The sequence below is a fragment of the Nitrospirota bacterium genome, from assembly GCA_016194305.1.
GTDB lineage: Bacteria > Nitrospirota > Nitrospiria > JACQBW01 > JACQBW01 > JACQBW01.
The window spans coordinates 57,672-111,625 of the sequence record JACQBW010000025.1; the positions used below are offsets into that span (position 1 = coordinate 57,672).

Genomic DNA, 53,954 nt, shown 5'->3' on the forward strand with positions numbered 1-53,954 from the left:
TCGTCTTCTTTGAAAGAAGTCGCTCAATTTATTTTCAATCTGAGCCGAATGGAAAATGTCTCGGGACAGGTTTTTAATCTTGACAGCAGGCTTATTTGAATGGGGGGACTCATCGGCCGTCACAAGAGGTTTTTTATAGCCGGAACCGATACCGAAGTCGGCAAGACTTATTTTGCCTGCCGTTTTATCGAACAGCTGATCGCTCGGGGCGAAAAGGTCGGCATTCTTAAGCCCATTGAAACAGGCATTCTGACCAGAGAGGATTCGGATGCCGTACGCCTGATCACTGCTGCCCGCTCGAATATCCCGATAGAATCCGTCTCCCCTTACCGGTTCAGAACCGCCGCCGCACCCCGAGTCGCAGCACGCCTGGAAAAGAGACGGATTGATCCTCGAAGAATTGTGACCTCTTTCGAGTCAATCTCTTCCCAGCACAGATGGATGGTCGTCGAAGGGGCAGGTGGATTGAGGGTGCCGATTCAGAAACATTACGATATGACCGACCTGATCCTTGCTCTCGGGATTCCTGTCATTCTGGTCTCCCTTCAGAGGATCGGAGCGATCAATCAGACCCTCCTGTCCCTCCATTTTGCAAAAGATCGGGGTTTGAATGTCCTGGCGGTCATATTGAATCAGCCTGAAGCATTTCCGGCGGAATCCCCTCTCCACGAAAACCAGAAAATGATCGGGGAGGAATGCGACGTTCCCATCCTGACTTTTAGGAGCAGAAAGTCCGAAGCGGGAAGGAACTTCTTTTGGAAGAAACTTCTCGGCTAGACTTTTTCTTGAATGACTTCGATGAATATTTTGACCAGATCCGGATCAAACTGCTTGCCTGAATAACGGATCAATTCATTTATGGCCGTCTGTGCGGGAAGAGCTTTTCGATAAGGCCGGTCGGTGGTCATGGCGTCATAGGTGTCCAGGATTGCAACAATCCTGGATGCCATCGGAATTTTTTCACCGGCAATACCTTCCGGATAACCGGTTCCGTCAAAACATTCCTGGTGATGATAGATGATCGGAGCGACGGGCTTTAGAAATTTTATCTTTCTTAAAATATCTGCTCCAATTCTCGGGTGGAGCTTCATCTCATCATATTCAACCGGGGTCAGCTTTCCCGGTTTTCCCAATATCGCATCTTTTATGCCGATCTTTCCGATATCATGAAGGGCCGCCCCATATCTTAACTGTTTTCGATCCTCCTGGCTCATATTCAACTTATCCGCAAGCAATAGGGAATAATCGACCAGCCTGTCACAGTGACCGCTGGTGTAGGAATCTTTCGCCTCGATCGCGGAAGCCAGCGCCTTTAATGACTCAAAGTGAGCGTTTTCAAGTTCTTCGATCAGTCCGTAATTTTCGAGAATAATGGAAAGTTGATGGCCGATGATTGAAAAAAGCTCTTTGTCCGGTGGCAAAAAGCCATTTTTCGAAACGCTCTTTAGGCAGATCAGGATGCCGCGGGTATCATATTTGGAATTCAGCGGATAAACCATGAGCGATGAGAAATGAAAGGATTTAATTTGTTCGAAAACATCCTGATATTCATTATCCGAATCTGAAATGAGCAGGGCTCTGAGGAGGTTTGAAAAACGCTGCTCAAGCCATCGAATAAGATCCGAAAGCTCGGCTCTGTATCCTGACTGATTCGTTTTTATTTCCTGAAAGACCGGTACGGAATACCCTTTCTCTCCGAAGGTGAATGAAACCAGATCGGCTCCCGATTCCCGGGAAATGAGCGTAAAGATCTGCTGGAAAATATCCCCCATTTTGGGTCTTTCAGCCAGATTTTGCGTCATTTCAAAAAGAGGCATTAAAAGTTTAAGCCTAACATTCTCTTTGATAATCCGGGATCTCCAGAGAGATTCTTCGACCGTATTTAACATCTCCTGGCGGGTAAACGGTTTCAGAATAAACCCGTAAATTCCGGTCTTTAGAAAATCGTTCCCGCTCTCGAGATCGTGGGGAGCAATCAGGAGCAGGCAGGGAATGTCACGGTAGGACTCCTTAATGATCGAAAAAAGAGAATGCATCTCTTTGAACATGAGATTGATAAGAACCAGGTCAAAAGATTCTTCATTCAAACGCTGGAGAGCCAGCTGGGCAGAATTCACCGCAAGAACAGAATAATCTTTCAAGACTTTCAACGTCACTTGCCGAATCGAATCTTCCGAATCAATCAGGAGCAGCTTCTCATTTGCCATCGACTTTTTCCCGCCTGGTTAAAATGGGGTTAGACTAGCCATTCCACCCTCTTTTGTCAATCAGTAATTTGGTCGTCTTTCATCACTTTTCGAACTTCTTCAAACAAGGTTTTCACGGCATATTTAATATTATCCTGCTCCCAGACCGCCGATATAACGGCTGCCCCTTTTGCACCGCATTCAAAGACCTTTTCGATATTTGACGCCGAAATCCCTCCGATCGCAATGACAGGGAGTTCCACTCCCCGTGCAACCTCCTGAAGCGCTCGTGTTCCAAGTTCAACCGATTCGTTTTTCGTCCCCGATGTAAAGACAGACCCAAATCCAATATAATCAGCCCCTCCCTTCTGGGCCTCCAGGGCCTGATTCAGGTTGTGCGTCGAAACTCCGATGATCCACTTTTTCCCCAGGAGTTTCCGCGCTTCTTTAATCGGTAAATCTTTCTGGCCGATATGAACGCCATCCGCGTCGGAAGCAAGGGCAATATCGAGATCGTCGTTGACAATATAAATAGCCCGATACCGTGCAGTTAATTCCCGCAGCCTAATCGAGATTCGAAGTGCCTCCTTTTTGGAGCATTCTTTGTTTCTGTACTGGACAAACCGGATTCCTTCGGAAAGTGCTTCGTTCAAACGGGTAAAAAAGAGATCCGGATTTCCGATGGAAGGAGGGGTAATAAGACAAATCTTCGCCTGGAGAATAGAGGTCACGTCTATACGATCTTACTGATGAAGGGTCGGAATTAATTTATCAAGATAGTTTGTAGCATATTTACTTTTGATAAATCCGGGGTCTTGAAATATTTTACGGTGAAGGGGAATGGTGGTCTCGATCCCTTCTATAATAAACTCGTCAAGGGCCCTGCGCATTCGGGCAATCGCTTCAGTCCGGTTTTCTCCCCAGACAATCAATTTCGCAATCAGAGAGTCGTAATAGGGAGGAACATGATATCCTGCAAAAGCCGCCGTGTCGATTCGAACTCCCGGACCCGTTGGCGTTCGAAACTGCTTGATTAAACCGGGTGAGGGTTTAAAATGATCCGGGGATTCCGCATTGATCCGGCATTCGATGCAATGGCCCCTTCTTCTGACCTGATTCTGTTTGAAGTCAAGAGACCGGCCCGCAGAAATCTTGATTTGTTCCTTGATCAGATCGACTCCGGTCACCATTTCGGTTATCGGATGTTCAACCTGTATCCGTGTATTCATTTCTATAAAATAAAACTTATGATCCGTGTCCATTAGAAATTCGATCGTTCCGGCATTCACATATCCAATCGAATTCACGATCGACAGGGCAATTCTTCCCATTTCGTTCCGAGTCGACTCATCGACAACGGGCGAGGGAGTCTCTTCAATGATCTTTTGATGCCTTCTCTGAATGGAGCAGTCTCTTTCGCCCAGGTGGACCATATGGCCCTTTTCGTCACAAAGAATCTGTATTTCAATATGTCTCGGTTCAATAAAGAACTTTTCCATATAAACACTGTCATCTCCAAATGCAGAGAGGGCTTCGGATTGGGCGATTTGAACCGCGTTCATCAACTCTTCTTCCTTGTTGACCACTCTCATCCCGCGTCCTCCTCCCCCGGAGGATGCCTTGATAATTAATGGATAGCCAATTCTTTTTGCAATATCCCTCGCATTTTCCTCTCCCATCAATTTCCCTTCACTCCCCGGAATGACAGGAATGCCGTTCTTAATCATCATCTCTTTCGCTTTGGCTTTGTTTCCCATCAGAGAGATCGACTCTGCCGATGGACCAATAAACTTCACCCCTGCTGATTCGCAGACTTCAGAAAAATAGGCGCTCTCGGCAAGAAATCCATAACCTGGATGAATCGCCTCGGCGTCAGTGACTTCCGCCGCACTCAAAATATTGGGTATGTTTCGATAGCTCTGTGAAGCATCGGCAGGACCCACACAGACAGCCTCATCGGCAAATCGCACATGAAGGGAATTCAAATCAGCTTCCGAGTAAATGGCAACGGTTTTGATCCCCATTTCCTTACAAGCCTGAATCACACGAAGTGCAATTTCTCCCCGATTTGCGATTAAAATCTTCTTAAACATCATGGCCATTTTTCTAATCTAAAGGGTATTCAGAACAAGTTGATCAGGAACCCCGACCGGAACAAAACCTTACTGGGGTTCAATGGCAAACAGAGGTTCACCAAACTCCACCGGGTGTGCATTTTCAGTCAGTATTTCAACAACCTTGCCATCGACATCCGACTCGATTTCATTCATCAGCTTCATGGCTTCAATGATACAAACGATCTGCCCTTTTTTGACAACCGTTCCAATTTCGACGTAAGACTCTGCATCCGGAGACGGAGAACGGTAGAAGGTTCCCACAATAGGTGCTTTGATTACTTTTTGATTCAGCGATGAACTCTCTTCGCTTCCGGCCTCCGATTCAACTGACAGCCCGTGGGTCAGGTTTGACGTTTTCGCGCCCTTTTTCTCGTGTGACCCGTTCGCAACGACCCAGTCGTCCGTTCCTTTTTTGATCCTCACTCTGACCCCGGATTTTTCGAGTTCGAACTCCACGATATCGGTTTTTTCCAAAACCTTTATAATTTCCCTTATCTCATCCATATTCATAATTCAAACACCTCTTCTCATATCATACTGGAAAATACATTTCGAGAATATGACCTGCCGTCTCCGACCCTTATTTGGAAACTCTTTCTATGTACGATCCTGTTCGGGAATCCACTTTAATCACGGCACCCTCATCCAGATGAAGGGGAACCTTGATCAGAGCGCCTGTTTCCACTTTAGCCATTTTGGAACCGCCTGTGGCAGTATCCCCTTTGACACCCGGTGGAGTTTCAACTATCTTCAATTCGACAAACATGGGCGGAATGACTGAAAGCGCCTGTCCTTTATAGAAAACAACTTTTGCCTGCATATTTTCTTTCAGGTAATTCTGGGCACCTCCCATTTGACTTTCCGGTATAAAGAGCTGTTCATAGTTGCCGGTGTCCATAAAATAGTAGTTTTTCCCTTCCGCATACAGATACTGCATCTCTTTTTCTTCGACATCGGGTGCATCAAACTTTTCACCCGAGCGGAAATTCCTCTCAAGAACATTTCCCGTTTTCAGGTTTTTCATTTTCGTTTTTGCGAAAGCTGCCCCTTTGCCGGGTTTAACATGTTGATATTCGATTATTTCATACGGGTCGCCATTATACTCAATTTTAAGGCCACTTCTAAAGTCGGTGGTGGAGATCATTACGGGGATATTCCTTCTATTTTAAAGTTAAAAATCAGAATGATTAATTTTAAAGAACTCAATTAAGACTGACGCAAGTGGTAGACGGCCGCCTGAAGGCCCAAAAGATAGCTTTTCGGACCAAACCCGGTAATTTGACCCAGGGCAACCGGCGCAATCATGGAATGGTGCCTGAACGGTTCCCTATTATAAATGTTTGAAAGATGAACTTCAACCGTCGGAATCAACAAAGCTGAAATAGCATCTCGAATGGCGATACTGGTGTGCGTATAGGCGCCAGGATTAATAACCAGAGCATGGCATTTCACTCCGCTTGTGTGGATATGTTCAATCAATTCCCCTTCCGAGTTAGACTGATGGATTTCCACATCAATCCCCAGGCGGTCCGCCTCAACCGAAATTTCCTGATTGAGTTCTTCCAGTGTCAGACAACCATAGATCCCGGGCTCCCGTTTGCCCAATAAGTTAAGATTCGGGCCATGGAGAACCAGAATCCTTTGCCTCGACTTTGATTTATTTGAACTCATCTTTCAGCTGATCCATCTCCCGCCTGATGATAAACCGCCCTTTCCCAAAATTTCCGTCAGCGTCGAGAACCAGAACCAGGAAATATTCGTCATTGATTTTCTTGAATATCAAAATCGCCGATTCCATTTGAACCGTGAATTCAAGAGGAGAACCCTTCTTGAGAAATTCTGTTTTCTCCTTGAACTCCCGGAAAGTCTTGCAAAATTCAGCTCCCAATACATAAAGATCGAGGGGCTTCTCCTTCTTATATTCTTCGACCACAATGCCGTCATTTGCGACAATTGCGGCTCCCAGAGCCTTATCTGATTCTTCTACTACTTTTCGCAAGATTTCAGAAAATCCCATAGCGATCCGTTCTGATTTTTTAAAAGATTAATGGTTATTTTTGAGTATTTCAAGCCATTGCCTAAGTCTGGCAATTCGAGACTGGTTCTTGGAACTCACGGGAGATGACGCGGTTTGAACAGGAAGCGATGGCTCCTCCTGAGGAGGCATAATCGTTTCGAGAATGTCCTTTTCAATCTTTTCCGGTTCATTTTTCAGACCCAGGAGATTTCCGATCGTCCTGGCGTCTTCCAGCTGTTGCCGAACCGTTTCGTTATAGGGGTCCTGGTCAAGCAGTTTTTGATAGATATCAATGCCTTTTTGATAATGACCCTGCTTGATATAGAGTTCAGCCAGAGCCATAGTTTCCAGGTTCTCTTTTGACCTTCCCTCCCCTTTTTCCGAAGAGCCGCTTCTCTCGGGAGGCGCTTTAACCTCCTCTTTCATGATATCGGCAAAATCAAACTGGCTTTCCGGTTCTGCCTTCTCTATTTCCTTGTCTTCTTTTTTCCCATTTAACGAAACTTCTTCTGTTAAGGGAGGCGCCACAGAGATCAACGCATCGGGAGGCGATTCAACTTCTTTTGCGGACTGCGCAATTTCTATTATATTAACCGGGGTTTCTGAATTTTCAGGGGACTCCGGCGGCAGAGGAGACGGTTCAGGAATTTTGACCTCCGGCGGTCGCCGCTCAGACTCTTTTCTGACTTCCTGTATCTTTTGAAGAAGGATGATCGCGTCGACATCTTTCGAACTAAAAAAGAGGACCTGGTTGCAACACTTCTCTGCCTCTTTGAAAAGTTTATCGTCAAAATAGATTGAGGCGAGTTTCTTATTGACGATAAGATTGTCCGGGTTCACTTTCAAAATCTGTTCAAAGAGCTCTTTTGCTTCTTTTATTTTATTTTGGCCCGCGTATACTTTTCCCAGCAAAACCTTGGCACCCAGGTAGGATGGATGGACTTTTAGACCGGTTTGAAGAACAATTAACGCCTCTTCAAGCATTCCCCCTTTGAAATATTCCTCTGCAAGGTTGAAAAATATTTTTGAACCGGGTTCTTTCTGAAGCTTTTCACTCAGCTTCGCAATCTCCGGAGATACCGTCCCCGCTGGCATGTCAGCCATTCATTTTTCCTAAAATAATTAGTAATTACAATGAGTTTATGATATCAGATCTCAAACAAAAGTCAAGCATGCGGCTTCAAACCCTCGTTTGAAAGGAAGTTTCAGGTCAAACCATAACCCAAACCAGGTCTTTTTTCAAAAAGAAAGAATAGTTCATGGATTCAGGACGAAAAATCATTTCGAATGCCCAATCAAAGTCAATATTTTGTCAAAAATGTTTTCGGCAACTTTTCTTTTGGGAAGGAGGGAAAAGGTTTCTTTATGTCCCGCCCGGTCATAAAAAGTGACAATATTATTCTCTGAACCGAACCCTGCCCCTTTTAAACTGATATTATTTGCCACGATCAGATCAAGATTTTTGTCTTTCAACTTTTTGACCGGATAACGGTCGGCACTTTCCGTCTCCGCAGCAAAACCAACCAAAATCTGATTCGATTTCATATTTCCCATTTCGGCAAGAATATCTTTCGTCGGATTCAGCTGAAGTTGGAACGGACCCTTCTGTTTTTTAATCTTTTTTTCCGCAGGGCGAATGACCTGATAATCTGAAACAGCAGCGGCCATAATAAAAATATCGGATTTCGGGAAGAGATTAAGTGCCTCGCGGGCCATCCCTTCGCCGGTCTGAACCGGTATGAATCTTGCTCCGGCAGGAGGCACAAGATTCGTCGGACCAGAAATCAAGGTCACTTCGGCACCCCGGTACAAGGCCTCATGGGCCAGGGCATATCCCATTTTTCCGGAAGAACGATTCGATATAAATCGGACAGGATCGATCGGTTCTAGCGTCGGACCAGCTGAAATAGTCACTTTTTTTCCATTCAAATCCCGCTTTTTATCAAAATAACTCGAAATCTCCCTGAGAATGGACTCTTCCGCTGCGAGGCGCCCTTCGCCTGTCTTTCCAGACGCGAGTCGTCCTTTTTCAGGCGGAATGAATCGAATTCCCTCTGTCTTCAGAAATTCGACATTTCTCCGGGTGGTCGTCTTGCTCCACATTTCACCATCCATTGCCGGAGCCATGATAACCTGGACCCGGGTCGCAAGTACCAGCGCACTTAAGAGATCGTCGGCGAGGCCTGCCGAGGCTTTTGCGATAAAATTCGCCGTAGCGGGAACAATGAGAATCAAATCTGCGGATTCCGCAAGGGAGATATGGGCCATTTCATGCGAAGGCATGAAAATGTCCGTTAACACTTTCCGGTTTGACAGGACTTCAAATGTGAGCGGGGAGATAAATTTGAGGGCGGATCGGGTCATCACCACCGTGACCTGGGCTTCCCGGGAAGTCAATTGACGTAATAAGGAGACGGCCTTATATGCCGCGATGCTTCCTGTCACGCCAAGAACAATCTTCCTGTTTCGCATTTTCCTACGGGGTTACTCCCCTTCCGGCTCTTTAAGAATTGAATCGTCAACATAAACACTCAATTCTTTCTTGATCTCGGTAATCATTTCACCCTCTTTTGCAATCATCGCCTGGGTCTTGAGCTCTTCTTCTCTCATACGTTTCGCTTCTCTTTGGGCCTGCCTGGCATCCCTTCCAGTGTGAAAAACGACTTTATTTTCCAAAATCTCTTCGATGGATACCGTCGTAGCCTTTTCGTACCGGGTATCGATAGGTGCCGTGGGCGCTTCGACGATTTGTTTCGCCCGCTGGGCCGCCATGATGACTAAACGATGGCGGCTATCTATTTTCTTGTTTTCAACGACAATGGGCAATGAAATAATATCAAGCATTTTTTTATACTCCTTCTTTCACTTTTATAAAAGTCTCCTCGATCCAGGAAAAATTCATTCGTTTCATTTTGATCCGCTCTGAAATAACAATCGCTTTCAAGCTTTCAAGAGCTCCTTCGAAATCATCATTGATGATCAGATAATAATATTCCCTGTAGTTCCAGATCTCCTCCCTCGCCTTCTTCAATCTTCGGGCAATCTCTTCGGGAGAATCAGAATTTCTCTCGACCAGTCTCGATTTGAGAACCTCAAAGGAGGGGGGTAGAATGTAGATATAGACTCCTTCCTTGTATTTCTTTTTTAACTGCATCGCTCCCTGGGCATCGATATCTAATAACACATCATAGCCCTGTTTCTGGAGTGACATCAGCTGACTCCGGGAAGTCCCATACAAATTCCCATGGACTTCCGCATATTCCAGAAATTCGTTATTTTCGATCATCGTTCTGAACTGATCCCGGTCGACGAAGAAATAATCGATGCCGTCGGACTCTCCCTGTCTCCGTGCCCTCGTCGTGTAGGATACTGACGTCTTCAAATTCTTGACTTCTTCCATGACACGTCTGCAGAGGGATGTTTTCCCTGCTCCGGAAGGCGCCGAGACAATAAAGAGTTGTCCCTGTTTGCTGCTCCCTTCGATCATACTCTCTTCCCTTTACCCCTTTTCAAATTTTTCAGACCTTCCTATTCCACATTTTGAACCTGTTCACGAAGGATTTCAAGTTCTTGTTTAACAAACAGCGTCGTCGGCGTTCCCCCGGTCTTTGAACCGATCGTATTGATCTCCCGGTTCATCTCCTGAAGGAGGAAATCCATCCCGCGCCCTGACGGCTCATTTCCCTGAATCATCTTTTCAAACTGCGAGAGATGGCTGATCAGCCGCGAGATTTCTTCCTGGATGTCCATCCGGTCTGAATATAACACGACTTCCTGCGCCAGTCTTTGCGGGTCCATTTCCAGTATCGACTTCAGTTCATCCAGCTTCTTCAATAAACGGTTTTTGTAGTTTTGCAGGATCCCTTCCCGGTAACGCTCGATTTCGCCGATCTGACTTTTGATCAACAACAGATGCGATTGCAGATCCGAAGCCAGAGATTTCCCCTCCTCTTCTCTCATCCTGTCTAATTCTGACATCGCCTTTTGCAATAGAGACTCGATCTTGCTTTCAAACTCTTTAAAATCAACGCCTGGCATTTTCTGAACAAATTTGTCTTGCAGCTGGAGGAGATGCGTGAGTGAGACCTCCTCTGTCAATCCTAGCTTCTTTTTAATCCCCGACAGGGCTAAAAAACAGCGCTCCAATGCTTCTTCATTTAAATAAATATTCCCGAATGAGAATTCGTTTTCCATTGGCATGACTTGAAAGGAGAGATAAAAATGTCCTCTCGAAAATCTTCTCGAAACCAATTTCTTCAATTTCGTCTCAAGAAATCTCAGGTCCTGCGGCAAATTTTGGACCGAGATTTCACAAAATCGGTGATTGACCGACCTGATTTCAAGCCCGACACGGTAACCTGTTATTTCAAGGTCCGCCTTTCCATATCCGGTCATGCTTTTTATCATTTTGAGAATCGCGTGAAGACGTTGTGAGCTAAAGATTCAAAATCATTCCTGAAGGAGAGAGGATCTTTAAAAGCGGGTGACGGGATTTGAACCCGCGACACCAAGCTTGGGAAGCTTGTACTCTACCAGCTGAGCTACACCCGCATTCGAAATGCAAGAACCGTCTCAAAAAAGGAACAACGGCAAAATCGAATTATAGTCAAAAGGTCCAGGGAGATCAAGCTTTTCGAGGGGATCTTTGGCGAATCTGGGATATTTTTTTTGAAACGTCTCTGTAATTCACATTTTCTTTATATACTTCGCTAAATACGTTGAGCGCTTCTTCATAATTTTCCTGCATCTCATAAAGCATCGCCAGTTCATATTTTAAACTGTGGATCTGATCGTGATTCAACTGGGTCATCTGAATCGCATGAGAAAGCTGTTCCACCGCAAGTTTAGGCAGTTCTTCTTCGAGATAACATTGCGATAGGAGAATCGCGGAATCTACGACTCTAGACCCTCCCTTGACGGAAATTTGAAATTCCCCGATGGCTTCGGTTCTGAGTCCCATTTCCTTATAGGCGACTCCAAGGTCAAAATGGGTTTCGAAATCTTTTTCGCCGATATTCGCCTGAATCCCCTTCTGAAATTCTTTGATGATTTTTCCGAAGTCATCGTCCTGGACGGCGTCGTCTGAAGGTGCCACGATTTCTTCTTTAAACTCGCTTTCAAGTTCTCCCATTAAATTGACGAAGTCTGTCTTTTCCGTTTTATCAAGAATCGTCGTTTTCAACTTAACGGTCCCGGGAGTAAAAGTGTTATGGCTGAAACTCTGTACGGGCTCAGGTGCGGGTGGCGGGGAATTAACTAATGACGAAGCCGCCAGGGGCTCCGAAAACACCTGTTCAAAATTAGCGGTCTCAGCGACAGGCGTTTCATTTAATGTTCCGAGGATCTCATCTAATTTCGATTTTGCAATTCTGTTTTCAGGAAAATATCTTAAGATCGTCTCATAGATGATCCTTGCTTCGCTTAAGAGGCCCTGCTGGGAATAAAACTCTCCTTCTGCCAGTTTCTCCTTGACCTTTTCATCGTCCATTTCGGGTGCCAAAGACGCCTCAGTGGTTTCGGACAGTTCAGGTACAGAGGCCGGGGAATCAGTCAAAGAAGAATCAAATGCGGACAAATCGATTCCTTCTGGCAGAAAACCTTCGACGGGATCCGGTTCAGATTCAATCGTTTCCGGCAAGGGGGATAACATTGGAGGAGCCTCTGAAATAACCGGTTCGGCTTCTTCCTTTTTCGCCTTTAAAAAGGTCTCCGAAGAAATTCCTCCGGAATAGCCGGGCTCCGACAGAGGAAAAGACTTCACCTCGTCCGTCATTGAAAATTCCTGGAATGAAACACCTCGTGATCCCGTGGCGTTTTCCGGATTTCCCGGGGAGAAATCAATCGTTTCGGGAGCGGGCATCGGCGGAGCTGAGTTGTCCGGTGAGTGAAAATCCTTTAACATCTGTCCCGCCTGGGCATGTCCGGGTTCGAGAGCAAGTACTTTATGAAGTGCCTCTTCCCCTTCCCTCATCTTTCCCTGGGTCTTGCAAATTCCGGCAATCTGAATATATTGCTCTACCGCATCCTTGAGCTCTTTCTCCTTTTCACAGAGACTGGCGAGCATGAGACGCATCTGGATATTTCCAGAGTCCAGGTTGACGATCTTCTTGTAAATGAGAATGGCATCCTTATGCAATCCATTCTTGGTATATCGCCTGACAATTTTCAGATATTCGTCAATGGCATTCCCGATAAGCCCTCTTTCCGCATCGAGGTCAGCCATCTTCAGCTGAATTTCAGTATTTTCGGGATCGATTTTAATGATTTTTTTATAGACCGCGATGGTTTTTAATGAAAAACCTGCAGAGTCAAAGGCTTTGGCCGCCTTAAGGTATGAGGTAATGGCTTCCTGATTATTGTTTTTTTTAAGGTAGAGGTCGCCAATGGTATTGAGGGTATTTCCATCGTTGGGCGATTCCTTGACTATTTTCTGCCATTCTTCGATCGCCTTGTCAATTTGGCCTTTAATGGTAAATTTTTGAGCGTTCTGAATAATAGCGGTCTTGTCGAAGGCCAAGTCTTCATCCTTTATAGATACTTTTTCACTTTTTAAAAAAGTAACATACCTTAGGGGGTTCGTCAAGAAAGCGGGGAAGGTCCATAAAGAAAAGCCCCGTATAAAACGGGGCCGTCAAAGAGGAGAAAGTTGATTTCCTTACTATTTAGCTGGGGCAGGAGCGGCAGCTGGAGCCGACGTAGGAGCCGCTGCGGCTGGCGCAGAGGTCGGGGCAACTTCAGCCGGTGCAGCGGCTTTGGGAGCCTCGGCTTTGGGAGCTTCAGCAGGTTTATCGTAGCAACCTCCTAAAATAAAGACTGTGAGACCTGCCATTAGAAGCATTCCGGAAAATATTTTTTTCAATTCGTTCACCCCCTCTCGTTCCAAAATAATTTGGGATTTCAATCCTTTAAATGAGAACACCTGTTGCTGATTTGACAGCCAACTTAAAATCTTAAAATCCGTGAAACTGTTTTTTTATCACAGTACAGCAAAACCTGTCAAGAAATTTCCCATTTTATTATGGTTTACAACGCTTTCCGGATAATTTATATTGGGCAATGCTCAATATGATGATTCTAGATCGATATTTTCTAAAAGAATTTCTTCCCCCATTTCTACTCACGCTTTCTCTTCTGACGGGAATGTTGTTTGTGCAACAGCTGATGGAATTTATTGAACTTTCACTTACAAAAGGGGTCGATTCTGTCACCCTTTTTAAAATATTTCTCTTCGCCATTCCGTCCCTGCTGGTCCTCACCCTTCCCATTTCGGTGCTGATCTCCTCTATTATCGTGATGAACCGGTTCTCATCTGATAATGAGTTGATTTCCATTCGATCCGCCGGTTTAAGCTTCTACAGGATCGTCCGTCCTATATTTTATATTTCCGCCGGGGTCGGACTTCTGACTCTGCTTCTGGCTACCTGGGCAAAGCCGTGGGGAGGAAATTCACTTAAGGAAATTTCATTCGAAGTCCTCAAGAAAAGGATCAATGTCGCGTTGGAAGAAGGAATCTTTAACGACCTTTTTGATAAAATGATGATCTATGTGGAGGAGATGCCGAACTATTCGGATTTAAAAGGCATTTTTATTTCTGATTTGAGAAATCCGGAAGAACCTGCCCTGATTCTTGCTCAGGAAGGAACTTTCGTGACAGACGAAACTTCCAGTTCGGTCGGTTTCCAGCTCATTAACGGGAATATTTATCGAAAAGGTGAAAACGAAAATCTCTTCCAGCAGATCGTTTTTTCCAGATACGATCTTAAAATTGACCTCTCCGGGTACATTCAAAAGCCAGGCGAACGTGTTAAAGAAAATCTTGGACTCTACGCACTCAGAAAAAAAATCTCGAGTACAGCCGTTAATAAACAAAATATTGAAGATTTACAAAGACTTCAGGAATATTACAAAACCTACGCGCTTCCCCTGACAACGATCCTCTTTGGACTGTTAGGCCCTTCACTGGGAACTTTCAGCCGGAGGGCTGCGGGAAATCTGGGAGGATTCGCAATCGGTATCGGCGTCGTGATCCTTTATTATTTCATGACGGTTTTTGGCGACTACTGCCTGGTTCAAAATTGGTTTTCACCTTTCCTGTCCGCTTTTTTGCCCAATGCCATTCTCTTTCTTTTTTCTCTCTTTTTCCTGATAAAGACCGACCGCCAGATTCTTTGGCCTCCCAAAAAACTGATGTCGCCATGACTCTGATTACCCGCTATGTCGCAAGAGAATTCATCAAACTATTTGCCCTGTCACTAGTCTCACTTGTTTTGATCTACTTATTAATCGACTTTTTTGAAAAAGTCAGAATATTCCTCCGTTACAAACCGGATATTTTTACGATCCTCGAATATTTCATCTGTCAGATCCCGAAATATATATATGATACTGCACCCATTGCAATCCTGCTTTCGACCCTGATCGTATTTGGGACATTCTCAAAAAACAACGAAATGACCGCCCTGAAGAGCGCGGGAATAAGCCCTTACAAGACCGCCTTACCTGTGGTGGGAATCGCTGCAATCATTGGTGTGATCTTACTGTACGCAAACACCGATCTTATTCCTGCAGGGATTAAACAGGCGGAATTGGTCAGATCCGTTTTCATTGAAAAGAAAGGCGAATTTTCCTACTTCAGGCAAAATAAAATATGGTTTCGGGCGGAAGATCATGTCCTATTCAATGTTCAGCTGGTCGATCCGGACCAGCACAAGATATTTGGGATTGGAATTTATAAATTATCAGATACTTTTTCATTAAAAGAATCGATCGATGCGAGGGAACTGATTTACGAAGGGTCCGAGTGGTATCTGGTCTCGGGAGTCAAAAGAACTTTTTTGAAGGGGGGAGAAATCCGTACGGAAAAATTCGATCGGGAGCGAATTACTCTGGACATCACTCCGGAAGATTTCAAACAGATCGGAATTCAGGAAGATCGCCTGAAATATGTTGAACTTAAAAACTATGTTAAAAAACTTTCTGCGGAAGGGTACGTGACCACCCGATATTGGGTGGACTTATACGGTAGAATTGCATTTCCGGTGGTCAATGTCATTATGGCCATCGTTGCGATTCCATTTGGTTTAAGGAATGAAAAGCGGTCCGGAGGAATTTCGAAAGGAATTGGTATCAGCCTTGCAATCGGATTTAGTTATTGGGTAGTATACGCCCTGAGTACTTCTCTCGGGCATAACGGAATGATTCCTCCCTTTCTATCCGCCTGGCTGGCGAATATTCTTTTTATGGTGATTGGGGGTTACCTCTTCCTGACCATTCGGCAGTAGTGAACAGAAGGGTAACTTCGGACCTTGGAAAGATTCAGTTCCCGTCGTCTTTGGATACGAGCAGGGCTTTGATCATTCCAATTGCCACTTTACTCTGCATTTGAACCGGCACGCGCCGATCATCATCGGTAAACCAAACGGTAATGTCTCCTTTGTTCATGAAGACTCCTTCGTACCGCGCCATGACCAACGTTTTTACCGTATTGAATTGTCCGACAGGGGTATCGATCGCCTCTTTTCCCAGGACTTTCACTTCCAAATCCCAATTCTTTCCCCCTTCGTGCACTTTGATGATTGCCGATCCACCCGGTGCGGGCATCTCGAGCGTCCGGAAAAAATAGAGGGCCGAAAGGGCATCTTGCGTGTTAGGTTCTATTTTAAAAGTCTCCTCCCTCCCCTCTTCGAGCTGAAGAACTTTATGATTGGTCTGATCGTAATGGACTTCTCGCTCTTTAAACCTTCTCCCTTCTCTCTGATGAATCATAAATTTGAGAGGCAAAAGATTTTCCGCATCCACAAAGGTCTCGATCCGGTCTTCCACAGGAAAAAAACGGGAGATAAAGTCATTTGATCTTGCTGTCGACATGATGTGAAATGCTCTGCTTGCCCCAATCTCGACCTCTTGGCCCACTTCCAAAATCGCACTTCCCGCGTTCATTCCCATCCAATTCACTGAGAACTCCAGCCGTTCTCCGGATTGGATCACCTGGACAGGTCTGACTCCAGGGAAATTAATTGAAGAATGGGCGGAGTCTGCCCCCGAAATCTGCACGGCAAGAAGGGAGAGGAATAAAAAGAAAGTAATCGCTATCGTATTGATTTTTCTAAACATATTTCTCCTGTCCGGGGATGATAAACAGTGTGAAGCTCTTTGTCAAGAAGCCCTTTCCAAATGCACCTGTCGAGATTTGACAAATTTCATATCCATGCTACCCTTTACTCAATTGTCACAAACAGTTTTTCCGGATAAAGGTAAACCAGCCGAAAGGCTGGGACACAAAGCTTCGAGGCTTCTCCTGTAAAAAAGGAATGCCGGTCGGGCCGCCTGGATAAACAGGTCTTTTTGCACCCCTCCTGTTTAATTCGGCAATATCATTATTAACAAACAGTTTTCAGGAGATATCCCATGAAGAAAATGACAGCCATTCTTGCATTTACACTTGCCGCAGGAATTTTATTTACAGGTTGCAGCGGGGGCGGTTCAAGCTCAACGTCGGCCTCAGGAGTTAGTCTCAGCATGCCTTCTAATATTTCACCGGTTCCGACAAATGCCACAGGTGTCGCCTCATCGCATATGGCCAAACATGTCAGCCTGGGGTCACTTTTTGCGGGTGTGGCCGCAACCGATCCGGGAACTGACTACAGCGACGCCACGACTCACAAACATGTTGAAGAACATGTGCTTTCCCAGTTTCAAATTATCAATACAATTCTGGATGCCATGAGTCAGACCCATTTTTCCGAATCAGGGAATCTCGGAATCGGACCGTATAAATCAATGATCGCGTGGAAAGAAGATAACGGCGGAGGCGGACCTCAAGGGGGTGGACAGCAGAAGAAGCTGCAGCCGTGGATTGTTGATTCAAGCCTTATTGTGGAAAATGGACACTCTGTGAATCAGGTTCTAGCCTGGATCGAAGATGAACAAGATGGAACTCCTGTCGTCATCCGGGTTAAGGTGAAGATCTATGATTCCCCTACGGTTAAAACAGACGGCTCTTATCAGGATTATGGCGTCTGGACGTTAAATGCTGTTTTTAACAACAATCCAAGTCGCTATTTTTCCGCGTCAGCCTCGGTGGGTTCGTCCGGCGAAGCAATTGTTAAATTCCATGATAATACCCATCCGCCGGAGGAGGTCAAAGCAATCTTAAATACCTCCAATGGTTCAGGTTATGGAGAGATTTCCTACCCCGATTACTCGACCTGCCAAAGTCAAAACTGCACGCCTGCCACGGTCGACGCAAAATACAGCTATGACGGCACGACGGTCGGCGTCATCACCACTGACGGGACCAATACGACCGGCCCCTCCTTCAAAAACAGGGCCAGTACGACCGATGTCACCATGTACTACGGTCTTTATGACAGCGTAACCGGCGCCGATGTCCTGAAAACTAAAAACTTTGGTTTTCCGCTAAAATATACCGTCAATGGAGTCGATAGTTATGTTTATTACGGCTCGTGGCAGGGACGGCATTCCCTCTGGGCAAATGGAGGATCTGTTCCCTTGAATACGCCCCTGACCCGGATGGATCTTGGCCCCAACCAGACTGAGACCTATACCGTGACAACGGCTTCCAACTTTTCGGGTTCGTTGACCAAAAGAACTCTCGTAGCCTCGAATATCAGCAATATTCTGAATCTTCCGGTTAATACCTGGACCAATATGAGCACCACCATGATCTATACCGGAACAACCTGGTGCAATGCCGTGCCGGGGACAAGTAATTGCAGTTCAATAGCCGATTTATCTGCTTTAGAGGCCGATTCAAATAATCCAAATCAGTCCATCTCTCTCTATGGAACGTTGGGACTGACCAGCGGTAATTTCGTTTACTTATCTTCCGGACCCAATGGAGCCGGATTTTATGGAGCGACCCAATCTAACGGCAGATGGACAAGCAACGGGAACATCGCAACACCGAGCACCAATGACCAGCTTTGGGTCAATGTCGGAGGGACCATCTACATCGAGTATACCGATAAAGCACCGGTCTATTCGACTGGTAACCCTGGATGGGTCAAAAAAAAGCTGACCGCGTTCGATCAACAGACCTGGACGCCGACGTTTGACGATTCTTTGGACACGGCCTATACGCTCGCTTCTGGCCAACAGTATTACCTGATGAATCAGGGAACCAATTTTGTCCTGACCACCGGAGTCAACGCGACATTCCAGATCGAGGTGCAAACCGTTGCCAATCCGATTAATGCAATGTCATTTACCGGCAGCGGAACGGTCTTTACGCCACAGTGGAGCAACGGATACGGGACAAACTATACGTTTGTGACCGACAGCAGCGATCCGCGCTTCCTCAATCTGGTTTACAACACCGTGGACGGAAATGATCCGAGCCTTTCCGGCGTTCTGCCAGGAGACATCGTGGACACAGGGATTTATGGCCTGATTGCCAATGACGGAACCCAGTACAACTGGGATTATGCCACCTCGCAGAATCCGTATGGCTTACTCACCTATCTCGTGGACTCCAATAGCCAATACAAGCTTCTGGATGATCCGATATCGATAAAATCGTTTACGGTGACCAATTCATCGGGCTCGATCACGGTTTCGCCGATGTATAGCGGCTGGATGTCCGGCCTTCCTGATATCTATTCCAGTTTAAGATTAACCAACTGGGTGATGACATCGGATCTACAGACCAAGGTCTACAATATTCCCGACGGGACACTGGTCGATGATGCCACGGATAGTTCCAAACACTATCTGATTAAACCGCTCCAGATCAGTGAATTCCTAAACCCGATCAGTAGTTATTCCGGTTCGCTCGATCCTTCCGCAGTCGTTGCGGATCTTTCGACAGTGCCGACGCTCGACAGTACCGGCATTATTCCCGGAATGGCAACGAAGCCGAATATCACTCTGATCAAATATTCGGAAGGAAACCTCGTGCAGTAAAATCGAAACGTTTAATCTGAAAACTTGGATGGGGGCCCAATGCGGCCCCCATTTTTTTATTATTAGTTGTTGATCCTTTTTGGAAATTAATGATATAACCTCGGACATTAATCTTTTCCCAACAGCAGACTTCTATCTCTTATATGGCAAAGCCCTTCCGGACCATCTCCTCTCTTATCTTTTTTCTTCTTCTTTCCGGACAATCTGCTCATGCGGCGGTTTCAGTCGGGGTCGGACCAGAATATTTTATATGGAAGGAATACGCATCCGATGGATCAAACCTCCTGACGGAGTCTGGACTTCGTGCCGCTTTTCGATTTAACTGGCTACAAGATAAAAATACAGGTCTGCTTTTTGGCTATGAAGGAAAGTTCTACCTGGGTTCCGTTTTTTATGAGGGTCAAACTCTTTCACCACCCGTTCAGCCCGTATCCACAACAACCCGATATACTGGAATTCAAAATGAGGCGATTTTTATTCTAAGACCAGCCCATGATAAATCCCTTACTCTGGATATCGAAACCAGGTTCGGCTGGGATCATTGGAAGAGGAATATTGATCCCCTGGGAGCTGATCAGATTGAAGAATACGATATCTTATTTTTGAAACTGGGGCCGTCTTTTCATATTCCAATCTCCTCCAAGAACGAGGTCTGGTTTTCGATTGGAGGTAAATTACCCGTATTTACGTATGAGAACGCCCATATTAACGACATCTGTTATAATGAGAGTCTCTTCAATTCCGCATTTTCGAATTGCGTTGACAAAAATCCTCCCTTGCATCCTGGTCAAGAAATCAGCCTCTATGCGATAGCAGGCATTCAAATCAGTTCTCAGGTGAATATTTCGGCCTATTTCGATTCATACCGATTTTCAAGATCAGCATTCGAAACCGAAACATCCCATCGCTTTTATCAACCGGAGTCGATCATGCAATTGATTGGTATCAGGGGTGACATCCGATTTCCTTAACAAGTTGACTCTTAAGTCAGGTTTAGCATAAAATAAAATCGAGAATCTTCTCCACAATTTGAGGTTATCAGATGCTCCCACTCTCTATTTTAATGACCAAAGAAGTCAAAAAGGTTCATAGCAAAACAACGCTATTCGAAACAGCTCAGCTCATGAAAAATTTAAGAATAGGATCGCTGTTGATCGAAGATGGCCATGAGTGCATCGGCATTGTCAGCGAGACGGATCTGGTTCGAAAAGGAATGGCTGAATCGGTCGATCCATTGAAAACACCGGTCGATTCCGTCATGAGTTCTCCCCTCATTTCCATGGATATCAAAAGATCCCCAAAAGAGGCAAACGATTTGATGAGCGAGCGGGGCGTTCGGCATCTGGCCATCACCGAACATGGAAAGATTGTGGGGATGCTGTCTGTTCGAGACCTGCTCATCTACTTCAAAAACGCTTTCTAACAGGTTTGTGAAAAGGCAAATCTGGTACGTTCTCGTTCCTCAAACTCGTCCACGTACCTGTATCGTACGCCTCCTCGTCTTCGGAACTGCGGTCTTCCATATGTAGCCTTTTGACAAACCTGAAATTCTTTCCTGAACATTATAGCTACTCTCAACCGTTCTAAATGAAACAAAACAAGGTCAATGAGAAATGGTGGAAGGGGGTCAGCCGGTACCAGTGGCTTATCCTTACTGTCGCCTGGCTCGGATGGGTCTTTGATTCGATGGACTCGACTCTTTATGCCATGGTCCTTCAGCCTGCTCTTCATGACCTCCTGCCCGCAAGATCTTCACCGGAAGAAATCGATTGGTACGGTGGAATCATATTTTCTCTCTTCTTGCTCGGGTGGGCAACAGGAGGGGTTTTTTTTGGAGTCGTCGCGGATTATTTCGGAAGGACCCGTACGCTGATTGTGACGATTCTGATCTATTCTCTTTTCACCGGTATGGCTGCCCTCTCCCACACCTGGTGGGAATTGATGATCTATCGTTTTCTGACCGCACTCGGAATCGGGGGGGAATGGGCGGCCGGGGCAGCTCTCGTCGCAGAAACCTGGCCGGAAGAAAAAAGGGCCAAGGCAGCTGGAATACTGCAGTCGGCCTGGGCAGCCGGCTTTTTTATGGCCGCGCTGGCGAATCTCACGATGAGCCGGTTTGGCTGGAGAAGCCTCTTTTTGATTGGAATTCTCCCTGCGCTGGTGACTCTCGTGATTCGCTTCCGGGTTAAGGAACCGGACCGGTGGATTGCTGTTAACGAGAAGCGAATAAGGAGCGCGGAAATAGAGTTGCAGTTTTTTTCATTCTTCCGTCTTTTTGAGGCCTCTCTTCTAAAAAAAACGGTCATTGGATCCATTCTCGCTTTTGTGGCGGTATTCGGACTTTGGGGAGCCACCAACTGGACCCCAACGCTCGTTCGACAGCTTCTGGCTTCGAAGCACCTCGACCCCGCTTCTGTAAACCAGTATGTCAGCTATGCGGTCATGAGCCTCAACGCCGGCGCTCTCATCGGGTATCTTGCCTTTGGCCCTCTGGCAGACCGTATCGGCCGGAAAGGGGCCTTTCTGCTCATGTGTATAGGGAGCCTGGTCATGCTCCCCACCACCTTCTTTTCTCCCAAAGAGTATATGACCCTGTTATGGCTGCTTCCACTCCTTGGATTTTTCAATAACGGAATCTTTAGTGGTTTCCCGATATACCTCCCAGAACTTTATCCTACGTCTATCCGGGCCACGGGGGTGGGATTCTGTTTCAATATCGGAAGGATTTTCGCTTCGGGCGCTCCGTTTATCAAAGGCTATCTCGGAACGCTTTTTGGACCTGGTAAAGCAGCAAGTCTGATCGGGCTCGTCTATTTGATGGGGATTGTTACTCTTTATTGGGCGGAGGAGACACGCGGGAAACCTCTCCCCGATTAGAGTAGTAACTTAATCTTGAGAAATGGTCAGATGTCCCTTGCCGGGGACTTCAGGTAATTCTATTTCAATGGGAGAGTCGCAGGCCGCAGGAGTGAGACAAACGGAGCGTACAGAATCAGTACGTGAGTATTGCCGAACAACGAGAACGCTGCAGGTAATCATTTATCAAGATTGAGGAGACCTTCTTTGCAGTAGCCAAGCGGGAGCCACGGACACGCTCCGCACAGTTCGTCCAACATGGCAGGCTTCATTTTCTCACCAATCTTTTGAACGATGGTTTCCCAGGATAGGGTCTCTTCGCTTTGAATCCCTAATTTCTGCATCACCTCCCGATCCTGTGAAACCATTTTCGCTTCCGTCCCGTCACCGTGAAGTCTGCACCCCTGCTCTTCAGAAAGGTTGGGACAGGAATGACAAAAAGTATCCGGTTTGGTGATTACTTTGACAAGGAGAGCCGGCTGGTTATTCAGCCTCTGATGGATAGCGCTCATATGGGCGGTAAACATCGGGTCATATCCTTCTCCCCGGAAGCCCTGAAGGCAGAGAAGTGTATGTCCCCGAATTGGAATGGGAAGAATAGGATTTCTCATTTGGGAACGGAAATTCATCATTCCATAGGTGAATTGAGTTTGGAGTTGAATTCATCGAGAGCCCTCCCCTTGAGCGGATTCTCTTTGCCCGCCAGGAGTTCGCGAAGAGCGGTCACCTCGGATTTTGAAAAGCGGACGCCATGAAGGAGATGTTCTTCAAATGCCTCATAGGCCATCGGCGCAACCGCTTTGGCCATCCCGGCCATCACTTCTCCGTAGACCCGAATCTCCTTCTGAGCGTGGTGGTCAATTCGCAGTCTCAAAAAATGAAAAAGATTATGGAGATCAATCTGCCAGTACCATTCTGTATAGAGGCTCAACGGAAGATTGATCCTGGCCAGCTCTCTGGCGATTTCGTCTTCGATCATCTCTTCGTAATTCGCATAAACCGCGACCTGGTCTTTGATCAATAATTCAATCACCCTTCCCTGCAAATCAGGCGGAACCTCCGCCCCTCTCCCCTGTTTGTTGGTTGTACTCTGGAATCGAATGTCCTCTTTTTCGGGAAGGTAGAATTCATCTTTCATGACACTGTAACGACCGGAAATTTCATTTAAGCGCGCCGTTCGGTGGCGAATCCACTGGCGGGCGACAAAAATTGGCATTTTCGCGTGAAAAGTCAAAATCACCTGTTCAAAAGGGGAAGTATGAAGGTTTTTCATCAGGTAATTAATCAGTCCTTTGTCCTCACGAACCGTCTTCGTCCCTCCTCCATACGAAACCCGTGCCGACTGGACGATGCGCTCATCTCCTCCCAGGTAATCGACGAGCCGGACAAAACCTTTGTTTAAAACCGGGTATTCTTTATCTAAAACGGCTTCAGCCGTAGGTACTATAATATGTGCCATGATGTCTCAACAATCCAATTTAGATCAAGTGTAATTTATAGCATAGTTCGAAAAGACTTAACAACCTCCTGAGATCTACTTTCAACAGGGTCTGATGCATTGGGTTCTCGAGTCGATCTGAAGTCGGCAACCGTTTTGCGGCTTCCCTGAACGGTTTGAATTGCATGGTGCCGCTCATGCAACGCGTCACCTCTAACTATATCGGCATATGATTGCAAGTTTCCCGCGCGGATCTCCCTGTTCACCCAATGCCATCAGCCCCTTTTCCAACAAGCCGGTTATCCAGTAGAAGGTGCGGCGTTTTATTCAAGCAGGAGAGATAGGGTGAAACGGGCCTCTTTTGGCCGCCGCAACTATGGATTCAATGTCTCGGCGCGACAAAAGCGGAGGGCGGCGAGCACCGTAAGCGCAGCCGCGCGTTCCGTTAAACCCTGTCTTTCTTGCTGGAACGAGTCGGACTAATGATTGTCGTCGGCTTCAGATCGACTCGAGAACGCTTTTACCTTCGGGCCTAATTTTCCCCGTGCGTGACACGTCAACACTTTGGCGCTTGACACGACCGCCGACTCTTCGTTAAGGTAGGCCCCATGCTGAAAGCTATCATCTTTGACTTTAACGGAATTATCGCCGACGACGAGCCGATTCATTTTGAGCTGTTTGCCAGGGTGATGTCAGAAGAAGGGATCACCATACCCCGAGAGGAATACAATCGACTTTACCTCCACTTGAACGACCGGGACGCCTTTCAAACAGCCCTCGCCATGAATCGCCGGCCGGTACTGCCTGGTCACATTTCAAAACTGATTCAGAAGAAAAGTAATTATTACAACAGACTCATTTCTAATCGCGATATCCTTTTCCCGGATGCAGCCGATTTTATCAAGTCGACCGCTGCTCACTATCCTCTCGCCATTGCGTCGGGCGCACTCAACGAAGAAATCGCATTTATTCTCGGAAGAGGCAGCTTAATGGAGCATTTTCCCATCATTATCGGAGCCGAAAAGGCGGTACAGGGCAAGCCCCATCCGGAATGTTACCTGAAAGCTCTCAGCGGCCTGAATGACTTCCTTCGAAAAATCCCCCCGATGAAGGCTTCGGAAGTGCTCGTCATCGAAGATTCGGTCGGAGGAATCGAAGGGGCCCATCGTGCAGGAATGGTCTGTCTGGCCATCACCAACAGTTATCCCAGACAGGAACTGCTGAAAGCCGATTACATTTTCGATTCCCTGAGCGAAATCGATCTTAAACAGGTTCAAAAAGGCTTTGAAAAGTAATTTTTATTACGCTTTTTTTTTCCTGCCATCACCGGAAAAAGAAGCCCTGATACAGTTTTACGCCTATTGCAGAGATTTAGACGATCAGATCGATCTGAGTGGGACTGTCGCGCGATCCGGACTCCAGACCGACAAGATCCAGGAATGGAGAGTAGAGCTTTCCCGGACTTTTTCGGGCGGCCCGACTTCTCCGATTACCCAAAAACTCTATCCAGCCATTAACCTTTTTCACCTTTCCAAACGCCATTTCGAAGAAATTATAAACGGAATGGAAATGGACATCCTCTGTGGGTCCTATCCCACCTTTGAAGAACTCAAGCTTTACTGTTACCGGGTCGCATCCGCCGTCGGACTGATTTGTATGGAGATCTTTGGAGACCGGTCAGACGAAGCTCGCGAATCGGCCATCCATCTCGGGATTGCTTTTCAACTCACCAATATCTTAAGAGATTTATTCAGTGATCTAGAGAAGGACAGAATTTATATTCCCGGCGAAGATTTCAGAAGGTTCGACTATAGCGAAGATGATCTGAAAAAGAAAACCATCAATGTGGAATTTGCAAAACTGATCCAGTTTGAAATAGACCGGGCTAAAATGTATTATGAAAAGGCGGAATCAGGAATCCAGCGATGTCACAATAAGGGGATACGTGTCATTGTCGTGATGATGAATACCTATTATCGCCTTCTACTCGAGATAGAGAGAAATATCTGGAATCTTGACCGGAAGAAAGTCTCCCTCTCCACCTTGACAAAGGTATCGATCGCTGGAAGGGTCTGGTGGAAGAACTATTTCAGTTAATATCGGTTCAGCGTATCGACTAATTGCCTCAAGCGGCCGAAATGTCTCCGGTTAAACTTGAAAACGATCCGGTCGAGCTCGTTTAATCCCGGTGAGTTAATCTCTTCCTCTGGAAAAGCGGAAGTTCTCTCTATGTTACCTTCCACGATGATATCTTTAAATTCCTTATTGAGATGGCCCAAAAGGGATTTCTGCACGGAATGATTCACCCTGATCACCAGTTGCTCACGAATATATTGCAGGGAATGATAATTCTTGTAGAAAGAGGTGATCTCCTTTACGGCATCGTCGACCCCCGTTACGATCTTGAAAAGATGAAGATCGTCTTGTGAAATCAGCCCTCTGTCCAGAAGACAGTTTTCAAGAAATTCCTTCCATTTTGTCCAATAAGGCCGATTCGGATTTTCGACCAGAACGACAGGCAATGGATCCCGTTTTCCGGTTTGCAGAAGGGTCAGGGTTTCAAATCCTTCGTCGTGGGTGCCAAACCCCCCGGGAAAGAGGATCACACCATCGGTTTCTTTAATAAAAATGAGTTTCCGCGTAAAGAAATATTTAAAAGTAACCAGTTTGGGGTCTTTTTCAATAAAAAGATTGGCCGACTGTTCAAAAGGGAGCATGATATTGACGCCAAAACCCTTTTCTGCGCCTGCACCACCCTGCGCGGCTTTCATAATGCCGTCTCCCGCACCGGTAATCACCATGAAATCATTCTTGGCAAGTGCTTCGCCAATTTTAAACGCCATCTTATAATCCGGGTCTTCTTCTCCGGTCCGGGCGGAGCCAAATATGCTGACTTTCCGGTTTTTCCGGTACGGTGCAAAGATCTTGAAGGCATATCTCAATTCCCGCAGCGTCGTGGCAAGGATCTTCATGTCAAGCCTGTCCGCATCCATTTCAACTAGTTTGGTGAGTGTGATCACCATCTGCTGGACCATATCCGTATTGGGAAAGGAGTCGTTGACTTTGACCAGAGACTGGACCAGTTCTTCTAAACTCATAGCTGACTTCCTTTTTATTTCTGAACTTGAATTCATGAACATACCTCCAGATTTAAGTATGCCCGACAAGTTCGAAATCGTCAATTTTAGGCAAAATTGGAGAGACGTTCCCGGTTGGAACTAGTTTCCTGCGATTGTCATTTTGGAAATCTTGAGGGTCGGAGCAACAATTGAACCATTAAAATCCAGATCATTTCCAATCATTTCAATATTCAATAACATCTCCTTCAAATTGCCTGCGATGGTAATCTCTTCAACCGGATAGGTGAGTTCTCCGTTTTCGATCCATAGGCCCGCAGCCCCTCTCGAAAAATCGCCTGTGGCCAGATTCACGCCAAAGCCGATCATTTCCGTAACATAAAGTCCTGATTTGACTGAAGCGATAATCTCTTTCGGTGACGCTTTTCCTGCTTTAAGATAAAAATTCGAAGGGGCAACGGAAGGTGCATCTCCCACAGAGCGCGACGCATTTCCCGTCGATTTCATTTTGAGTTTTTTAGCGGTATACGTATCCAGAAGGTAGCTCTTTAATTTACCCTTTTCGACTACGATATGAGGCCGAACCGGCATCCCCTCTCCGTCGAACGGTTTAGACCCTAATGCACCCGGAATAGTGCCGTCATCCACTACGGTCACTTCCGAAGAGGCCACTCTTGATTCCAGTCTGTCGACCAGAAAAGAAGCCCCTCTGTAAATAGCGCTTCCGGCAACTGCAGAAAAGAGATTTCCCATTAAGCTTCCCGCCATTTCAGGATCGAAAACAACCGGGACTTCACAGGTCTTGACCTTTTTGGCACCCAATCTTCGAAGGGCCCGCCCGGCGGCAATTTTTCCGACGACAGATGGCTTTTGGAGAAGGTGGAACTGTCTGTTTGTCGAATACCAGTAATCTCTCTGCATCTCTCCGTTTTTTCCTGCAATGGGAGAGACCGAAAGGGAAGAACCCGCGGAAGGAAAATCTCCGTGAAATCCATGGGAATTAAAATACCAGACGTGGCTTCGATGGTGGCTGAATTCTCCCCCTTCCGAATTGGTAATTTTCGGATCAAATGAGAGGGCCGATGCTTCTACCTCCCGGGCAAGCGCTATTTTCTGTTCCACCGGAAGATTCTCGCTCTCCAGATCATCCAGGCGGAGATCAGGAATTTCCTTGATCAGGTCATGGGGTTCCGGTAACCCGCAGAACGGATCCTCCTCTGTGGCCTGCGTCATTTCACAGGTATCCTTCAAGAGTGCTTCCAGAGATTGCGGAGTGAGATCGGAGGTCGCCGAAATGGAGGTCTTGTTTCCGAAGAACAGCCGCAATCCGAGTTTCTTTCCGGAGGCTTGACTCAGTTTATCTATTTTCCCCATCCGTACTTGTGCTGAAAAGGAAGCACTTTCAACCATGACGATATCGCCGCCCGTTGCTCCTTTTTTCTTCGCCTTCTTCAATAGCTCATTTCCGATTTCAGGATCAATCATATCGCCGATCCTCCCACGGTCAAGCCGTTGATTTTAATCGTTGGAAGGCCGACTCCTACCGGAACCGATTGTCCGTCCTTGCCGCAAGTTCCGATTCCGGAGTCAAGCTCCAGGTCGTCTCCCACCATCGAAACGCGGGTCAGAACATCCGGTCCGTTTCCAATGAGCGTGGCGCCTTTCACCGGTCGGGTAACCTTTCCGTCTTCGATGAGATAAGCCTCACTCGCTGAAAACACAAACTTCCCGTTCGTGATGTCGACTTGCCCACCGCCAAACGAGACGGCGTAGAGCCCGCGTTTCACGCTTGAAATAATCTCTTCCTTTTTCTCCTTCCCGGGGAGCATATAAGTATTGGTCATCCGGGGAAGGGGAATGTCGGCATAGCTTTCCCTCCGGCCGTTTCCAGTCGGTGCCATGTTCATCAGCCTGGCATTGAGTTTATCCTGCAAATACCTTTTCAAGACCCCGTTTTCAATTAAAACCGTCCGCTGGGTTTCGGTCCCTTCGTCGTCGATGTTCAACGACCCTCTCCTGCCCGGAATGGTTCCGTCATCGACAATGGTACAGTGTGAAGACGCCACTTTTTGACCGATTTTGTCAGAGAACGCCGAAGTTTTCTTCCGGTTAAAATCACCTTCCAGGCCATGTCCAATCGCTTCATGAAGCAGAATACCGGGCCATCCAGGCGCTAAAACGACATCCATGGTCCCTGCCGGGGCCGAAACTGCAGAAAGATTCAGGATAGCCTGGCGCGCCGCTTCCTTCGCATAATGCTCATACCGGTGTTCATTGATGAAATAAGAGAACTCATTTCTTCCACCGCCTCCAAATGTTCCTACTTGGCGTTCAGTTCCCTCTTCGGCAATGCAGGTAATATTAAGCCGGGAAAGAGGCTGAACATCTCCGACCGAAATTCCTTCGGACGTGACCACATAAATGATCTTATGTTCGCTGGAAAAGGAGACCATGACCTTTTTGATCCTGGGGTCATAATTTCTGGCGATCTGATCCATTTTCTGCATCATTTCAATCTTGTTTTTAAAAGGAATCTCGCTGATCGGCGTCTGAATTGCATAAAGGTTCTTCTTAAGAGGGGTCCTCCCCGGCAGTCCCGTTTTTTGTACCAACGCCCCGGACGAGGTAATATACTTTGCGGTATTTGCCGCGATTTCAATGTTCTTAATTGAAATTTCATCCGAATAGGCAAATCCGGTTTTTTCCTCCGAAGTTGCTCGAACTCCTACCCCTTGACTAATGTTTTTATTGGCTTTTTTTATAATGCCTTCTTCAAGTGAAATGGAATCATTGGTCCGATATTCGAAATATAGGTCCATATAGTCAATCTTGTTTCCAAGCGCTTTGCTCATGGTTTTCTCAAGCTGACCGGACTCGATACCAAATTTTTTAACAAAAAAGTGGTCCGGATTAATTAAATCTTTTGGCATAATCTCCTTTGATTAGATGGAAAGTTCCACGAATATGATTTTTAATCGTAACTGCATTAGTGTATAATCGTCAAGAAAATAACTTTTTCCCGATTATTTAAGCAATATCTTATTTTGATCCATCTTTATTCCCTTTTCACCAATGGGACACTTATAAATAATGAAGGAGTTGTACAATGAATGCACAGTCTGATGATCCTATTCAAGCTGCTTTGTCGAGATTCCTGCCTGAATTTCCTGAAGGGAATTTAAAGAAGGAGCTTCTCCCACTTTCCAGACTGCTCCATCGCGTGCTGGCAAAAGAAATCAAATCTCCGATCGATTCTCCTCCCTATTCCCGATCCATTATTGAAGGTTATCTGATACAGACGAAAGAGACTGAAAATGCGACCACTGATAATCCTGTCGGGTTCATTTCCAAGGGAGAAATTCCGCTTGGCACCGCAAAAATAAAATCGGTCCCGGCCGGTTCCGGAATGGCCGTCACAACAGGGAGTTTCATTCCTCCGGGAGATTATGCAGTGATCCGTTCTTTTGACTATGAACCGAGAAATGGAAAATTCTTTATAAAAAGAGCCTTCAAACGGGGAGAAAATATTGAAGCTCAGGGGTGCGATTTAAAGAAGGGAGCGACTCTTTTGCCAAAAGGAAAAAGCCTGACCCCGTCGGATATTGGCCTACTGGCTTCGGTTGGGATTCTTAAAGCACAGGTTTTGCAAAAACCTCGTGTGGCAATCTTTTCTTCCGGAAACGAAGTTATCCCTCCTTCTCATAAGTTCAAGCCCGGAATGATCTGGGACTGCAATTCTTTCGCGCTTGCCGCCGCAGTGGAGGAGTTTGGGGGAATTCCGGTATTAAAGGGAATCATTAAAGATGATTTCAATTTCTTTAAGAAGGAGTTGAAAAAAGTGCTGAAAACTACTGATATGATTCTAATTTCAGGAGGTACTGCTGTGGGAGGAAAAGACTTTGTCGCGGACCTGATCAATTCTCTAGGAAAGCCGGGGACTTTGATTAATGGTGTTCCGATGCGCTCCGGAAAGCCGATGGTTAACGGCGTCGTCGGAAAAACACCGATTGTCTGTGTGGCTGGACACCCGCCGGAGGCCATGAGGGGATTTCTCTTTTTCGGAAAGGCCGCCTTAGAGAGACTGTTGGGGAAAAATTCCTGATAAAAAGAGGTCTATTTCGCTCCATACCCGATCCAAAAGAGGGTTTTCAAGCGTCGTCATCACATGAGGCACTTTCAAACTTTTCTCATAACTGATCAATTTCTTGAGATGAGACCCGACTCGTTCATAAATGGCTCGCCCGCTCCTCGGATGGACCCGAACGTCATTTTCTGATTGCAGGATAAGTATAGGCTGGCAAATCTCCTTTAATCCGGCATCAACAACTTTGGCCAGCGCAATCATTTCTTCCAGTGCATGCAAGGAGTGTTTTGGAGAATAATAAGGTTGAATTGCGGCCGGAAGAGAACGACCCAGAAATTTCTTAAAGTGCTTTAAAAGAGATATCAGTACGCGATTGCTTGAATTTAAGTGAAGAGGGGCGGCCAATGAGATGACGCCGGCACCGTATTTCTTTTCAGCAAGGCAGAGCGCGATTAATCCACCCAGAGATTCTCCTGTCAGAATGACATGATCCGAGAAGTGGCTGACGAGGTGAATTCCTTCGACCGCCGATTCGACCCAGTTCTGATATTTCTTTTCCGCCAAATCTTCCAATGTGGTCCCGTGTCCTGCTAACCGGACTCCGTAAACCGTGGCTCCTTTTTCAAATGCCCTTTTTCCAATTTCAAGAACTTCCCAGGGCGAAGCGGCAAGGCCATGTATCAGTAAAAGCGCAATCCGGCTCTTTTCGGGATGAGAAAAAAGAAAAGGAGCGGTATTGAGACCGGCTCCCGGCAATTGAAGATATTGATCCAGCGTATTTTGAAAGAGAAGTTTTCCCTTGGCTATTCTTTGATCACCAGACGTTGGACCACCTCCCCGTTCTCTAAATGTCTCTCCACAATTTCGAGCACATCTTCTTTTGTTTGAATGGTATACCAGATCCCTTCGGGATATATCACGACTACGGGCCCTTTTGCGCAGAGGTCAAGGCAACCTGCCTTATTAGCTCTGACTACTTTTTTGAGTCCCCGTTCGTGAACCTCTTTCTTAAAAAGTTCCTGGAGCTCCTTTGCTCCCCTGGCCGAACAGGAACCTCTTGGATCATTCTCAGCCCGTTCATTGATACAGCTAAAAATATGGTAGCGATATTGAGGCATTTTCATTCCAAAATAGACGGCTAAACTATATCAGATACGCCCGTAGCTGGCAATGAGGAAGGACTTGACAGAGCGCAAATTTGAGCTACCCTTAATTGAAAAGGAGCATGCCATGTTGGAAAAAATATTAGCGATGGGAATAGCCCTCGTGAGCCTGACAATTGGAGTTCAGTTATCAATTATTTCAAATGCTTATGGAGAAGATGGCCTTGAGAAAAATGTCGTTTCTGAGGTAAAAGTTTTGGAAGGCTACATCTCCTCGGATTCGTATCGACCTGAGCCGTCAAGCCAAAAAGAAAATCTCCCGGTACTGTTTAATGACGCAGGAAAGGTGTATGCCATCGCAAAGACCACAAGGCCCGCAGGGGAAACCTATCTTAAACATCTCTGGTTTCTGAGGGACCGGATCATCCTAGACGCGAAAGTTCCTCTCAAAGAGGATCAGATCAAATCGGTTAGTGGCCTCATTCTCAAACCCAATTGGACCGGGAAATGGCGTGTCGATATTACCGCTCAGGATGGAACGCTTCTTTATTCCATCCCTTTTGTGATACAAAAAAAACCCGAGACACAGCAGATATCCGGAGGAGCTCCGTTCTCTATGTCGAATGGCGGAACTCCGTTTTCCCATATTTCGATGACCAATCCTCCTACAACACCTTAAAACTCAGTCAGGCCTTTGCCGTATCTTCCGGCTGTTTCACAAAAATAAAAAAGCCGTTGTTTTTTGAGAACAACGGCTTTTATTTGTGTCATCTATAATAAAATTTAATCAACTTTAAATAAGATTATATCTTCACAACAGAAGATGCCTGGGGTCCTTTTGCTCCATTCGTCACTTCAAATTCAACCGCTTCTCCCTCATTCAATGTCTTGTATCCATCTCCTTTAATTGCCGAGAAATGAACAAAAACATCTTCTCCGTTTTCCTGAGAAAGGAAACCATAACCTTTGCTGGCGTTAAACCACTTCACTGTTCCTTTTGCCATTTGTAACTCACCTCCTTTAATTTGAAAATTTTTCCTAAAATCCGATCGTTCCTGATTTGAGAAAAAAAAAGACCACAGAGAAACATCCTCCGGGGTCTTATTTTAACCTATAATAAATTTCCTGAAATTCAAAAAAATCACTTAAAATCGTACCAATCAGACATTAACTGTCACTAACATACTGCAACGCGATCTTCAATGTCAAGTATTATTACACTCCGAAATGAATCTTGACCATCGACGCTTTCTCTTTGGCCATTTTTGCCGCTTTCATCGGATCGGAGTCGGAGACTAGTATGACGCCCATTCTCCGGTTCTTCTTGCAATCCGGCTTTCCAAAGAGCCGAATCTGTGTATTCTTCCCTTTCATCGCCTCGTCAATTTCAAATTGTGGAGCCACGCCCGCTTCATCCGCCAGAATAACCGCGGATCCGCCCGGCGTTCTTAATTGAGGTTCAAATACAGGAAATCCAAGAATCGCCCGGACATGAAGGGCAAATTCGGAGAGATCCTGGGTCACCAGCGTAACGAGACCCGTGTCGTGCGGCCTGGGTGAAACTTCGGAAAAATAGACCTGACCGCCCTGAACAAAGAGTTCGACGCCGAAAATACCGCGCCCTCCGAGATGATCTGTGATCACCTTCGCAATTTCCCGGCATTTCGTCAATAGAGTCGGAGACATGGGGTGCGGTTGCCAGGATTGGCGGTAGTCCCCGTCTATCTGGATATGTCCGATGGGGGAACAAAACACTGTTCCATTGACTCCCCGCACGGTGAGAAGGGTAATCTCGTAATCAAAAGGAATGAAAGATTCCAGGATCACTTTTTTGTTTTTGGCCCTTGCACCGGCCATGGCATACTCCCATGCGCTATGGAGTTCGTTCCGGTTCTTGATCACCGATTGACCCTTGCCGGATGAAGACATGACCGGCTTCATAACACAGGGGTACCCAATCGTATCGGCCGCAGACACCAATTCTTTTTCTTCATCGATAAATGTGAACCGGCTAGTCGGAAGTTTCAATTCTTCCGCAGCTAATTTTCTTATTCCCTCCCGATCCATCGTCAACCGGGCTGCCCTGGCCGTGGGAATTATTGTAAACGCCGTCTCGATTTCCAGAAGGTAATCTGTCGCAATCGCTTCGATTTCCGGAACGACAAAATCCGGATTCTCAAGTTCGATAACTTTCGAAAGTTCATTCCGGTTTAACATGTCGATCACGTGAGAACGATGGGCAATCTGCATGGCGGGCGCATTGGCATAACGATCCACCGCAATCACCTCAACCCCGAATCTCTGCGCCTCTATGGCTATCTCTTTTCCCAATTCGCCCGCGCCCAGCAGCAGGAGGCGTTTAGCATTGCCTGAAAATGGCGTTCCAATCATATGAATGTCCTGAATTTTAAAATCGAATTGACATTAAATGGGGTGAATGGTACCATAAAAAAATCTTGAATCCAAGCGGGGCTGTAGCGCAGTTGGGAGCGCGTCAGACTGGCAGTCTGAAGGTCAGGGGTTCGATCCCCCTCAGCTCCATTCCATTTTTTCGTAAGCTAAATCAATTCTTTATAAAGTTTCTCTTATCTATCACTTAAAATTAATTCAACAAGCCCTGTTGCATTTCCGTCGGTCTGAATCGATTCTCTTATGCCCATTCATTCCCGCATGTGTTTCAGACGCCTGCTGTGGCCATGGGCCGGCAATCAAAATGCAATAAATATGGTTTGATATCGAGCAGCGGGGTACCGTCAAGAAGGTCGACCCCTTCCACAAAGAGCTTGTTCTTTTCACGTCTCACCAGGCCTACCGTCAAGATTCCGATCGCGTTGGGCCGATGGGGCGAACGGCTTGCAAAAACACCTCTCTCCTTCTCCTGGGTGGGTGGAATAACTCTAAGTGGCTTTTCCCTGCTTTCATGAAAGGCAAATATTAAAATAAGGTGTGAGAAAGATTCGATTTGAAGGAGGCCTTCTACGTACTCAGGGAGAATTTCTACGATGCCCTCTGCTGAAGGTGCGACCCCAAAAGTTTTGGGAATCGATGCGGAGCTTTTAAATGACGTGCGAATGAATCCGATCGGTTTGAAATTAAATTCCATCTGCCAATCTTGATTGAATCGACACTTCTTGTCAAGGTTTTCATAATCAGCTTCTTGATCGAAGTAAAAGACATGAATATTTGGTCTTATCGCCCATAATCCCGGGAACAGTTTTGCAAGAGTGGCATTGACCTTACTTAAGTAGATACTTGATATTAAAATTCGTCATGGCTTATACTGAAGGTATGACTAAACTAATAAATTACCGTTTTAATACGGGAGAAATCCATGCAAAGGGTCTATTTTGAAGCGGGAATTTCTTTGGATGGCTTCGTGGCAGGTCCTGATGGTGGACCGAAGAATCCATTGGGAAATGACGGAATGAAAATCCATGAATGGCTGTTCAAACAGAAGAGTTTCCTGAAACTCACAGGCTCCCGGGTGGCGAAGCCGGGGGAATTGACAATCGGATGGTCCAGGCGATGATGAACCGGGTCGGTTCGAATATCATGGGAAAGAGAATGTTTGAAGAAGGCGAACCCCATTGGCCATTCGCGACTAGTCATTCAAATTACCGGGTTATCAGGTAGATTCCATTTATTCAATCTAACTATCGAGAGAAAGGCCATCATGAATCAACAAACAGTCGCCCAAAACACATTCGTTATCGAACGCCATCATCCTGTGAAGCCGGAAGGAAGCCATGCTGAATTATCCAAATAAGGTGTATCGCGTATTTCACGCCCTCGGTGACCCAACCCGTCGGGCGATTGTTGAGAAACTCAGTGAAGGTCCCCTACCCGCATCTCAATTGGCAAAGCCTCTCTCTATTACACTGGCCGCAGTTGTTCAGCATTTGCAGATACTTGAGAAAGGCGGGCTTATCCGGACTGAAAAGATTGGAAGGGTTCGGCATTGCCGAATGGAACCCAGCGGATTCAAGATTGTTGAACAATGGATCAAGGAAAGGCGTCTGATCTGGGAAAAACGACTCGATCGGCTCGGAGCTTTTCTTGCAGAATCCAACGAGTAAGAGGTAATTTTTATGAAGGTTGTCGTTCTGACAGGAACGCGAGGATTTGTCCGAGCGGAACTTTTTGGGTCTCACCGGTCTTTCGGACCTTTACTTCGACGGCACCTTCGGCCAGGCTTTTTTCACCGACAATCACCTGAAACGGGATTCCGATCAAATCGGCATCATTAAATTTCACACCTGGACGTTCCGGCCTGTCGTCGATCAGGACTTCGAAACCCTTATTTTCCAGTTCCAAGCTTAATTTTTCCGCGGTTTCCACTACTTGGATGGATTTCTGATTGAGAGGAAGAACAACGACATGAAACGGGGCAATCTGGCTCGGCCAGATGATCCCTTTTTCATCATGATTCTGTTCGATAGAAGCGGCGGCTGTCCGACCTATGCCGATTCCGAAACAACCCATGACAAACGGTTCTTCTTTTCCTTCCTGATTCAGGTATCTTGCCGACATCAATTCGCTATATTTTGTCCCAAGCATAAAAACGTGTCCGACTTCTATCCCACGGGTCAGTCGAAGGGTACCGCCATCGCATCTTGGGCAGAGATCCCCTTCTACGACCTTCCTCAGGCTTTGATACTTTTCGACTTGAAAGTCTCGTCCCGGTTTGACATGCAGAAGGTGCATATCTTTCTCATTTCCTCCCGCAACACCATCTTCAATCTCCTGCACTGAATCGTCGGCCACCATTTTCAGGTGCGAGAGGCCGACCGGTCCCGCGAAACCTGACGGTGCCTTTGTGATCTCTTCCACTACCTTGGCGGATGCCAAGACCAGCTCCTGAACATTCAAAACCTTCTTTAATTTGACTTCGTTCAATTCAAAATCTCCTCTGACGAGAACAACCAGAGGTTTCTGATCAGCCAGATAAATCAACGTTTTAATAATTCTTTGAAGGGAAACTTTTAAATAATCTGCGACGTCAGCAACCGTTTTTTTTCCCGGAGTGGTCACCTTTTCTATCGATTTTGCATTTCTTTCTTCCGACTTTTTTTGAATCATCGGTCTGGCTTCGGCTTGTTCGATATTTGCCGCGTACTGACATTGCTCGCAGATAGCAAGGCCATCTTCGCCGCTATCGGCCAAAACTGAAAACTCATGGGATGAGGAGCCGCCAATAGCACCGGTATCCGCCTCAACAGCCCTGAAATTGAGTCCGCAACGACTGAAAATTCGCGTATAGGTGTCAAACATAATCTCATAGGTTTTTTGCGCCGCTTCCAATGACTCATCAAAACTATAGGCATCTTTCATGATAAATTCCCGTCCACGCATCAGGCCGAAACGGGGTCGAATTTCATCCCTGAATTTTGTCTGAATCTGGTAGAAAATCTGGGGTAGAGCGCGATACGATCTGATCTCTTTTCGAGCCAGATCAGTAATGACTTCCTCATGGGTCGGGCCAAAACAGAACTCCCGGTCATGGCGATCCTTAAATCTCAACAATTCTTTACCGTAGAAATCCCATCGTTGCGTCTCTTTCCAAAGTTCTGCCGGCAACACAGCCGGCATCAAAAGTTCCTGTCCTCCGGAACGATTCATCTCTTCCCGGACAATGGCCTCCACTTTTCGGATTACTCGTAGTCCCATCGGAAGGTAATTGTAAATACCGGCGGATACTTTTCGGATCATTCCCGCACGGAGCATTAATTGATGGCTAATCACTTCGGCGTCAGAAGGAATATTTCTTAAGGTGGGAATTAAAAGGCGGGTAAAATAACCGGGCATTAGAGACGATCCAGGCTTTTTCCGTCTCGCTGTACTTCTTCCTTTTCGCGAGCAACGGAGATCGCTTCTTCGATTAGTACGTCGTAAATTTCATTGGCATTCACCTTGCGGACGATTTCTCCCTTTTTGAATAGAATTCCGGAATCTCGCCCTCCCGCAATTCCAACATCCGCTTCCATTCCCTCTCCAATTCCGTTCACGACACATCCGAGAATTGAAATGTTCAATGGAACTTTAATTTCACCCAATCTCTTCTCGACATCATTAGCGAGCTTAATCACATCGATCTCAAGTCTTCCACAGGTCGGACAGGCAATGACGTTAATTCCACGGTGGCGAAGCTCCAGAGCTTTTAGTATTTCAAATCCTGCACGGACTTCTTCCACCGGATCCGCCGCAAGCGAAACCCGGATGGTATCTCCGATCCCTTCTGATAAGAGAAGCCCGAGGCCGATCGCGGATTTGATTGAACCGGTAAAAAGGGTTCCCGCTTCAGTCACCCCGAGGTGAAGCGGATAGTCTGACTTTGAGGAGAAGAGACGGTACGCCTCCACAGCCAGAGAGACATGAGATGCTTTTAATGAAACTTTGGTGTTATAAAACTCCATTGCTTCCAATACATTGAGCGCGCGGACGGCCGATTCCACCATCGCTTCTGCGGTGGGATAACCGTATTTTTCAAGGAGATCTCTTTCAAGGGATCCCGCGTTGATTCCGACTCGGATTGGAATTTCTTTCTGCTTGGCGGCCAGTACGACCTTTTCCAGCTTTCTTCTTTCCCCGATATTTCCAGGGTTCAGGCGGATACAATCGACCCCTTCTTCGATCGCAATTAATCCGAGCTGATAGTCGAAATGAATATCCGCAATCAATGGGATTGTGATCTGACTTTTGATTTGGGAAAGCGCTTTTGCGGATGATTGATCAGGCACAGCCACACGGATGATTTCACATCCCGCCGCCTCCAGCTGTTTAATCTGGAAAATAGTGGCTTTCACATCGTTGGTATTCGTAGTGGTCATCGACTGTACGGATACCGGAGCCTTCCCGCCGATTTTGACGTTTCCGACCTGAATCTCTCTTGTTTTTCTTCGCGGTCGAACCATTTATCTGATATATCGGAGAATGTCGTTGTAGGAAACCACGACGAATAGTGTCATAAGTGCCGCAAACCCGATGGTCTGCGCAATCTGCATCCCTTTCTGATTCAGAGGTTTTCCCTGTATCGCCTCAATTCCCAGAAATACGAGCCAGCCGCCGTCGAGTACCGGAATTGGCAGGAGATTCATAATAGCCAGCTGAAGACTCAAGAAAGCCATCAGACTGATCAAATCACCCATACCGGAATGAGCCGCCTGGCCCGCCAACTGGGCAATCATAATCGGACCGCCCAGAGATTTGAGCGATAGACTCAAAGTGAGCATCTGTTTTAAAACATCAAAGGTTAACCGGGTTAATTCCCAGGTCTTTGTAAATCCTTTTTTGATCGATTCGATCACGCCGTATCGCTTAAAAACCGTTTTCTGACCCATGGACACGCCGATAACAATCTGCCCGGTGGCGTCATCTTTGGCTGGAATGAGTGATTTGTTCAATAAGGTGCCGTTGCGATCTACCGTCAACTGAATCTCTTTCCCTTCATTCTTCTTGATGATAGACGACATCTGATTCCAATGCGTGATCGGACTTCCATTCACTGAAACAATTCGATCCCCCTCTTCCAAACCTGCTTTCGCGGCCGGATACCCTTTTCTCATTTGGCCAATTGTAGCGGAAATTTCCGGATACCACCCCGCCAGTCCTACGCCGCTTTTTTCGTCAGAGCCGCTGGTCATTTGAACGGTTTTCGTTTCTCCATTTCGCAGAAGAACGATTTCCAGAAGATGATTGGGATTAGCGCCCACCTGCGTCAGAGCTCTTTCCCAGGTATCGGTATTTCTCTGATTGACGCTCTGAATCGTATCACCCGGCAATATTCCTGCCTTTTGGGCAGGAGAATTCTCTTCGACCCAGCCGACGCGAGGAGTCTGATCAAGATAGGCGGGAACCTCTGTTCCGATCAGGAAAACAATCGGCATCAAAGCAAATGCCAGAACCAGATTCATAAATGGACCCGCAAATACGATTTGCGCCCTCTGCCAGACTGTTTTAGAAGCAAATTCATCGGGCGCTTTCTGTATTTCATCCGGATTTTCTCCGGCCATTTTGACGTAGCCACCCAAAGGAATCGCCGAGAGGACATATTCCGTATCGCCCACTTTCTTGCTAAATAGCCTCGGTCCGAATCCGACTGAAAATTTTAAGATCCTGACGCCATTCCTTCTGGCAATATAAAAATGGCCCCACTCATGGATGACCACCAGAATACCGAGCACGATAATAAATGAGATAATCGTATAAAACATATCCACTCCTTCTTTCATTTTCAATTCAGGGCCCGTGCGGCGCTTTGCGTCCTCCGATGCCCCGAACCCCGCGTTACGCGCTGGCTAAACCAGTTGCATTACTATTTCTTCCCCTGAAGCATATCAATGAGCCGGGCTGCTTCTTTTCTTGCCCAGCCATCCGCATAAAGCACATCATCCAGTGTCTTGATCGACCCCGAATGATGGGCATCCATGGTTTTTTTTATTACTTCCTCAATTTCCAGAAAACGGATCTTGTGACTGAGAAAGGCAGAAACTGCCTCCTCATTTGCTGCATTTAATACGGCAGGCATTGTCCCGCCCGCGAAAAGCGCATCATAACCAAACGCGAGACAGGGGAAATCCTGATGATTTGGAACTGAAAATGTTAAAGATTCCGATGAGGTCAAATTAAGCGGCTGAAGATTCAAAGGGAGCCGCTCCGGATACCCCAGTGCATAAGAGATTGGTCCCCTCATATCCGGCACCCCCATCTGGGCAATCACTGATCCATCTATATATTCTACCATAGAATGGACGATACTTTGTGGATGAATCACAACTTCAATCTCCTCCACTTTTAAGTCGAATAACCATTTTGCTTCAATGACTTCGAGTCCTTTATTCATCAAGGTTGAGGAATCAATCGAAATCTTCTTTCCCATTAACCACTTAGGATGCTTCACGGCAGCCTCGGGGGTCACGCTTTCTTTCTCTTTTCGGGACAGATTCAGGAAGGGGCCTCCCGAAGCGGTCAAGATTATCTTTCTGACATTTTTCCTTTGATTTCCGGACAGCGCCTGAAAAACTGCGCTGTGTTCGCTGTCCACCGGAAGAATTCGAACGCCGGTTTTTTGCGCTTCCTGGCAGACCAGTTCCCCAGCAGTGACCATGCTCTCTTTGTTGGCAAGAGCGATATCTTTGCCCGCTCGGATTGCCGCAAGGGTGGGTAGAAGACCCCGGGCTCCAACAATGGCGGATACGACCAACTCTCCATCGGCAGACGTTGCGACCTGAAGAAGTCCTTTTTCACCTTCGAGGATATCGAGCTTGAGATCGAAACAGCGCTCTTTCAGGATTTTAGCGCTCTTCGCATCGGCAACGGACACAGTACTGGGAGAAAATCTCCGAATCTGTTTTTCAAACAGATCGAGATTGTACCCGGCCGCCATCGCGATGATCTTAAATCTCTCGGGAAACCTCGAAACAATATCGAGCGTGCTCTCACCAATCGAACCGGTAGAACCGAGAAGAATAATATTTTTCATTTTTTTATGATACCTTATCGCCCGGAGCAGAGTCTATGAAATTCAGATTTTACAATGGTAAAAAGTAAATGAGATAGTAAAATAGGAGTGGGGTGGTGAAGATAAAACTATCGATCTTATCGAGGATTCCGCCGTGACCCGGGAGAAGGTTGCTTGAATCTTTCACCTGATTGTCCCGCTTGAACATCGACTCGACCAGATCTCCGGTTTGACCGGCGACGCTCATGAGAATTGCCAGGATGACGATCTCCTTTAGCGAAAAAAAAGGGACAAACCACGCCCTGGCCAAAAGGGCCATTCCGACACCAAACAGTATCCCTCCAATCGCACCTTCTATCGTTTTGTTCGGGCTGATCGCAGGAGCCAGCTTTCTCCTTCCGAACAATTTTCCGGTAAAAAGCGCCCCCGAATCGGTTCCCCAGGTAACCATGGCCAGGAGGAAAATCCATTCCGGACCCTTTTCAAGGAGGCGGATGAGAATCAAATGACCCAGAAACCATGTGACATATATCATTCCCATCCCCATCACGGAGACGGAAAGAAAGTATGAACGCCGATCCATCTTAAGGTGAACGGTTAAAAAGATCAGGAAGAGTGCCGAAACGATCAGTGAGAGAAAAAAGGGATTACTTAATTTTTCCAGACCTTTTAAATCGATCCCTTGAAGATAAAATCCGCCAAGCATGATCAGGGACAAGAGTTCTCCGGCAATCAGGACGGAATATCTCTTTTCTTTGAAGTAAAGTGCATAAAATTCGTAGAGTCCGAGCGAAGAAACCAGCACCACAAAGAAGAAAAAATAAATTGGGTTTTGGAAGGCGACAAGGAAGTAAAATAAAGGGAAGAAAAGAAGCGCCACGCCCAGTCGTTTCATCTTGCTACAGGCAGATTCGCTGCGGAAGAGGCGCGATCATCGTTTAACCTGACTGGATTCCTGCGGAATTTCAGGAGCGATCTTTCCAAACCTCCGTTCTCTTCTTTGAAAATCGAGTATCGCCAATAAGAGATCCTTTCTCCTGAAATCGGGCCAGAGCGTCTTTGAGAAATAAAGTTCGGTATAGGCGAGCTGCCAGAGAAGGAAATTGCTGATTCGCTCTTCACCGCTTGTCCGGATCATCAAATCGGGATCGATGTTTCCCTGGGTATAAAGGTATTCCGAGAATTCATCTTCATTTAAATCTTTAAACAACTTTTTCCCTTTATGAACATCCTCGATAAATTTCTGTATCGCATCTATAATTTCGCTTCTGCCGCCGTAGTTTAGCGCGATATTCAAAACCATCGTCTTATTCTTTGCGGTCTCCTCTTCGACATGTCGAATCGAATGAATGACTGAAGAAGGGAGTTTCTCGATCCGGCCTATGGCTCTGAAACAGATGTCGTTTTCCATCATGGTTTGAAGCTCCTTTTTCAAGTACTCTTCCAGAAGCTTCATTAAGGTCTTGATCTCCAGTTCCGGCCTTTTCCAGTTCTCCACCGAAAACGCGTAAATCGTCAATACTTCTATTCCCAATTCCCTGCATAAGGTTATAACTTCTCTAACGGAATGAATTCCTTCGCGGTGACCTAAAATTCGGGTCAATCCCTTTTCTTTGGCCCATCTGCCGTTTCCATCCATGATGATCGCGACATGCCTCGGCATTGTTCTTTGCCGAACCAGATCAATTAATGCATGATCTGAAAAGGAATCTAATTCAGCCGGATCTGGAAGCATTACCATTCTAACTCCTATGGGACATTGCCGTTGGACGCGGCTGTTAATTGGTCAATGGTATGTCTAAAGGGGAGATTGACCAAATCGACTTGCACGGTTTGATCTGACAGTGAATGGACATTAAATTCATAGACCGGATTCATTCCTTCTTCTGACGGTAACAAATCATGATCGGAATTGGAATGCGAAAGATTCAGGAATCGGTCGGTCAAAACCAATAACTTGGAGAATTCATCGAGAATGACGCCATTCTTTTTGTCCATCACCCCGGTTACCCGAACCGGAATTCTGGCAGAACTGATTCTAACCAGATCGCCTGACTGAGGCTTCTTGGAGGAAAATCGGACATTTCCGGCACTTTGCTCCTCTTCGACCTTATCGACTTCTACCCAACCAATTCTTTCTTCAAATCTCCCCATTTCTTCGTGTGTTGAGGGATGAAAAAAAGGCTCGCCCGGACGAATTATTTCCAAAACAATTCCTTTCACCAACCCATTTTTCCGACCCAAATTAATCTTTCCACGCTCTCCATCCGTTTGAATCAGAGAGCCTTCCACTTTTGGGAAATAGGTCGAAAAAATATACGTCAAATCTTCAATGGAGAGCGGAATCGGCTCTGCAACAGAAACCGTTGCCAGGGCAACCGTTCCAAGAAAGGTAAAAGCACCAATAATTAATATTACATTAACTTTAAAGTAATTAAACATAAACATTAAGCCTGACTTGACAGCCTGTGATTCCGTGGTAGACTTAATTGTTAATAAGTCAACTGCTATGTCGTAGGTTTTAATCGAAACTATCTAAATTAGTGTGAAGGATACCATGAATCAGCTCCCGCTTTCCACACCTATCAAGGAAAATCACATCGATACGGTTTCAAGACTGGAACTTAAAATAGGTGTAGGCCTTTTTATATTCTCTCTTTTAGGACTCTTAATCAATTTTTTTGACTAACAAAAAAAATCCCCTAGAAACAATATGTTCCGGGGATTATCGTAACTCAAACTCGAGTTCATCTCTTTAATGTTTGCACTCATAATTTGAACCGCCGATTGAGCTCTTATCAATTTTCAAGAAATCAGCAATCGCCGAATCAGGCATGGCATGTTGAGAAATAACCGTAGAAATCCCTTTGGAATCCAGGGTCTCCTTCAACTGATCGCTGCACCCTCGGGCGATGGCTACAGTACAGTCATTGATCACTTCCATGACATTTTCGTCAAAAAACTTGATTTGGGCGCTCAAAATTTCTTTATCGGTCACATCGTAAACAATAAAAGCCATTGGACTGTCGAGCGTTTCACCCAAATTACTTCCATCATCCGTCGCAACTGCAATCTTTGGCATCTTTAGACCCTCCTTAAAATATCAATGAAAATATGGACCCCCGGAAGGACCCGTGTCAATCGACCTCTTTGGCATGAAGAGGGTATTTAATAAATTTAACAAGAAGGCGGGGAAAATACAAGCAAGAAATAGAAAAATTATTTGATTTCATTTCAAGAGATCTTCTATAATAATCATATCTAATGAGTTAAATTCTTTTCAGACTGAATTCTTAATAAATCACCCTTACCCTGATTATGAAAGTATTCCATGACTGAAAATCATCGGCATTCTCGTCGTCTCCCTGTTGCCCAGGGGCTTTATGACCCAATCCATGAGAAAGACTCGTGCGGCATCGGCCTTGCTGTTAATATAAAGGGAATACCTTCCCACGATATTGTTCTAAAAGGCCTTGAAATCCTTAAAAATTTATCTCATCGCGGCGCCGTGGGCTCAGACCCTGACACGGGGGACGGCGCAGGACTTCTGATTCAAATTCCCCATCTCTTTTTTAAAAAAATGATGCAAGAGAAATTGATCGATCTTCCCGATCCAGGCGAATATGGTATCGGAATGGTCTTTCTCCCCACTTCCGACTCCGAAAGATCCCAGTGCGAAAAGATCATTGAAGAGATCAGCAAGGAAGAAACTCTACCCTTCATGGGCTGGAGAGACGTGCCCGTCTTGTTGGATAAAATAGGAGCTCTGGCACGAGAGAGCGCGCCTGTCATTCGACAGTTTTTCATAGCCAATCCTGGAATGGTCAGGGAAAAATTCGAACGCAAGCTTTATATTATCCGGAAACAGGTTGAAAATCAGATCTTAAGCTGGGTCAAAGAGGATTTTTATATCTCCAGCCTTTCCTCCAGAACGATCTGTTACAAAGGACTGCTCACTCCGGAACAGATCCCCCTCTTTTACCGGGACTTGAACGACCCTCAGTTTTCCAGCGCGCTGATTCTGGTTCATTCGCGATTCAGTACCAATACTTTTCCCGCATGGTCGTTGGCCCATCCCTATCGATATGTCTGCCACAATGGCGAAATTAATACGCTGAAGGGAAATATCAACTGGATGAAAGCGCGTCAGGGACGCCTCTCTTCCGAGGCCTTTGGAGACGATATTAACAAGCTTTTCCCCATCATACGGGAAGGACAGAGTGATTCTGCCTGCTTTGACAATGTCTTGGAGTTTCTTCTTATGGGAGGGCGTTCCCTTCCTCATGCGATGATGATGCTGATACCCGAAGCCTGGGTTGGAAATCCGGATATGGATCTAGACCGGAGAGGATTTTATGAATATCACGCCTCGATGATGGAGCCATGGGACGGACCCGCTGCCATGGCCTTTACAGATGGCACCTTGATTGGAGCGACTCTGGATCGTAATGGGCTGCGCCCCGCCCGGTATCTTGTCACGACAGACCATTGTGCGATTTTAGCGTCGGAAACCGGCGTCCTTTCTTTTAAGCCGGAAGAAATTTTGACCAAAGGACGGCTTCAGCCCGGGAAAATGTTTCTGGTCGACACTGCGCAAGGGAGAATTATCGAAGATGAAGAAATTAAAGCCGATATCGTAAAAAGAAAACCGTACAGGCAATGGGTCGCTGCCAATCGGATTTCCATTGACGAGCTTCCCGAGCCGATCAATGTTTACCAGCCAGATCCGGACAGCATCAAGAAGCGGCAGAAAGTTTTTGGATATACGTTTGAAGATTTGAAGCTTCTTCTAGCTCCGATGGCGATTAACGGAGAAGAAGCGATCGGCTCCATGGGAACCGATACACCTCTGGCGGTCCTTTCCGAACGTCCGCAACTTCTCTTTCACTATTTTAAGCAGCTTTTTGCGCAGGTTACAAACCCTCCCATCGACCCGATTCGCGAGCAGTTGGTGATGTCCCTTGCAACCAACATCGGACCCAAACCAAACCTGCTTGGAGAGACTCCGGAGCATTGCAGAAGAATCAAAGTGGGACAACCGATCTTGACCAATTCCGATCTTGAAAAAATCAGATCGATCGCGGACGGACATTTCAAGTCCAAAACATTAAAGATTGTTTTCCCGGTCTCCAGCGGACCCGACGGGCTTGAGAAGGCTCTTGAACAACTTTGCCTCCAATCGACCCAGGCGATTAAATCAGGTTACAATTTTATCATTCTAAGCGATCGGGGTGTCAACCCGGAGTGGGCGCCGATTCCTTCACTTTTGGCTATTTCAACGGTCCATCACCATCTCATTGAGGAGAGTCTTCGTGCAGAGGTTGGCCTCATCGTTGAAACCGGCGAAGCTCGGGAGGTCCATCATTTTGCCCTCTTGATGGGATATGGCGCCGGAACAGTTAATCCCTACCTGGCTTTTGAAACCCTGACGGATATGGCTCGATCAGGCCTTTTTCCCGAGGCGGTTGACGCTGCAACGGCAGAAGGAAAGTTCATCAAGGCCATCAACAAGGGACTCCTGAAAATCTTTTCAAAAATGGGAATCTCTACCGTCCAGAGTTACTGTGGTGCCCAGATCTTCGAGGCGATCGGACTCAATACCGCTCTCATTGACCGTTATTTTACAGGTACGCCATCCCGAATTGAAGGAATTGGCCTGACAGAAATTGCCAAAGAGACCTTGACCAAGCATGCCGCAGCCTATTTTGATTATTCTTCGATTAATGACGCGCTCGACATGGGAGGCAATTACCATTATCGTTTGCAAGGAGAACAGCATTCCTGGAACCCTGAAACCATCGTTAAACTCCAGGAAGCAACGCGAACAAACAATGCCAATACCTTCCATGAGTTCAGCAGGCTGGCCAATGAAGAGCGTCACCATGCCATGACGCTCAGGGGATTGATGGAACTTAAAACAGAACAAAAACAGATTCCCCTGGAAGAGGTCGAACCTGCCAGTGAAATCGTCAGGCGGTTTGCCACGGGTGCCATGTCATACGGATCGATCAGCAAAGAAGCACATGAAACCCTTGCTATCGCCATGAATCGTCTTGGCGGTAAAAGCAATACCGGAGAGGGCGGTGAGGATGAGGAACGATTTGACACCGAGAAGAACAGTGCCATCAAACAAGTTGCATCAGCCCGGTTCGGTGTGACCACAAACTACCTTATCCATGCGAAAGAGCTTCAGATTAAAATGGCTCAAGGAGCAAAACCGGGTGAAGGGGGGCAGCTCCCCGGGCACAAAGTCGATGAAGTGATTGCAAAAACTCGTCATTCGATCCCGGGCGTCACCTTGATTTCTCCACCGCCTCACCATGACATTTATTCGATCGAAGATCTTGCGCAACTGATTTATGATTTGAAAAATGTCAATTCGCGCGCCAAGATAACCGTCAAATTGGTTTCAGAAGTGGGTGTCGGGACCGTTGCCGCAGGCGTCGCAAAAGCCCATGCGGATATGATTTTAATCAGCGGAGACTCGGGTGGGACCGGGGCTTCTCCGCTCTCTTCAATAAAACATGCCGGCGCACCCTGGGAACTTGGACTTGCGGAAACTCAGCAGACTCTGGTTCTCAATCACCTCCGAAGCCGGGTTAGAATTCAGACAGACGGACAGTTGAAAACGGGAAGAGATGTCGTGATTGCGGCCCTGCTGGGAGCGGAAGAATTTGGATTTGCAACCGCTCCTCTCATCGTCGAAGGGTGTATCATGATGCGAAAATGTCACTTGAACACCTGTCCGGTCGGAATTGCGACACAAGACCCCCTGCTTCGAAAAAAATTCACAGGCCAGCCGGAACACCTCATCAATTATTTCTTTTTCGTCGCCGAAGAAGTCAGGCAGTATATGGCTCAACTCGGATTTCGAAAATTCGACGAAATGGTCGGAAGGGCCGACAAGATCGAGCCGAGAAAGGCAATCGATAACTGGAAAGCCAAGGGAATTAATTTGGAAAAAATACTCTATATGCCAAAGGTCTCGCCTGACGTTCCGATCCATTGCGTTGAGTCCCAGGATCATGGTCTTGATCAGGCACTGGATCACACCTTGATCCAACTGGCCAGACCGGCGCTTGACCATCAAAAACCGGTGAGCGAAAAACTCCCCATTCGAAATGTCCACCGCACTGTCGGCGCGATGCTTTCCGGAGAAATCACCCGAAAATTCGGCGCCAAGGGACTCCCTCCGGATACCATCAAATTTCATTTTGAAGGGAGCGCAGGACAGAGCTTTGGCGCTTTCTGCGTAGACGGGCTTTCATTAACTCTCGAAGGAGAATCGAATGATTATCTTGGAAAAGGGATGTCCGGAGGACAAATCATTGTCTTTCCGCCAAAGGGCTCTATATTTAATCCGGAAGAGACGATTATCGTCGGCAACACGCTTCTCTATGGAGCAACCGGGGGCGAGCTCTATATTTATGGATTGGCGGGCGAACGATTTGCAGTGAGAAATAGCGGTGCGTCGTCGGTTGTCGAAGGCGTTGGAGATCATGGATGCGAATATATGACCGGCGGAACCGTCGTCGTGCTGGGAAGGACGGGAAGAAATTTTGCCGCCGGGATGAGCGGGGGAATTGCCTACGTCTTCAACGAAGGGAGGGATTTCGAGCGGCGCTGCAACCTCAGTATGGTTGAACTCGAAGCAGTCACCCAGAAAGAAGATCAGAACCTTCTTAAGAGCCTGATCGAAAAACATGCCCGACTCACTCAGAGCAGCAAGGCATTGAGAATTCTGAAAGAATGGGAACCCAGTCTCGCCAAATTTGTCAAAGTCATTTCTGTAGAATATCGAAGGATTCTGGAACAAAGACAGGCCTCGATACACTCCCCGCAAAAGGAAACACCAGTCAATGGGTGATCCGAAAGGCTTTTTAAAAATCCATCGGGAAGGACCAAAACGTCGGCCCGTCCCTGAGAGGGTAAAGGATTTTCACGAGTTTTATGAAGCCTTTTCAGACGAAAAGCTGAAGCTCCAGGCGTCGCGATGCATGGATTGCGGCGTTCCGTTCTGTCAAAGCGATTCGGGCTGTCCCGTTCACAATCTGATTCCCGACTGGAATGACCTGATCTATCAGGAACGATGGAAAGATGCGCTCCAACGTCTTCACCTGACGAATAATTTTCCTGAATTTACAGGCAGACTTTGTCCTGCCCCCTGCGAATCAGCCTGCGTACTCGGAATCATTGATCAACCTGTTTCGATTAGAAATATCGAGCAGTCGATCATTGACCGGGGTTTTAGTGAAGGTTGGGTCATCCCTGTACGGCCCAGGTCGGAATTAAAGCAAAAGGTGGCAGTTGTTGGATCAGGACCGGCCGGGTTGGCTGCTGCTCAGCAACTCCGCCGTGAAGGATACCAGGTCACCGTCTATGAGAAATCGGATCGAATCGGAGGGCTGCTCCGGTACGGCATTCCCGATTTTAAAATGGAAAAAAAGGTTCTGGATCTCCGTCTCGAACAGATGAAAGAGGAAGGGGTCCAATTCATCACCCAGACCGAAATTGGAAAAACAATTTCGCTTTCCAGGCTCAAGGAAGAGTACGATGCAATATGCGTTGCGATCGGAGCCACGAAGCCGAGAGACTTCTCACTTCCCGGAAGAAATCTTCACGGGGTTGTCTTTGCCATGGATTACCTAACCCAGGCGAATAAGATCATTGCAGGAGACAAAATCCATCCCGATCCATCCCTTTTTGCAAAGGGAAAACGAGTCGTCGTAATCGGAGGAGGGGATACCGGCTCTGACTGTGTCGGTACCGCAACCCGTCAGGGAGCCAAATCGGTACAACAATTTGAAATTCTTTCTCGGCCTCCTGAAAACCGTTCTCCTTCGACTCCCTGGCCCTATTGGCCCCTGACCTTAAGATCCTCCCACGCACATGAAGAAGGCTGCGACCGGAAGTGGAACATCCTGACCCAGTCGTTTTCCGGTGAAAATGGAATCATAAAAAAAATGAAAACTGTTAAAGTCGAATCCAGAACTGATCAAAACGGGCTTTCACGCCTGGTTGAGATTCCAGATTCTGAAGAAGAACTGGAAGTCGATCTCGTTTTATTGGCGATGGGATTTGTTCATCCTGTTCATGAAGGGCTTATTCAAGAATGGAATCTTAAACTCAATTCAAAAGGAAATATTGCAGTCAATGATCATTTTATGACGAGTGAGACTGGCATTTTTGCCGCTGGAGATTCGGTCCGGGGCGCCTCTCTTATCGTTTGGGCGATTGCAGAAGGGCGAGAAGCAGCCGAAGGTATCACCCGTTATCTGAAATCAAAATTGACTGCCGTCTCTTCTTGACGGGCTCTTTCGCCCGACCCATTCTGCTTTGACCAGGAGTTTAATATGTCTCTCAGCCCCTTGGAACAGTTGATGAAAGCCAACGAAATGTTTTATCGGATATTTGAGTCGCTGGATATCAAGGAATTTGAAAAACTCTGGTCACACGAAGAGTATGTCCAGTGCATTCACCCGGGTTGGGCGCCCTGTTCAGGATGGAAGAAGGTGCGCGACAGCTGGGTCATGATATTTAATCATACCCGGTCTCTCCATTTTACCATTTCGGATATTAAGGCGCATATTCTGGGACCTGTTGGATGGGTCATTTGTTTTGAAAATCTGGAAAGCAGGGATGGAGAACGGTGGATCAAAAGTCAGGTTCTGGCTACCAATCTCTTTGAATTAAAAGAGAGCCAATGGCTGATGATACATCATCACGGCTCACCTATCTTTCAGGATAATCCGGCCACCTCCGGCGGACATTTTGAAGATTTACCCTAGCGTTACGGCAGTGATCCGATGAGGCATAGGAAGCAAGGGAGATGAGCCACCGCACCCGGCAGACCCAGGAGAAGATCGAGTCGATTGTGAGAGAAAAATTGCTTGCAACTCATGTCGAAATTGAAGATGAGTCGTGGAAGCACGCCGGTCATGCCTCAGCAGGAGGAGGAGGCCATTTTCAGATGATTATCGTATCGCCTCAATTTGAGGGGGTGAATTTGATGAATCGCAATCGCCTTGTCTTTGAGACTCTTCAGGAGCTGATGAAGTCTGAGATCCATGCTCTTTCGATCAAAGCAAAGACTCCTGACGAGTGGATACACGGATGAAAACGGCAACCCTGGGTGGAGGTTGTTTTTGGTGTCTCGAAGCCGTCTTTTCCGATCTGAAAGGGGTGGAAAACGTGATTTCGGGATATGCGGGAGGACTACTTGCGAACCCATCCTATCAACAGGTCTGCAGCGGCAGAAGCGGACACGCGGAAGTGATTCAGATCCAATATAATTCCCTTGTCATCTCCTTTCAGGATCTTCTCCGCATATTCTTTGTCATTCATAATCCGACAACTTTAAACCGTCAGGGCGGAGATGTCGGACCACAATATCGATCTGTTATTTTTTATGGAGATCCGGAAGAAAAAACGATTTCTGAAGAAATCATCATGGAATTCGAATCGAAAAAGATCTGGAACACCCCGATCGTCACGGAAGTCGTCCCGCTCGAGCATTTTTACCCTGCTGAAGCGTATCACCAAAAATACTTCCAGAGAAATTCAGACCAGCCTTATTGCGTGGCCGTCATCGAACCCAAGGTTTCAAAATTCCGCAAACAATACTTTGATAGATTAAAGAAATAGATTGAGAAACCGGTCCTGAGTCTGACTCTGGAGAAAAAAGTTGAAGCAAATCCACCGTTTTATTGCGACAGGAGGATATACAGGCTATTTTCCAAAAATACCGGGCACCGTTGCCACGCTTGCCGGCACCTTGCTTTTCTATCCGATTCATTTTTTAGGTATCGTCTACCAGGCCGGTCTGATCGTCATGTTTTTCGGCATCGGCCTCGTTTCTGCGTCCCGACTTGAAAAAGAGCTCGGATCGAAAGATCCCTCTGTGGTCGTTATCGACGAAATCGTCGGGATATGGATCGCGCTATATCTAATCCCTTTCAACTGGAAGAGTCTCCTGACGGCTTTTATCCTCTTCCGGTTTTTTGACATTCGAAAGCCGTTACGGATTCGTTCTCTTCAGACGTTCGATTCTGGCTGGGGAATCATGCTTGACGATGCATTGGCAGGCATTTATACCAATCTCATTTTAAGAATCGCCTATATGGCTAAGCCTTTAATACTTTCTTGACCACCTGGCCGATCTGGAATGCCCGATAGGGTTTCTGGAGGCAATCAGAAAATCCAAATTTTCCAAAGTCGGCCATGGCCGGATCGTTCGAATAGCCGCTTGAAACAATGACTTTGACCTGGGGATTGATTTCTTTGAGTCTTCGAAGCGTTTCCATGCCGCCAATATCACCCGGCACAGTCAGGTCCGTAATCACGAGATCAAACGGATTTCCAGTCCCCAGTGCCATCTTGTACCGTCCAACGGCCTCCACGCCGCTTTTGGCCGTTTCCACTTCATATCCGAGATGACTCAGTGTCTCCTCCACCAAATCCAAGACCGAGACTTCGTCATCCATAACCAGAACTTTCCCCCGTCCCCGGACCATCCCGTCCATTTCCGGTTTTTCGGGATGAATTTGCAGGCCGGCCAGTGCCGGAAGGTAGATGACAAATGTACTCCCGGACCCGGGATTTGATTCCACGGTGATTGCTCCCTGATGTCTTCGGATAATAGAATGGCTGACCGAAAGACCCAGACCGCTTCCCTTTGTTTTTGTCGTAAAGTAAGGGTCAAATATCTTCGACAAATTTTCCTTTGAAATGCCTGTTCCCTGATCCTGGATAGAGATCAATACATATTCCCTGTTTCTTAAATGAATTTCCCTGAGACCCTCATCCTTAACGGCTAAATTTCTAACCTCTAAACGGATCGTTCCCCCTGAAGGCATTGCCTGCTTTGCATTAATAACCAGATTTTGGATCACCTGGCTTAGCTGGCCTTCATCCGCCTCTACCGACCAAAGCCCCTCCTGAAAATAAAACTGACACTGAATATTGGAACCCGAAAGAGCAAAGTGAGCGGAATGTTCTATGAAATTCTTTACTGAAACAAGCTTTTTGACCGGAGCACCCCCTTTTGAAAAAGTGAGCAGCTGCTGGGCCAGTTCTGAAGCGCGCAAAGACGCTTTCTCCGCCTCTTTGAGGCGGGTCAAAAGCTGCTCTTTTGAATCCAGAAAGGATTTTGCCAGGGAAATATTGCCTAAAATGGCGGTCAAGATATTGTTGAAATCATGGGCGATTCCTCCGGCCAAAAGACCTAGCGACTCAAGCTTTTCAACTTTCTGAACTTCCTCTTCCATTTTCCTCAGCTCGGTAATATTGGTCGAAATGACCATCGCTGAAATTGTCTTCCCGTTATGTTTCAGGGGAATGAGACGACTGAGCCATCGGGAAGGTCCCACCATGTGTAGCTCTATCGAATTCGGTTCACCGGTTTCGAATAAAGTATCGAGTAATTCGAGGTATTCTTCGCGCTGATCTTCAGATATATAGAGTAACGCATTCGTTCCAATAATGTCTTCGATTCGGAATTGGGGCAGGACCCTGTTGATATAGAGAATGGTAGCGCTTCTGTCCAGAATACAGATGCCGTCGGGTGAGTTTTCAACAAGGATGCGGTACTTTTGTTCCAGATCTGAAAGATGGAGATCTTTTTTCGACATCGTTTGCTTACCGTCTCTAGAGGTAGTCCAAACAATAAATAAGCCTTGAAGGAATTTTCCTCCAAG

General features: G+C 46.5%; 54 protein-coding genes, 2 tRNA genes and 1 riboswitch (1 of these 57 only partly in view). Of the genes, 21 read left to right on the top strand and 35 right to left on the bottom strand.

The annotated features are described in order from the left end of the window. Together HY200_08560 and bioD are read left to right on the top strand one after the other, a co-directional pair. Window positions 1–99: the 3' end of an SDR family oxidoreductase gene (locus tag HY200_08560; protein MBI3594996.1), read on the top strand. Its footprint begins 642 nt before the window's first position; the window shows 99 of its 741 coding nt (coding positions 643–741); the start codon falls outside the window, past its left edge; its stop codon occupies window positions 97–99. Beyond that, the gene (bioD, locus tag HY200_08565; protein MBI3594997.1) at window positions 100–777 is read left to right on the top strand and encodes a dethiobiotin synthase; all 678 of its coding nucleotides are present in this window, start codon (window positions 100–102) and stop codon (window positions 775–777) included. Here the strand turns inward: bioD and HY200_08570 are convergent. From HY200_08570 to HY200_08640, 15 genes are all read right to left on the bottom strand, one after another. Beyond that, on the bottom strand, window positions 774–2,207 hold the full coding sequence (locus HY200_08570) for an HD domain-containing protein (GenBank protein MBI3594998.1): 1,434 nt from the start codon (window positions 2,205–2,207) through the stop codon (window positions 774–776). The genes bioD and HY200_08570 overlap by 4 nt on opposite strands. A 56-nt stretch (window positions 2,208–2,263) precedes the next feature. Then, window positions 2,264–2,917 carry a thiamine phosphate synthase gene (thiE, locus tag HY200_08575; GenBank protein MBI3594999.1) on the bottom strand — a complete coding sequence of 218 codons (654 nt, stop codon included), beginning with the start codon at window positions 2,915–2,917 and terminating at the stop codon, window positions 2,264–2,266. 12 nt (window positions 2,918–2,929) lie between these two features. Continuing rightward, window positions 2,930–4,279: an acetyl-CoA carboxylase biotin carboxylase subunit gene (gene accC, locus HY200_08580; GenBank protein ID MBI3595000.1), complete on the bottom strand. Its 1,350-nt coding sequence runs from the start codon at window positions 4,277–4,279 to the stop codon at window positions 2,930–2,932. A gap of 69 nt (window positions 4,280–4,348) precedes the next feature. After that, window positions 4,349–4,777, bottom strand: coding sequence for an acetyl-CoA carboxylase biotin carboxyl carrier protein (accB, locus tag HY200_08585; GenBank protein ID MBI3595001.1), 429 nt, complete (start codon window positions 4,775–4,777; stop codon window positions 4,349–4,351). 106 nt (window positions 4,778–4,883) lie between these two features. After that, window positions 4,884–5,447 (bottom strand): elongation factor P, encoded by a 564-nt coding sequence (gene efp / locus HY200_08590; protein ID MBI3595002.1) that lies wholly within the window; start codon window positions 5,445–5,447, stop codon window positions 4,884–4,886. Window positions 5,448–5,509: 62 nt separating this feature from the next. Further along, window positions 5,510–5,974: a type II 3-dehydroquinate dehydratase gene (gene aroQ, locus HY200_08595; protein ID MBI3595003.1), complete on the bottom strand. Its 465-nt coding sequence runs from the start codon at window positions 5,972–5,974 to the stop codon at window positions 5,510–5,512. Beyond that, window positions 5,961–6,302, bottom strand: coding sequence for a roadblock/LC7 domain-containing protein (locus HY200_08600; protein MBI3595004.1), 342 nt, complete (start codon window positions 6,300–6,302; stop codon window positions 5,961–5,963). Before HY200_08600 ends, aroQ begins: the two co-directional genes overlap by 14 nt. A gap of 45 nt (window positions 6,303–6,347) precedes the next feature. Next, the gene (locus HY200_08605) at window positions 6,348–7,424 is read right to left on the bottom strand and encodes a tetratricopeptide repeat protein (GenBank protein MBI3595005.1); all 1,077 of its coding nucleotides are present in this window, start codon (window positions 7,422–7,424) and stop codon (window positions 6,348–6,350) included. A gap of 174 nt (window positions 7,425–7,598) precedes the next feature. After that, on the bottom strand, window positions 7,599–8,792 hold the full coding sequence (gene coaBC / locus HY200_08610) for a bifunctional phosphopantothenoylcysteine decarboxylase/phosphopantothenate--cysteine ligase CoaBC (GenBank protein ID MBI3595006.1): 1,194 nt from the start codon (window positions 8,790–8,792) through the stop codon (window positions 7,599–7,601). A 12-nt stretch (window positions 8,793–8,804) separates the two neighbouring features. After that, window positions 8,805–9,164, bottom strand: coding sequence for a DNA-directed RNA polymerase subunit omega (gene rpoZ / locus HY200_08615; GenBank protein ID MBI3595007.1), 360 nt, complete (start codon window positions 9,162–9,164; stop codon window positions 8,805–8,807). A gap of 4 nt (window positions 9,165–9,168) precedes the next feature. Next, the gene (gmk, locus tag HY200_08620) at window positions 9,169–9,807 is read right to left on the bottom strand and encodes a guanylate kinase (protein MBI3595008.1); all 639 of its coding nucleotides are present in this window, start codon (window positions 9,805–9,807) and stop codon (window positions 9,169–9,171) included. Window positions 9,808–9,848: 41 nt separating this feature from the next. Further along, window positions 9,849–10,727, bottom strand: coding sequence for a YicC family protein (locus HY200_08625; protein ID MBI3595009.1), 879 nt, complete (start codon window positions 10,725–10,727; stop codon window positions 9,849–9,851). 71 nt (window positions 10,728–10,798) lie between these two features. After that, a tRNA-Gly gene (locus HY200_08630) sits at window positions 10,799–10,871 on the bottom strand. A gap of 73 nt (window positions 10,872–10,944) precedes the next feature. Continuing rightward, window positions 10,945–12,837, bottom strand: coding sequence for a hypothetical protein (locus HY200_08635; GenBank protein ID MBI3595010.1), 1,893 nt, complete (start codon window positions 12,835–12,837; stop codon window positions 10,945–10,947). Window positions 12,838–12,978: 141 nt separating this feature from the next. Next, entirely contained in the window at window positions 12,979–13,179 is a 201-nt protein-coding gene (locus tag HY200_08640) for a hypothetical protein (protein ID MBI3595011.1), read from the bottom strand. Between the two features lie 206 nt (window positions 13,180–13,385). On the opposite strand from HY200_08640, the gene HY200_08645 reads away from it, so the two are divergent. Both HY200_08645 and lptG read left to right on the top strand, forming a co-directional pair. Next, entirely contained in the window at window positions 13,386–14,519 is a 1,134-nt protein-coding gene (locus HY200_08645; GenBank protein ID MBI3595012.1) for an LptF/LptG family permease, read from the top strand. Continuing rightward, window positions 14,516–15,601, top strand: coding sequence for an LPS export ABC transporter permease LptG (gene lptG, locus HY200_08650; GenBank protein MBI3595013.1), 1,086 nt, complete (start codon window positions 14,516–14,518; stop codon window positions 15,599–15,601). The genes HY200_08645 and lptG overlap by 4 nt, the downstream gene beginning before the upstream one ends. Window positions 15,602–15,635: 34 nt before the next feature. Here the strand turns inward: lptG and HY200_08655 are convergent, their stop codons facing one another. Next, a complete protein-coding gene (locus HY200_08655) occupies window positions 15,636–16,433 on the bottom strand; it encodes a DUF3108 domain-containing protein (protein MBI3595014.1) in 798 nt (265 codons plus the stop codon). A gap of 129 nt (window positions 16,434–16,562) precedes the next feature. Then, a riboswitch (cyclic di-GMP riboswitch) is annotated at window positions 16,563–16,650 on the top strand. Window positions 16,651–16,727: 77 nt separating this feature from the next. On the opposite strand from HY200_08655, the gene HY200_08660 reads away from it, so the two are divergent. The 4 genes from HY200_08660 (at window position 16,728) to HY200_08675 (ending at window position 22,121) form a co-directional block, all read left to right on the top strand. Continuing rightward, window positions 16,728–19,244, top strand: a complete 2,517-nt coding sequence (locus tag HY200_08660) for a hypothetical protein (GenBank protein MBI3595015.1) — start codon at window positions 16,728–16,730, stop codon at window positions 19,242–19,244. Window positions 19,245–19,387: 143 nt separating this feature from the next. Further along, complete coding sequence (locus HY200_08665) at window positions 19,388–20,215, top strand: hypothetical protein (GenBank protein ID MBI3595016.1); 828 nt, start codon at window positions 19,388–19,390, stop codon at window positions 20,213–20,215. A 71-nt stretch (window positions 20,216–20,286) separates the two neighbouring features. Continuing rightward, complete coding sequence (locus HY200_08670) at window positions 20,287–20,667, top strand: CBS domain-containing protein (GenBank protein MBI3595017.1); 381 nt, start codon at window positions 20,287–20,289, stop codon at window positions 20,665–20,667. 164 nt (window positions 20,668–20,831) lie between these two features. Then, entirely contained in the window at window positions 20,832–22,121 is a 1,290-nt protein-coding gene (locus HY200_08675; protein ID MBI3595018.1) for an MFS transporter, read from the top strand. Between the two features lie 158 nt (window positions 22,122–22,279). Here the strand turns inward: HY200_08675 and HY200_08680 are convergent, their stop codons facing one another. Both HY200_08680 and HY200_08685 read right to left on the bottom strand, forming a co-directional pair. Further along, complete coding sequence (locus HY200_08680; protein MBI3595019.1) at window positions 22,280–22,711, bottom strand: DUF1284 domain-containing protein; 432 nt, start codon at window positions 22,709–22,711, stop codon at window positions 22,280–22,282. Window positions 22,712–22,728: 17 nt separating this feature from the next. Beyond that, window positions 22,729–23,559: an FAD-dependent thymidylate synthase gene (locus tag HY200_08685; GenBank protein ID MBI3595020.1), complete on the bottom strand. Its 831-nt coding sequence runs from the start codon at window positions 23,557–23,559 to the stop codon at window positions 22,729–22,731. Window positions 23,560–24,146: 587 nt separating this feature from the next. Here HY200_08685 and HY200_08690 point away from each other — a divergent pair. After that, window positions 24,147–24,833 carry an HAD family phosphatase gene (locus HY200_08690; protein ID MBI3595021.1) on the top strand — a complete coding sequence of 229 codons (687 nt, stop codon included), beginning with the start codon at window positions 24,147–24,149 and terminating at the stop codon, window positions 24,831–24,833. Beyond that, complete coding sequence (locus tag HY200_08695) at window positions 24,823–25,635, top strand: squalene/phytoene synthase family protein (protein ID MBI3595022.1); 813 nt, start codon at window positions 24,823–24,825, stop codon at window positions 25,633–25,635. The genes HY200_08690 and HY200_08695 overlap by 11 nt, the downstream gene beginning before the upstream one ends. Here the strand turns inward: HY200_08695 and HY200_08700 are convergent. From HY200_08700 to tldD, 3 genes are all read right to left on the bottom strand, one after another. Further along, window positions 25,632–26,636, bottom strand: coding sequence for a TIGR00730 family Rossman fold protein (locus HY200_08700; GenBank protein MBI3595023.1), 1,005 nt, complete (start codon window positions 26,634–26,636; stop codon window positions 25,632–25,634). The genes HY200_08695 and HY200_08700 overlap by 4 nt on opposite strands. 120 nt (window positions 26,637–26,756) lie before the next feature. After that, complete coding sequence (locus tag HY200_08705; protein MBI3595024.1) at window positions 26,757–28,100, bottom strand: TldD/PmbA family protein; 1,344 nt, start codon at window positions 28,098–28,100, stop codon at window positions 26,757–26,759. Further along, window positions 28,097–29,545, bottom strand: a complete 1,449-nt coding sequence (gene tldD / locus HY200_08710; protein ID MBI3595025.1) for a metalloprotease TldD — start codon at window positions 29,543–29,545, stop codon at window positions 28,097–28,099. Before tldD ends, HY200_08705 begins: the two co-directional genes overlap by 4 nt. A 176-nt stretch (window positions 29,546–29,721) precedes the next feature. Here tldD and HY200_08715 point away from each other — a divergent pair, with 176 nt between their 5' ends. Beyond that, window positions 29,722–30,717 carry a molybdopterin molybdotransferase MoeA gene (locus tag HY200_08715; GenBank protein ID MBI3595026.1) on the top strand — a complete coding sequence of 332 codons (996 nt, stop codon included), beginning with the start codon at window positions 29,722–29,724 and terminating at the stop codon, window positions 30,715–30,717. On the opposite strand, the gene HY200_08720 is transcribed toward HY200_08715, so the two are convergent. Both HY200_08720 and HY200_08725 read right to left on the bottom strand, forming a co-directional pair. Then, window positions 30,688–31,455, bottom strand: coding sequence for an alpha/beta fold hydrolase (locus HY200_08720; GenBank protein ID MBI3595027.1), 768 nt, complete (start codon window positions 31,453–31,455; stop codon window positions 30,688–30,690). The genes HY200_08715 and HY200_08720 overlap by 30 nt on opposite strands. A 47-nt stretch (window positions 31,456–31,502) precedes the next feature. After that, the gene (locus HY200_08725; GenBank protein MBI3595028.1) at window positions 31,503–31,817 is read right to left on the bottom strand and encodes a (2Fe-2S) ferredoxin domain-containing protein; all 315 of its coding nucleotides are present in this window, start codon (window positions 31,815–31,817) and stop codon (window positions 31,503–31,505) included. Between the two features lie 64 nt (window positions 31,818–31,881). Between HY200_08725 and HY200_08730 the strand changes: the two genes are divergently transcribed. Further along, the gene (locus tag HY200_08730; protein MBI3595029.1) at window positions 31,882–32,481 is read left to right on the top strand and encodes a DUF2914 domain-containing protein; all 600 of its coding nucleotides are present in this window, start codon (window positions 31,882–31,884) and stop codon (window positions 32,479–32,481) included. A gap of 124 nt (window positions 32,482–32,605) precedes the next feature. Here the strand turns inward: HY200_08730 and HY200_08735 are convergent, their stop codons facing one another. Both HY200_08735 and purT read right to left on the bottom strand, forming a co-directional pair. Beyond that, window positions 32,606–32,806 carry a cold-shock protein gene (locus HY200_08735; GenBank protein MBI3595030.1) on the bottom strand — a complete coding sequence of 67 codons (201 nt, stop codon included), beginning with the start codon at window positions 32,804–32,806 and terminating at the stop codon, window positions 32,606–32,608. Window positions 32,807–33,017: 211 nt separating this feature from the next. Further along, complete coding sequence (purT, locus tag HY200_08740) at window positions 33,018–34,193, bottom strand: formate-dependent phosphoribosylglycinamide formyltransferase (GenBank protein MBI3595031.1); 1,176 nt, start codon at window positions 34,191–34,193, stop codon at window positions 33,018–33,020. A gap of 77 nt (window positions 34,194–34,270) precedes the next feature. On the opposite strand from purT, the gene HY200_08745 reads away from it, so the two are divergent. Continuing rightward, a tRNA-Ala gene (locus tag HY200_08745) sits at window positions 34,271–34,343 on the top strand. A gap of 136 nt (window positions 34,344–34,479) precedes the next feature. Here HY200_08745 and tsaA read toward each other — a convergent pair. Next, a complete protein-coding gene (tsaA, locus tag HY200_08750) occupies window positions 34,480–34,905 on the bottom strand; it encodes a tRNA (N6-threonylcarbamoyladenosine(37)-N6)-methyltransferase TrmO (protein MBI3595032.1) in 426 nt (141 codons plus the stop codon). 335 nt (window positions 34,906–35,240) lie between these two features. Between tsaA and HY200_08755 the strand changes: the two genes are divergently transcribed. Then, complete coding sequence (locus HY200_08755; GenBank protein ID MBI3595033.1) at window positions 35,241–35,435, top strand: hypothetical protein; 195 nt, start codon at window positions 35,241–35,243, stop codon at window positions 35,433–35,435. Between the two features lie 113 nt (window positions 35,436–35,548). Beyond that, on the top strand, window positions 35,549–35,878 hold the full coding sequence (locus HY200_08760) for a helix-turn-helix transcriptional regulator (protein ID MBI3595034.1): 330 nt from the start codon (window positions 35,549–35,551) through the stop codon (window positions 35,876–35,878). Between the two features lie 10 nt (window positions 35,879–35,888). Here the strand turns inward: HY200_08760 and HY200_08765 are convergent, their stop codons facing one another. The 8 genes from HY200_08765 to HY200_08800 form a co-directional block, all read right to left on the bottom strand. Beyond that, on the bottom strand, window positions 35,889–37,607 hold the full coding sequence (locus HY200_08765; protein MBI3595035.1) for a proline--tRNA ligase: 1,719 nt from the start codon (window positions 37,605–37,607) through the stop codon (window positions 35,889–35,891). Continuing rightward, window positions 37,607–38,713: a flavodoxin-dependent (E)-4-hydroxy-3-methylbut-2-enyl-diphosphate synthase gene (gene ispG / locus HY200_08770; GenBank protein MBI3595036.1), complete on the bottom strand. Its 1,107-nt coding sequence runs from the start codon at window positions 38,711–38,713 to the stop codon at window positions 37,607–37,609. Before ispG ends, HY200_08765 begins: the two co-directional genes overlap by 1 nt. Continuing rightward, window positions 38,714–40,030, bottom strand: coding sequence for an RIP metalloprotease RseP (gene rseP, locus HY200_08775; GenBank protein MBI3595037.1), 1,317 nt, complete (start codon window positions 40,028–40,030; stop codon window positions 38,714–38,716). Window positions 40,031–40,113: 83 nt separating this feature from the next. Then, window positions 40,114–41,280 carry a 1-deoxy-D-xylulose-5-phosphate reductoisomerase gene (locus tag HY200_08780; protein MBI3595038.1) on the bottom strand — a complete coding sequence of 389 codons (1,167 nt, stop codon included), beginning with the start codon at window positions 41,278–41,280 and terminating at the stop codon, window positions 40,114–40,116. Between the two features lie 49 nt (window positions 41,281–41,329). Continuing rightward, the gene (locus HY200_08785; protein ID MBI3595039.1) at window positions 41,330–42,154 is read right to left on the bottom strand and encodes a phosphatidate cytidylyltransferase; all 825 of its coding nucleotides are present in this window, start codon (window positions 42,152–42,154) and stop codon (window positions 41,330–41,332) included. Window positions 42,155–42,190: 36 nt separating this feature from the next. Continuing rightward, window positions 42,191–42,994 (bottom strand): isoprenyl transferase, encoded by an 804-nt coding sequence (locus HY200_08790; GenBank protein ID MBI3595040.1) that lies wholly within the window; start codon window positions 42,992–42,994, stop codon window positions 42,191–42,193. Window positions 42,995–43,008: 14 nt separating this feature from the next. After that, a complete protein-coding gene (locus HY200_08795) occupies window positions 43,009–43,701 on the bottom strand; it encodes a hypothetical protein (GenBank protein MBI3595041.1) in 693 nt (230 codons plus the stop codon). A 313-nt stretch (window positions 43,702–44,014) separates the two neighbouring features. Further along, window positions 44,015–44,341 carry a hypothetical protein gene (locus tag HY200_08800; protein MBI3595042.1) on the bottom strand — a complete coding sequence of 109 codons (327 nt, stop codon included), beginning with the start codon at window positions 44,339–44,341 and terminating at the stop codon, window positions 44,015–44,017. 249 nt (window positions 44,342–44,590) lie between these two features. Between HY200_08800 and gltB the strand changes: the two genes are divergently transcribed. Genes gltB through HY200_08830 form a run of 6 tightly spaced genes read left to right on the top strand, consistent with a single transcriptional unit; the run spans window position 44,591 to window position 52,405 of the window. Further along, window positions 44,591–49,126 (top strand): glutamate synthase large subunit, encoded by a 4,536-nt coding sequence (gene gltB / locus HY200_08805; GenBank protein MBI3595043.1) that lies wholly within the window; start codon window positions 44,591–44,593, stop codon window positions 49,124–49,126. Next, window positions 49,119–50,567, top strand: a complete 1,449-nt coding sequence (locus HY200_08810) for a glutamate synthase subunit beta (protein MBI3595044.1) — start codon at window positions 49,119–49,121, stop codon at window positions 50,565–50,567. Before gltB ends, HY200_08810 begins: the two co-directional genes overlap by 8 nt. Window positions 50,568–50,612: 45 nt before the next feature. Continuing rightward, window positions 50,613–51,047 (top strand): nuclear transport factor 2 family protein, encoded by a 435-nt coding sequence (locus HY200_08815; GenBank protein MBI3595045.1) that lies wholly within the window; start codon window positions 50,613–50,615, stop codon window positions 51,045–51,047. 41 nt (window positions 51,048–51,088) lie between these two features. After that, entirely contained in the window at window positions 51,089–51,376 is a 288-nt protein-coding gene (locus tag HY200_08820) for a BolA family transcriptional regulator (protein ID MBI3595046.1), read from the top strand. Further along, window positions 51,373–51,903: a peptide-methionine (S)-S-oxide reductase MsrA gene (gene msrA / locus HY200_08825; GenBank protein ID MBI3595047.1), complete on the top strand. Its 531-nt coding sequence runs from the start codon at window positions 51,373–51,375 to the stop codon at window positions 51,901–51,903. The genes HY200_08820 and msrA overlap by 4 nt, the downstream gene beginning before the upstream one ends. Before the next feature lie 40 nt (window positions 51,904–51,943). Then, a complete protein-coding gene (locus HY200_08830; GenBank protein ID MBI3595048.1) occupies window positions 51,944–52,405 on the top strand; it encodes a phosphatidylglycerophosphatase A in 462 nt (153 codons plus the stop codon). On the opposite strand, the gene HY200_08835 is transcribed toward HY200_08830, so the two are convergent. Further along, a complete protein-coding gene (locus HY200_08835; GenBank protein ID MBI3595049.1) occupies window positions 52,383–53,888 on the bottom strand; it encodes a response regulator in 1,506 nt (501 codons plus the stop codon). The genes HY200_08830 and HY200_08835 overlap by 23 nt on opposite strands. Window positions 53,889–53,954 lie beyond the last annotated feature (66 nt).

What these genes read in the sequence shown, in the direction of transcription:
- bioD (MBI3594997.1), top strand. Translation starts at nt 100, where the DNA reads ATGGGGGGACTCATCGGCCGTCACAAGAGGTTTTTTATAGCCGGAACC.
- HY200_08570 (MBI3594998.1), bottom strand. Translation starts at nt 2,207, where the DNA reads ATGGCAAATGAGAAGCTGCTCCTGATTGATTCGGAAGATTCGATTCGG.
- accC (MBI3595000.1), bottom strand. Translation starts at nt 4,279, where the DNA reads ATGTTTAAGAAGATTTTAATCGCAAATCGGGGAGAAATTGCACTTCGT.
- efp (MBI3595002.1), bottom strand. Translation starts at nt 5,447, where the DNA reads ATGATCTCCACCACCGACTTTAGAAGTGGCCTTAAAATTGAGTATAAT.
- aroQ (MBI3595003.1), bottom strand. Translation starts at nt 5,974, where the DNA reads ATGAGTTCAAATAAATCAAAGTCGAGGCAAAGGATTCTGGTTCTCCAT.
- HY200_08605 (MBI3595005.1), bottom strand. Translation starts at nt 7,424, where the DNA reads ATGGCTGACATGCCAGCGGGGACGGTATCTCCGGAGATTGCGAAGCTG.
- coaBC (MBI3595006.1), bottom strand. Translation starts at nt 8,792, where the DNA reads ATGCGAAACAGGAAGATTGTTCTTGGCGTGACAGGAAGCATCGCGGCA.
- rpoZ (MBI3595007.1), bottom strand. Translation starts at nt 9,164, where the DNA reads ATGCTTGATATTATTTCATTGCCCATTGTCGTTGAAAACAAGAAAATA.
- gmk (MBI3595008.1), bottom strand. Translation starts at nt 9,807, where the DNA reads ATGATCGAAGGGAGCAGCAAACAGGGACAACTCTTTATTGTCTCGGCG.
- HY200_08625 (MBI3595009.1), bottom strand. Translation starts at nt 10,727, where the DNA reads ATGATAAAAAGCATGACCGGATATGGAAAGGCGGACCTTGAAATAACA.
- HY200_08645 (MBI3595012.1), top strand. Translation starts at nt 13,386, where the DNA reads ATGATGATTCTAGATCGATATTTTCTAAAAGAATTTCTTCCCCCATTT.
- lptG (MBI3595013.1), top strand. Translation starts at nt 14,516, where the DNA reads ATGACTCTGATTACCCGCTATGTCGCAAGAGAATTCATCAAACTATTT.
- HY200_08655 (MBI3595014.1), bottom strand. Translation starts at nt 16,433, where the DNA reads ATGTTTAGAAAAATCAATACGATAGCGATTACTTTCTTTTTATTCCTC.
- HY200_08660 (MBI3595015.1), top strand. Translation starts at nt 16,728, where the DNA reads ATGAAGAAAATGACAGCCATTCTTGCATTTACACTTGCCGCAGGAATT.
- HY200_08665 (MBI3595016.1), top strand. Translation starts at nt 19,388, where the DNA reads ATGGCAAAGCCCTTCCGGACCATCTCCTCTCTTATCTTTTTTCTTCTT.
- HY200_08670 (MBI3595017.1), top strand. Translation starts at nt 20,287, where the DNA reads ATGCTCCCACTCTCTATTTTAATGACCAAAGAAGTCAAAAAGGTTCAT.
- HY200_08675 (MBI3595018.1), top strand. Translation starts at nt 20,832, where the DNA reads ATGAAACAAAACAAGGTCAATGAGAAATGGTGGAAGGGGGTCAGCCGG.
- HY200_08680 (MBI3595019.1), bottom strand. Translation starts at nt 22,711, where the DNA reads ATGAGAAATCCTATTCTTCCCATTCCAATTCGGGGACATACACTTCTC.
- HY200_08685 (MBI3595020.1), bottom strand. Translation starts at nt 23,559, where the DNA reads ATGGCACATATTATAGTACCTACGGCTGAAGCCGTTTTAGATAAAGAA.
- HY200_08690 (MBI3595021.1), top strand. Translation starts at nt 24,147, where the DNA reads ATGCTGAAAGCTATCATCTTTGACTTTAACGGAATTATCGCCGACGAC.
- HY200_08700 (MBI3595023.1), bottom strand. Translation starts at nt 26,636, where the DNA reads ATGAGTTTAGAAGAACTGGTCCAGTCTCTGGTCAAAGTCAACGACTCC.
- HY200_08705 (MBI3595024.1), bottom strand. Translation starts at nt 28,100, where the DNA reads ATGATTGATCCTGAAATCGGAAATGAGCTATTGAAGAAGGCGAAGAAA.
- tldD (MBI3595025.1), bottom strand. Translation starts at nt 29,545, where the DNA reads ATGCCAAAAGATTTAATTAATCCGGACCACTTTTTTGTTAAAAAATTT.
- HY200_08715 (MBI3595026.1), top strand. Translation starts at nt 29,722, where the DNA reads ATGAATGCACAGTCTGATGATCCTATTCAAGCTGCTTTGTCGAGATTC.
- HY200_08725 (MBI3595028.1), bottom strand. Translation starts at nt 31,817, where the DNA reads ATGCCTCAATATCGCTACCATATTTTTAGCTGTATCAATGAACGGGCT.
- HY200_08735 (MBI3595030.1), bottom strand. Translation starts at nt 32,806, where the DNA reads ATGGCAAAAGGAACAGTGAAGTGGTTTAACGCCAGCAAAGGTTATGGT.
- purT (MBI3595031.1), bottom strand. Translation starts at nt 34,193, where the DNA reads ATGATTGGAACGCCATTTTCAGGCAATGCTAAACGCCTCCTGCTGCTG.
- tsaA (MBI3595032.1), bottom strand. Translation starts at nt 34,905, where the DNA reads ATGGAATTTAATTTCAAACCGATCGGATTCATTCGCACGTCATTTAAA.
- HY200_08755 (MBI3595033.1), top strand. Translation starts at nt 35,241, where the DNA reads ATGGCTGTTCAAACAGAAGAGTTTCCTGAAACTCACAGGCTCCCGGGT.
- HY200_08760 (MBI3595034.1), top strand. Translation starts at nt 35,549, where the DNA reads ATGCTGAATTATCCAAATAAGGTGTATCGCGTATTTCACGCCCTCGGT.
- HY200_08765 (MBI3595035.1), bottom strand. Translation starts at nt 37,607, where the DNA reads ATGCCCGGTTATTTTACCCGCCTTTTAATTCCCACCTTAAGAAATATT.
- ispG (MBI3595036.1), bottom strand. Translation starts at nt 38,713, where the DNA reads ATGGTTCGACCGCGAAGAAAAACAAGAGAGATTCAGGTCGGAAACGTC.
- rseP (MBI3595037.1), bottom strand. Translation starts at nt 40,030, where the DNA reads ATGAAAGAAGGAGTGGATATGTTTTATACGATTATCTCATTTATTATC.
- HY200_08780 (MBI3595038.1), bottom strand. Translation starts at nt 41,280, where the DNA reads ATGAAAAATATTATTCTTCTCGGTTCTACCGGTTCGATTGGTGAGAGC.
- HY200_08785 (MBI3595039.1), bottom strand. Translation starts at nt 42,154, where the DNA reads ATGAAACGACTGGGCGTGGCGCTTCTTTTCTTCCCTTTATTTTACTTC.
- HY200_08790 (MBI3595040.1), bottom strand. Translation starts at nt 42,994, where the DNA reads ATGCTTCCAGATCCGGCTGAATTAGATTCCTTTTCAGATCATGCATTA.
- HY200_08795 (MBI3595041.1), bottom strand. Translation starts at nt 43,701, where the DNA reads ATGTTTAATTACTTTAAAGTTAATGTAATATTAATTATTGGTGCTTTT.
- HY200_08800 (MBI3595042.1), bottom strand. Translation starts at nt 44,341, where the DNA reads ATGCCAAAGATTGCAGTTGCGACGGATGATGGAAGTAATTTGGGTGAA.
- gltB (MBI3595043.1), top strand. Translation starts at nt 44,591, where the DNA reads ATGACTGAAAATCATCGGCATTCTCGTCGTCTCCCTGTTGCCCAGGGG.
- HY200_08810 (MBI3595044.1), top strand. Translation starts at nt 49,119, where the DNA reads ATGGGTGATCCGAAAGGCTTTTTAAAAATCCATCGGGAAGGACCAAAA.
- HY200_08815 (MBI3595045.1), top strand. Translation starts at nt 50,613, where the DNA reads ATGTCTCTCAGCCCCTTGGAACAGTTGATGAAAGCCAACGAAATGTTT.
- HY200_08820 (MBI3595046.1), top strand. Translation starts at nt 51,089, where the DNA reads ATGAGCCACCGCACCCGGCAGACCCAGGAGAAGATCGAGTCGATTGTG.
- msrA (MBI3595047.1), top strand. Translation starts at nt 51,373, where the DNA reads ATGAAAACGGCAACCCTGGGTGGAGGTTGTTTTTGGTGTCTCGAAGCC.
- HY200_08835 (MBI3595049.1), bottom strand. Translation starts at nt 53,888, where the DNA reads ATGTCGAAAAAAGATCTCCATCTTTCAGATCTGGAACAAAAGTACCGC.